This window comes from Emcibacter nanhaiensis (assembly GCF_006385175.1).
Taxonomy (GTDB): Bacteria; Pseudomonadota; Alphaproteobacteria; order Sphingomonadales; family Emcibacteraceae; genus Emcibacter; species Emcibacter nanhaiensis.
Genome location: NZ_VFIY01000014.1, coordinates 229886 through 287218, shown reverse-complemented (window position 1 = coordinate 287218; position 57333 = coordinate 229886). Strand labels below are relative to the sequence as shown.

At 58.0% G+C, this 57333-nt stretch carries 53 protein-coding genes and 1 tRNA gene (2 of these 54 only partly in view); 34 read left to right on the top strand and 20 right to left on the bottom strand.

Going from position 1 to position 57333, the window contains the following annotated elements; all coding sequences use genetic code 11:
- Positions 1 to 722: the 5' portion of a uracil-DNA glycosylase gene (locus FIV46_RS11935; RefSeq protein ID WP_139941155.1), read on the bottom strand. It extends 115 nt beyond the left edge of the window; 722 of the gene's 837 nt are visible here — the first part of the coding sequence; it begins with the start codon at positions 720 to 722; the stop codon falls past the left edge of the window.
- A 328-nt stretch (positions 723 to 1050) separates the two neighbouring features.
- On the opposite strand from FIV46_RS11935, the gene FIV46_RS11930 reads away from it, so the two are divergent.
- The 6 genes from FIV46_RS11930 (at position 1051) to FIV46_RS11905 (ending at position 12065) form a co-directional block, all read left to right on the top strand.
- Complete coding sequence (locus FIV46_RS11930) at positions 1051 to 2709, top strand: electron transfer flavoprotein-ubiquinone oxidoreductase (protein WP_139941154.1); 1659 nt, start codon at positions 1051 to 1053, stop codon at positions 2707 to 2709.
- 26 nt (positions 2710 to 2735) lie between these two features.
- Positions 2736 to 4460 (top strand): tetratricopeptide repeat protein, encoded by a 1725-nt coding sequence (locus FIV46_RS11925; protein ID WP_139941153.1) that lies wholly within the window; start codon positions 2736 to 2738, stop codon positions 4458 to 4460.
- Positions 4441 to 5328: a 4-(cytidine 5'-diphospho)-2-C-methyl-D-erythritol kinase gene (locus FIV46_RS11920; RefSeq protein WP_139941152.1), complete on the top strand. Its 888-nt coding sequence runs from the start codon at positions 4441 to 4443 to the stop codon at positions 5326 to 5328. The genes FIV46_RS11925 and FIV46_RS11920 overlap by 20 nt, the downstream gene beginning before the upstream one ends.
- Positions 5329 to 5445: 117 nt before the next feature.
- Complete coding sequence (locus FIV46_RS11915; protein WP_139941151.1) at positions 5446 to 8205, top strand: SLBB domain-containing protein; 2760 nt, start codon at positions 5446 to 5448, stop codon at positions 8203 to 8205.
- Positions 8206 to 8228: 23 nt separating this feature from the next.
- On the top strand, positions 8229 to 10670 hold the full coding sequence (locus FIV46_RS11910) for a YjbH domain-containing protein (RefSeq protein ID WP_181163219.1): 2442 nt from the start codon (positions 8229 to 8231) through the stop codon (positions 10668 to 10670).
- Between the two features lie 105 nt (positions 10671 to 10775).
- On the top strand, positions 10776 to 12065 hold the full coding sequence (locus FIV46_RS11905) for a nucleotide sugar dehydrogenase (RefSeq protein ID WP_139941149.1): 1290 nt from the start codon (positions 10776 to 10778) through the stop codon (positions 12063 to 12065).
- 49 nt (positions 12066 to 12114) lie between these two features.
- On the opposite strand, the gene FIV46_RS11900 is transcribed toward FIV46_RS11905, so the two are convergent.
- Complete coding sequence (locus tag FIV46_RS11900) at positions 12115 to 12930, bottom strand: YdcF family protein (protein ID WP_139941148.1); 816 nt, start codon at positions 12928 to 12930, stop codon at positions 12115 to 12117.
- A gap of 12 nt (positions 12931 to 12942) precedes the next feature.
- Positions 12943 to 13941, bottom strand: a complete 999-nt coding sequence (locus FIV46_RS11895) for a GDP-mannose 4,6-dehydratase (RefSeq protein ID WP_139941147.1) — start codon at positions 13939 to 13941, stop codon at positions 12943 to 12945.
- Between the two features lie 202 nt (positions 13942 to 14143).
- Between FIV46_RS11895 and FIV46_RS11890 the strand changes: the two genes are divergently transcribed.
- The 3 genes from FIV46_RS11890 (at position 14144) to FIV46_RS11880 (ending at position 15324) form a co-directional block, all read left to right on the top strand.
- Positions 14144 to 14218, top strand: a tRNA-Gln gene (locus FIV46_RS11890).
- Positions 14219 to 14327: 109 nt separating this feature from the next.
- Positions 14328 to 14996 (top strand): O-methyltransferase, encoded by a 669-nt coding sequence (locus FIV46_RS11885; protein WP_139941146.1) that lies wholly within the window; start codon positions 14328 to 14330, stop codon positions 14994 to 14996.
- 61 nt (positions 14997 to 15057) lie between these two features.
- On the top strand, positions 15058 to 15324 hold the full coding sequence (locus FIV46_RS11880; RefSeq protein ID WP_139941145.1) for a hypothetical protein: 267 nt from the start codon (positions 15058 to 15060) through the stop codon (positions 15322 to 15324).
- A gap of 34 nt (positions 15325 to 15358) precedes the next feature.
- Here the strand turns inward: FIV46_RS11880 and FIV46_RS11875 are convergent, their stop codons facing one another.
- Together FIV46_RS11875 and FIV46_RS11870 are read right to left on the bottom strand one after the other, a co-directional pair.
- A complete protein-coding gene (locus FIV46_RS11875) occupies positions 15359 to 15934 on the bottom strand; it encodes a nucleotidyltransferase family protein (RefSeq protein WP_139941144.1) in 576 nt (191 codons plus the stop codon).
- Complete coding sequence (locus FIV46_RS11870) at positions 15931 to 16665, bottom strand: oxygen-binding di-iron domain-containing protein (protein ID WP_139941143.1); 735 nt, start codon at positions 16663 to 16665, stop codon at positions 15931 to 15933. The genes FIV46_RS11875 and FIV46_RS11870 overlap by 4 nt, the downstream gene beginning before the upstream one ends.
- 168 nt (positions 16666 to 16833) lie before the next feature.
- On the opposite strand from FIV46_RS11870, the gene FIV46_RS11865 reads away from it, so the two are divergent.
- From FIV46_RS11865 to FIV46_RS11840, 6 genes are all read left to right on the top strand, one after another.
- Positions 16834 to 17607, top strand: a complete 774-nt coding sequence (locus tag FIV46_RS11865; protein WP_139941142.1) for an SDR family NAD(P)-dependent oxidoreductase — start codon at positions 16834 to 16836, stop codon at positions 17605 to 17607.
- A gap of 17 nt (positions 17608 to 17624) precedes the next feature.
- The gene (locus FIV46_RS11860; protein WP_139941141.1) at positions 17625 to 18059 is read left to right on the top strand and encodes a hypothetical protein; all 435 of its coding nucleotides are present in this window, start codon (positions 17625 to 17627) and stop codon (positions 18057 to 18059) included.
- 371 nt (positions 18060 to 18430) lie between these two features.
- Entirely contained in the window at positions 18431 to 19018 is a 588-nt protein-coding gene (locus FIV46_RS11855) for an ImuA family protein (RefSeq protein WP_139941140.1), read from the top strand.
- Positions 18915 to 20477: a Y-family DNA polymerase gene (locus FIV46_RS11850; protein ID WP_139941139.1), complete on the top strand. Its 1563-nt coding sequence runs from the start codon at positions 18915 to 18917 to the stop codon at positions 20475 to 20477. Before FIV46_RS11855 ends, FIV46_RS11850 begins: the two co-directional genes overlap by 104 nt.
- Before the next feature lie 11 nt (positions 20478 to 20488).
- Positions 20489 to 23695, top strand: coding sequence for an error-prone DNA polymerase (locus FIV46_RS11845; protein WP_139941138.1), 3207 nt, complete (start codon positions 20489 to 20491; stop codon positions 23693 to 23695).
- A gap of 98 nt (positions 23696 to 23793) precedes the next feature.
- Positions 23794 to 25479, top strand: a complete 1686-nt coding sequence (locus FIV46_RS11840; protein WP_139941137.1) for a monovalent cation:proton antiporter-2 (CPA2) family protein — start codon at positions 23794 to 23796, stop codon at positions 25477 to 25479.
- 1 nt (position 25480) lies between these two features.
- Here FIV46_RS11840 and FIV46_RS11835 read toward each other — a convergent pair whose 3' ends face one another.
- The 3 genes from FIV46_RS11835 to FIV46_RS11825 form a co-directional block, all read right to left on the bottom strand.
- The gene (locus FIV46_RS11835) at positions 25481 to 25915 is read right to left on the bottom strand and encodes a DsrE family protein (RefSeq protein ID WP_219846102.1); all 435 of its coding nucleotides are present in this window, start codon (positions 25913 to 25915) and stop codon (positions 25481 to 25483) included.
- 12 nt (positions 25916 to 25927) lie between these two features.
- A complete protein-coding gene (locus FIV46_RS11830; protein ID WP_139941136.1) occupies positions 25928 to 26704 on the bottom strand; it encodes a hypothetical protein in 777 nt (258 codons plus the stop codon).
- A gap of 144 nt (positions 26705 to 26848) precedes the next feature.
- Positions 26849 to 29038 (bottom strand): TonB-dependent hemoglobin/transferrin/lactoferrin family receptor, encoded by a 2190-nt coding sequence (locus FIV46_RS11825; RefSeq protein WP_139941135.1) that lies wholly within the window; start codon positions 29036 to 29038, stop codon positions 26849 to 26851.
- Between the two features lie 216 nt (positions 29039 to 29254).
- Between FIV46_RS11825 and FIV46_RS11820 the strand changes: the two genes are divergently transcribed.
- From FIV46_RS11820 to FIV46_RS11810, 3 genes are read left to right on the top strand one after another with little or no spacing between them, the layout of a single operon-like run.
- Entirely contained in the window at positions 29255 to 29836 is a 582-nt protein-coding gene (locus tag FIV46_RS11820; protein ID WP_139941134.1) for a MotA/TolQ/ExbB proton channel family protein, read from the top strand.
- Complete coding sequence (locus tag FIV46_RS11815) at positions 29823 to 30155, top strand: DUF2149 domain-containing protein (protein WP_139941133.1); 333 nt, start codon at positions 29823 to 29825, stop codon at positions 30153 to 30155. The genes FIV46_RS11820 and FIV46_RS11815 overlap by 14 nt, the downstream gene beginning before the upstream one ends.
- 23 nt (positions 30156 to 30178) lie before the next feature.
- Positions 30179 to 34126 carry a cobaltochelatase subunit CobN gene (locus FIV46_RS11810; RefSeq protein ID WP_139941132.1) on the top strand — a complete coding sequence of 1316 codons (3948 nt, stop codon included), beginning with the start codon at positions 30179 to 30181 and terminating at the stop codon, positions 34124 to 34126.
- A gap of 9 nt (positions 34127 to 34135) precedes the next feature.
- Here FIV46_RS11810 and FIV46_RS11805 read toward each other — a convergent pair whose 3' ends face one another.
- Positions 34136 to 35179, bottom strand: coding sequence for an MBL fold metallo-hydrolase (locus FIV46_RS11805; RefSeq protein ID WP_139941131.1), 1044 nt, complete (start codon positions 35177 to 35179; stop codon positions 34136 to 34138).
- Between the two features lie 171 nt (positions 35180 to 35350).
- Here FIV46_RS11805 and FIV46_RS11800 point away from each other — a divergent pair, with 171 nt between their 5' ends.
- On the top strand, positions 35351 to 36049 hold the full coding sequence (locus tag FIV46_RS11800; protein WP_139941130.1) for a class I SAM-dependent methyltransferase: 699 nt from the start codon (positions 35351 to 35353) through the stop codon (positions 36047 to 36049).
- A 14-nt stretch (positions 36050 to 36063) separates the two neighbouring features.
- Here FIV46_RS11800 and FIV46_RS11795 read toward each other — a convergent pair whose 3' ends face one another.
- Positions 36064 to 36900: a helix-turn-helix transcriptional regulator gene (locus tag FIV46_RS11795; RefSeq protein WP_181163218.1), complete on the bottom strand. Its 837-nt coding sequence runs from the start codon at positions 36898 to 36900 to the stop codon at positions 36064 to 36066.
- A 66-nt stretch (positions 36901 to 36966) separates the two neighbouring features.
- On the opposite strand from FIV46_RS11795, the gene FIV46_RS11790 reads away from it, so the two are divergent.
- Positions 36967 to 37296 carry a DUF1491 family protein gene (locus FIV46_RS11790; RefSeq protein WP_139941128.1) on the top strand — a complete coding sequence of 110 codons (330 nt, stop codon included), beginning with the start codon at positions 36967 to 36969 and terminating at the stop codon, positions 37294 to 37296.
- Between the two features lie 19 nt (positions 37297 to 37315).
- Positions 37316 to 37846 (top strand): tetratricopeptide repeat protein, encoded by a 531-nt coding sequence (locus FIV46_RS11785; RefSeq protein WP_139941127.1) that lies wholly within the window; start codon positions 37316 to 37318, stop codon positions 37844 to 37846.
- Between the two features lie 49 nt (positions 37847 to 37895).
- On the opposite strand, the gene FIV46_RS11780 is transcribed toward FIV46_RS11785, so the two are convergent.
- The 4 genes from FIV46_RS11780 to FIV46_RS11765 all read right to left on the bottom strand — a co-directional run bounded on the left by FIV46_RS11780 (position 37896) and on the right by FIV46_RS11765 (position 40594).
- Positions 37896 to 38507: a glutathione S-transferase family protein gene (locus tag FIV46_RS11780; protein ID WP_219846101.1), complete on the bottom strand. Its 612-nt coding sequence runs from the start codon at positions 38505 to 38507 to the stop codon at positions 37896 to 37898.
- A 78-nt stretch (positions 38508 to 38585) separates the two neighbouring features.
- The gene (locus FIV46_RS11775; protein WP_181163217.1) at positions 38586 to 39485 is read right to left on the bottom strand and encodes a pyridoxamine 5'-phosphate oxidase family protein; all 900 of its coding nucleotides are present in this window, start codon (positions 39483 to 39485) and stop codon (positions 38586 to 38588) included.
- Positions 39486 to 39489: 4 nt separating this feature from the next.
- On the bottom strand, positions 39490 to 40095 hold the full coding sequence (locus FIV46_RS11770; protein WP_139941125.1) for a glutathione S-transferase family protein: 606 nt from the start codon (positions 40093 to 40095) through the stop codon (positions 39490 to 39492).
- A 4-nt stretch (positions 40096 to 40099) separates the two neighbouring features.
- The gene (locus FIV46_RS11765; protein WP_139941124.1) at positions 40100 to 40594 is read right to left on the bottom strand and encodes an HPP family protein; all 495 of its coding nucleotides are present in this window, start codon (positions 40592 to 40594) and stop codon (positions 40100 to 40102) included.
- A 173-nt stretch (positions 40595 to 40767) separates the two neighbouring features.
- Between FIV46_RS11765 and FIV46_RS11760 the strand changes: the two genes are divergently transcribed.
- The 3 genes from FIV46_RS11760 (at position 40768) to groL (ending at position 43608) form a co-directional block, all read left to right on the top strand.
- Positions 40768 to 41340, top strand: coding sequence for a TetR/AcrR family transcriptional regulator (locus FIV46_RS11760; protein ID WP_139941123.1), 573 nt, complete (start codon positions 40768 to 40770; stop codon positions 41338 to 41340).
- 229 nt (positions 41341 to 41569) lie between these two features.
- The gene (gene groES, locus FIV46_RS11755; RefSeq protein WP_139941122.1) at positions 41570 to 41857 is read left to right on the top strand and encodes a co-chaperone GroES; all 288 of its coding nucleotides are present in this window, start codon (positions 41570 to 41572) and stop codon (positions 41855 to 41857) included.
- 98 nt (positions 41858 to 41955) lie between these two features.
- A complete protein-coding gene (gene groL, locus FIV46_RS11750; RefSeq protein WP_139941121.1) occupies positions 41956 to 43608 on the top strand; it encodes a chaperonin GroEL in 1653 nt (550 codons plus the stop codon).
- 124 nt (positions 43609 to 43732) lie between these two features.
- Here groL and FIV46_RS18415 read toward each other — a convergent pair whose 3' ends face one another.
- Both FIV46_RS18415 and FIV46_RS11740 read right to left on the bottom strand, forming a co-directional pair.
- Positions 43733 to 43930, bottom strand: coding sequence for a type II toxin-antitoxin system HicA family toxin (locus tag FIV46_RS18415; protein ID WP_139941120.1), 198 nt, complete (start codon positions 43928 to 43930; stop codon positions 43733 to 43735).
- Positions 43930 to 44184 carry a DUF1902 domain-containing protein gene (locus tag FIV46_RS11740; protein WP_139941119.1) on the bottom strand — a complete coding sequence of 85 codons (255 nt, stop codon included), beginning with the start codon at positions 44182 to 44184 and terminating at the stop codon, positions 43930 to 43932. Before FIV46_RS11740 ends, FIV46_RS18415 begins: the two co-directional genes overlap by 1 nt.
- A 287-nt stretch (positions 44185 to 44471) precedes the next feature.
- Here FIV46_RS11740 and FIV46_RS11735 point away from each other — a divergent pair, with 287 nt between their 5' ends.
- Positions 44472 to 45236 carry an enoyl-CoA hydratase gene (locus FIV46_RS11735; RefSeq protein WP_139941118.1) on the top strand — a complete coding sequence of 255 codons (765 nt, stop codon included), beginning with the start codon at positions 44472 to 44474 and terminating at the stop codon, positions 45234 to 45236.
- Positions 45237 to 45330: 94 nt separating this feature from the next.
- Positions 45331 to 45759, top strand: a complete 429-nt coding sequence (locus tag FIV46_RS11730; protein WP_139941117.1) for a hypothetical protein — start codon at positions 45331 to 45333, stop codon at positions 45757 to 45759.
- Positions 45760 to 45808: 49 nt separating this feature from the next.
- Here the strand turns inward: FIV46_RS11730 and FIV46_RS11725 are convergent, their stop codons facing one another.
- Positions 45809 to 46420 (bottom strand): hypothetical protein, encoded by a 612-nt coding sequence (locus FIV46_RS11725; RefSeq protein WP_139941116.1) that lies wholly within the window; start codon positions 46418 to 46420, stop codon positions 45809 to 45811.
- Positions 46421 to 46861: 441 nt separating this feature from the next.
- Positions 46862 to 48415 carry a choice-of-anchor I family protein gene (locus FIV46_RS11720; protein WP_139941115.1) on the bottom strand — a complete coding sequence of 518 codons (1554 nt, stop codon included), beginning with the start codon at positions 48413 to 48415 and terminating at the stop codon, positions 46862 to 46864.
- A 206-nt stretch (positions 48416 to 48621) separates the two neighbouring features.
- Between FIV46_RS11720 and FIV46_RS11715 the strand changes: the two genes are divergently transcribed.
- The 8 genes from FIV46_RS11715 (at position 48622) to FIV46_RS11680 (ending at position 55956) form a co-directional block, all read left to right on the top strand.
- A complete protein-coding gene (locus tag FIV46_RS11715) occupies positions 48622 to 50301 on the top strand; it encodes a nitrite/sulfite reductase (RefSeq protein WP_139941114.1) in 1680 nt (559 codons plus the stop codon).
- Positions 50298 to 50777 carry a DUF934 domain-containing protein gene (locus FIV46_RS11710; RefSeq protein ID WP_219846100.1) on the top strand — a complete coding sequence of 160 codons (480 nt, stop codon included), beginning with the start codon at positions 50298 to 50300 and terminating at the stop codon, positions 50775 to 50777. Before FIV46_RS11715 ends, FIV46_RS11710 begins: the two co-directional genes overlap by 4 nt.
- 315 nt (positions 50778 to 51092) lie before the next feature.
- Complete coding sequence (locus FIV46_RS11705) at positions 51093 to 52307, top strand: OprO/OprP family phosphate-selective porin (RefSeq protein ID WP_181163216.1); 1215 nt, start codon at positions 51093 to 51095, stop codon at positions 52305 to 52307.
- 137 nt (positions 52308 to 52444) lie between these two features.
- On the top strand, positions 52445 to 52948 hold the full coding sequence (locus tag FIV46_RS11700; RefSeq protein ID WP_139941112.1) for a GNAT family N-acetyltransferase: 504 nt from the start codon (positions 52445 to 52447) through the stop codon (positions 52946 to 52948).
- A gap of 69 nt (positions 52949 to 53017) precedes the next feature.
- Complete coding sequence (locus FIV46_RS11695; protein WP_139941111.1) at positions 53018 to 53602, top strand: DUF1285 domain-containing protein; 585 nt, start codon at positions 53018 to 53020, stop codon at positions 53600 to 53602.
- Positions 53599 to 54249 (top strand): CoA pyrophosphatase, encoded by a 651-nt coding sequence (locus FIV46_RS11690; protein ID WP_139941110.1) that lies wholly within the window; start codon positions 53599 to 53601, stop codon positions 54247 to 54249. Before FIV46_RS11695 ends, FIV46_RS11690 begins: the two co-directional genes overlap by 4 nt.
- Entirely contained in the window at positions 54249 to 55442 is a 1194-nt protein-coding gene (locus FIV46_RS11685) for a CCA tRNA nucleotidyltransferase (RefSeq protein ID WP_139941109.1), read from the top strand. Before FIV46_RS11690 ends, FIV46_RS11685 begins: the two co-directional genes overlap by 1 nt.
- A gap of 4 nt (positions 55443 to 55446) precedes the next feature.
- Positions 55447 to 55956 carry an O-acetyl-ADP-ribose deacetylase gene (locus tag FIV46_RS11680; RefSeq protein WP_139941108.1) on the top strand — a complete coding sequence of 170 codons (510 nt, stop codon included), beginning with the start codon at positions 55447 to 55449 and terminating at the stop codon, positions 55954 to 55956.
- On the opposite strand, the gene FIV46_RS11675 is transcribed toward FIV46_RS11680, so the two are convergent.
- Positions 55938 to 56807, bottom strand: a complete 870-nt coding sequence (locus FIV46_RS11675) for an alpha/beta hydrolase (RefSeq protein ID WP_139941107.1) — start codon at positions 56805 to 56807, stop codon at positions 55938 to 55940. The genes FIV46_RS11680 and FIV46_RS11675 overlap by 19 nt on opposite strands.
- A gap of 15 nt (positions 56808 to 56822) precedes the next feature.
- On the bottom strand, positions 56823 to 57333 hold the 3' portion of the coding sequence (gene hemF / locus FIV46_RS11670; protein ID WP_139941106.1) for an oxygen-dependent coproporphyrinogen oxidase. It continues 362 nt past the right edge of the window; only the last 511 of its 873 coding nucleotides appear in the window; its start codon lies beyond the right edge, outside the window; its stop codon occupies positions 56823 to 56825.

Below are 57333 nucleotides of genomic sequence, written 5' to 3'. Positions count from 1 at the left end.
ATCTTGCGGCCGGCGATTTCCACGTCATGCCATTTGCCGCGCAGCCGGGTGATGCCGGCTTTGCTGTCCAGCAGGCTGCCGGCGGCGGTGCCGCCCAGCAGCACCAGCACTTTCGGCGCGGCCAGTTCGATATGTTTCATCAGGAACGGCTGGCAGATGTGCAGTTCGGCGTCGGACGGCTTGCGGTTGCCCGGCGGGCGCCAGGGCAGGGTATTGGAAATGTAAAGATTTTCCTGGCGGCTGCGGTGGATGGCGGCAAACATCTTATCGAGCAACTGGCCGCTGGCGCCGACAAAGGGTTTGCCCTGACGGTCTTCCTCGACCCCCGGGGCCTCGCCGATCAGCATCAGGTCGCTGCCGGGAATGCCGTCGGAAAAAACCGTCTTGGAGGCGGTTTTCTTCAGGGCGCAGCCGTCAAATTCCTCGATCTTCTGCCGCAGCTCCTCGAGAGTTTTGCAGTCCTTGACCAGGTCCCTGGCCGTGGCGGCAATCTGGTCGGTGGCGAGGAGGGGGGAGGCCGTCGCGCCGCCCGCGGCAGGCCTGACCGGTGTGGCGGCCTGCGGCTGCGGTGTCGTCTGTGCCGGTTGCGGCCGGGCTGCGGCGCTCACCTCGAACCAGTCAGTGGCGTCGTCAGAGATGCACTCGTCAACCCCGCTGTCCAGATACCATTGGAGCAGGGCGAGGGGCGATTGGCTGTGCGATTCTGTGGTGAAACCGTTCATGAACTAAAGTGTGACTCAAATCCGTTAAAAATACATTAGAATGTGGTTCGTATTTTAACCATGTGCGCTGGCAAAACACAATATGCCGGGAAAAAACAATTCCCGAAAAAGATTGTTTCATTTACAGGATGGCAGAAATAAGGAATATAGAAAATTAAAACGATCGTTTGAATTTTTCTGGTTTATGCCTCATAATACGAAAGGATGCCGGTTAAAACGTTGACCGGCGAGTAACATAGGGGCATAAACAGCGCCATAAAAGATTGAATCAGTAGTTGGTTTCCGGGCAAAAAGTGTCATGGCCGACGGAAAAACGGGAGAAAAGATCATGGAACGCGAATTTATGGAGTATGACGTCGTCATTGTCGGCGGCGGTCCTGCAGGATTGAGTGCGGCGATCCGCTTCAAACAATTGTGTGACGAGCAGGGGAAAGACCTGTCCATTTGCGTTCTGGAGAAAGGCTCCGAAATTGGGGCGCACATCCTGTCCGGCGCCGTGATCGACCCGATTGCGCTCAATGAGCTGATTCCCGACTGGAAGGAACAGGGGGCGCCGCTGCTGACCGAAGTGACCGACAACCAGCACTGGATCCTGAAAGAAGGCGGCAAGACCGGCATGCCCCACTTCCTGATGCCGCCGCTGATGAGCAACAAGGGTAAATATATTGTCAGCCTTGGCAATGTTTGCCGCTGGCTGGCCCAGCAGGCGGAAAATATGGGCATCGAGATTTTCCCGGGCTTTACCGGTGCGGAAATCCTGTACGGCGAAGACGGCACGGTCAAAGGGGTGATCACCGGCGATATGGGTGTGGCCGCCGATGGCCATCACAAGGACACCTATATGCCGGGCATGGAGCTGCGGGCCAAATATACCCTGATCGCCGAAGGCGTGCGGGGCTCCCTGGCCAAACAACTGATCCATAAATTCAACCTGCGTGACGGCAAACAGCCGCAGACTTACGGTATCGGCATCAAGGAACTGTGGGAAGTCAAACCGGAACACCACAAGCAGGGCACCGTGATCCACACCCAGGGCTGGCCGCTGGACAGCAAGACCGTGGGCGGCGGCTTTATCTATCATCTGGAAGACAACCAGGTGGCGATCGGGTTCGTGGTCGGTCTCGACTATGAAAATCCCTATCTGTCGCCGTTCGAGGAGCTGCAGCGCTACAAGACCCATCCGGCCATCGCGCCGATGCTGGAAGGCGGCCGTCGTATCTCCTATGGCGCCCGCGCCATTAACGAAGGCGGCTTCCAGTCGATCCCGAAACTGACCTTCCCGGGCGGTGCGCTGATCGGCTGTTCCGCCGGGTTCGTCAATGTGCCGCGGATCAAGGGCTCCCATAACGCCATGAAGACCGGCATGCTGGCGGCCGAAGCGGCCTTTGATGCCATTGCCGCCGGTCGCGAAGCGGACGAGCTTGAGGCCTACACCCAGAAATTCAAGGACAGCTGGGTCTACAAGGACCTGCATATGGTCCGCAACGCCAAACCGTCCATTCACAAGTTCGGCGCCTTCTGGGGTACGCTCTACAGCGGCCTCGACATGTGGCTCAACAACCTTGGCCTCGGCTTCCTGGTACCCTGGACCCTCAGCCATGACGAGGACTATAAGTGCCTCAAGCCGGCGGCGGAATGCGAACCGATCAATTACCCCAAGCCGGACGGTGTGCTGACCTTTGACAAGCTGTCTTCGGTTTTCCTCTCCAACACCAACCACGAGGAAGACCAGAAATGCCACCTGACGTTGATTGATGAAGACGTGCCGGTCAAAGTCAATTATACTGTCTATGGCGGTCCCGAAGTGCGCTTCTGTCCGGCGGGTGTTTATGAATATCTGACCGACGATGACGGCAGCAATCCGCGTCTGCAGATCAATTCCCAGAATTGTGTTCACTGCAAGACCTGTGATATCAAGGACCCGACACAGAATATCAACTGGGTTGTACCGGAAGGCGGCGGGGGGCCAAACTATCCCAATATGTAGGCCCGTGCGAGTTACAGGAGACGCGTTTGTTCGACAGGATTAAGACTATCGGTGGCGGGGCGACCAGAACAACGGGCCGCTGGGCCAGGATAGCACTTCTGACGGCACTTCTGTCCGGCTCCAGCATGGTGGCGCAGGCGAATGTGGACCAGGTGGAGGAAGACAAGAAGCCTTACGGCGCCTACCTTGCCGGTCTTCATGCCCGGGCCACCATGGATATTGGTGCAGCGGCTGATTATCATCAGCAGGCGCTGGAGCTGGACCCGGATAATCTCTCCCTGTTGGCGCGGACCTTTTCCCTGTGTATTGCCGACGGCCAGTATGACTGTGCCAGCCGGGTGGCTGACCATCTGGTGGAGCTGGACCGGGCGGACAGCCTGATCCGGCTGTATCAGTTCCTGGAACTGGCCCGGGACAAGAGGTTCAAAAAGGCCCGGGAATATCTTGAACAGGTCGGGGATGCGGGGGTTTATTCCCTGTTCAAACCCCTCTTCAGCGCCTGGATGGCCGCCGAGGACGGGGATGAGAAACAGGCGTCTGCCGTCCTGGAAGAACTGCTTCAGAAAGACTCCTTCAGGGATTTCAAGAAATTTCATGCCGCCCTCATCTATGAGTTTACCGGCAATGATGCCCGCGCCGAGGAACTCTATGTCGATGCGCTTGGATCGCTGGGGGCGCTTACCCTGCGGACTGTTGAGGCCTATGGGATGTTGCTGGCCCGCGAGGGCCGGGAGGATGCCGCCCGGGAACTGTTCCTGAACTATCTGGAAAAAGCGCCGGACAACGAAACCCTGAAACTCCGGCTGGACCAGTTGGAAAAAGGAAAACTGGCGAAGCACCACATCGATAATTACCGTGACGGGATGGCCGAGATCTTCTACTCGGCGGCCACCTTCCTCATGCAGGACAATATCAGAACGCCGGCGACCCTTTATCTCAGGTACGGCAAATACATGCGCAAGGATTTCCCGGAAGCGGATTTCCTGCTGGGCCAGATTTTCGAAATTGACGAATATTATGATGGCGCCCTGGAAGTGCTGCAGAATATCAAGAAGAAAGATCATCTTTACTACCAGTCCCGCATGCAACAGGCCTGGATCTATGAAAAGATCGGTGAACTGGACAAGGCGGTCGCTATGCTGCGCGATCTTGCCAGGGAATTTCCGGACAAGCATCAGCTTTTCGGTGTGATGGGTGATCTGTACCGCATGAACAACAGATTTGCCGAAGCAGCCGATGCCTATGACAAACTGATCAAAAGTTTTGGTGAACCGGAAGAAAAACACTGGGCGGCCTTTTACACGCGCGGCATCGTCCTGGAGCGGGAGCAAAGATGGGACGAGGCCGAAAAGGATTTCCTGAAGGCGCTGGAGCTCCGGCCCGACCAGCCCCAGGTTCTCAACTATCTGGCCTACAGCTGGGTGGACCGCGGCATCAATGTTGACAAAGCCCGGGCCATGCTGGAAAAAGCGGTGGAGCTTCGCCCCCATGACGGCTATATCGTGGACAGCCTGGGCTGGGCCCTGTTTAAAATGGGGGAACACGGTCGTGCAGTGGAAGTCCTGGAAAAGGCGGTGATGCTGCAGGCCGATGACTGGGCAATCAATGATCACCTGGGGGATGCCTACTGGGCGGTCGGCCGCAAGAATGAAGCCAGGTTCCAGTGGCGTCATGCCCTGTCATTGAACCCGGACGATGAAAAGGTGTCCGAGATCAAGAATAAAATCAAACATGGCAACTCCTCCAGATAACGTTCCCCGCTTTACGGAAGCAGCACCGGCCAAGATTAACCTGGACTTGAGAGTGACGGGCCGACGGGCCGATGGCTATCACCTGCTGGACAGTCTTGTGGTCTTTGCCGATTGTGGCGACAGGCTCGACTATTATCCCGGCGACGGTCTTGCCTTCGAGATCACGGGGCCGTTTGCCGCAGGACTTGAGGCGGACGAAAACAATCTTGTCTGTCGGGCAATCCGGTCCTTTGCGACAAATGCCGGGGTTCAGGTGACTGGCCGGTTTGTACTGACCAAGAACCTGCCGGTGGCTTCCGGAATTGGCGGCGGTTCGGCCGACGCCGCCGCAGCGCTTCGCCTGCTGACCCGTCTCTATCCCGGCGCTCTTGGGGCAGATCATCTGAATGAAGTAGCACTTTCTCTGGGGGCGGATGTGCCGGCCTGTCTTGTCAGCAGGAGCCTGCGGATGCAATCCGTTGGGGAGGCTATAACGCCGGTGAAACTTGATTTTCCGCTCTATATATTGCTTGCCAATCCCGGCATATCGGTTGAAACGGCCCGGATATTCGGCGACCTGAAGGCATCCGGCTTTTCTTTTTCACCGGAACGACGGCTGCCTCGCGAAATCGCCACGCCGGATCAGCTGTTATCCATTTTACAAAACAGTTCAAATGACCTGCAGCGACCGGCTTGTCAGCGTGTTCCCGAAGTGGCGGGACTGATTGATGAAATTGCCGGCTTGTCGGGGTGTCTGTATGCCGCCATGTCGGGAAGCGGGGCGACCTGTTTCGGGCTGTTTGCAAGCCTGGAGGAGGCCCGGTCAGCCAGAGAAAATATGTCAGTGGATTCAAAAAACTATTGGCTTAATGCCGGCACAATTTTATAACCCCATCCTGTCAATCAGCGCTGGACTTGATGACGATATTAACTATGCTAAGGTGCTGCAAAGCCGGGGCTGTACCATACCCGGATAAAACTGGCTCATACAGGGATCAACCAAGGAATGGGAACATATATTCGGCCATTGAAAAAAATTCTCTATTTTTTCTGTCTCCTTTTTGTATTTTTTGCCCAGTCTGTATCAGCTCAGTATCTGGATGACTCCCTGGTCGAGAGCCTGAAGAAAAAAGCCGGCACGACTTCCCGACCGACTGAAATTACATCTCCACTGGACAAGGGACGCGAGCAGCAGGCCCTCTATGACCGGTCGGACCTCCAAAGTCTCCGCTATGAGGAGTTGTCCCGGCTCGAAGAGGATTTTCAGGCGCGTCTTTCTTCCGAGATCCGTCAGTTCGGATATAAACTTTTTGAACAAATTCCCCAGGAAAATGAAGTCATTACCGGCGCAGTCTCCGACAATTACATTCTCGGCGTTGGTGACGAGCTTGTCATCAATTTCCAGGGCTCAAAAACAAATTCCTACAGTGTCAAGGTTGATCGGAATGGTCGGCTGGTTATTCCGGACCTTCGCCCCCTAACGGTCGTCGGCCGGCCTCTGGGGGAGGCCCGCAGAATGCTGCAGGAGGTTGTGGCCGACACCATGATCGGCACGGAAGTTGATGTCTCGCTGGCGTCCTTCCGCATGATATCCGTTATTGTTGCCGGGGAGGTTTTTGAGCCGGGGGTTGTGCGTACGACAAGTCTGTCATCCGGACTGGAAGTGCTGCTGCTGTCCGGTGGCGTCAAGAAGACCGGCTCGCTTCGCAATATCAAGGTGTATCGGGGTAAAGAGGTGTACAATATTGACCTCTATAATCTGCTCCTCGGCCAGAACGGGGCGGATATCTCGCTGATGGATGGAGACCGGATAGTGGTTCCGGTAATCGGTGCCACGATTGCGGTCGACGGTGACGTTGTTCGTCCCGGTATTTACGAATTGCGCGACGGTTCGGACGGCGTCTCCTTTAAGGACGCTCTCGCACTTGCCGGCGGAACAATCCGCCCGCGGGGATATAGCTTCAGCCACGTGCAAATGGATGTCAACGGCCGCCAGGCCTTCCATGAAATCACCGGTAATCCCAAGCTGAAAAGTTCAGAAGCCCTGATTGCGTCTCTCAAGGAGAACAGTCAGTTAGGCAGGGTGGAACTGCTTGGCCATGTGAAGGCACCTGGCGTCCGGTCGCTGGCGTCGGCGCCGACCCTGAAGAAAATGCTGGGAAGCCTGGATAACCTGGAAGATGACCCCTATCTGCTGTTTGGCGCCATTGACCGCGTTGACGAAACTACCCGAAGCCGCCGGCTGATTGAATTCAGTCCCCGCAAGGTGATGCTGGGTGGCGAGGACTTTGCGCTGAAAGACCGGGACCGGGTGATCTTTTTCGGGCGCAAGGATATTGCGTTTCTCATTTCGGAAAAAGTCAGAAACGTAATTCTCAGTGGGGAATATTCTGACGAGGAATTCAAGGATGAGGAAGAAAAACGACAGAAATATTGTCAGCCTCTGGAAAATCTGGCGCGGATTATTGCGGATTCCCAGTCTGAGCGGTTTGCAACAGCAGTAAGGGCCGTCTTTGTCAGGAAAGGGGCCGAGGAAGAAAAAAGCCGTGACCGGGAAAAACTTGTTGATGGTGAGTTGCGGGCCCAGTATGCGGACAAGGATATGCTCGCCGGTGCAAGCGACAAGGCCCGGACGTCTGAAGTCGTTCCTTCCAGAGCGACCCAGGAACAGATGGAAAAAGAATATGAGGAAACCCGTGAGCGCCTTTGTCCGGCTGTATTCTCTGAAACCCAAAATCTGCTGCCGTTCATGCTGGAATATGTGGTGTCCGTTGATGGTGCGATCAGGCAGCCCGGTGTTTATCCGGTAGTGAAAAAAACGTCCCTCGACGCCTTGTTGTCCGTCAGCGGCGGGCTTTCCAATGACGCCAACACCAGCCGAATTGAAGTGGCAAACTATGTCATCGAGGACTCCTCAAAACAGTTTTTTATAAACTGGGATTATGTGAATTCGGCAAACCAGGACCTTGCCAAGGTGCTGATTAACCCGGGTGGTGGCGTCAGGGTAAGTTCCCTGTTCTCCAATTTCGAGCCGGGTGCAGTCCTGCTTTCCGGCGAATTCAGGGAACCCGGGGTCTATACCATTCGCAAGGGTGAGAAACTGTCCGATCTCATCGTACGGGCTGGTGGTTTTACAGATCAGGCCTATCCTTACGGCGCAATCTTTACCAGAAAGCGGGTCAAGGAAATCCAGCAGGCTCAACTGAAACAGGCTGCCCAGTCCCTGCAGTCGGCCATGGTCTCGGCATCGGTCAAGAAAAATGTTGACGCGGACTCGCTGATGGCGGCCCAGACGCTTACCGATCAGCTAACCTCGGCTGAAGTCATCGGACGGGTGGTGATCGAGGCTGATCCCGTCAAACTTCTGCTGGACCCTTCCAAGGATATCGTACTTGAGGCCGGCGATGCGCTCTATGTTCCCAAAAGGCCCAACTTTATTGTTACCGTGGGCGATGTCCTGAACCCGAGCGCCCTGCAGTTTGTCCCCGGAAAGGGGGTCGCCCAATATCTCGATGAAGTGGGCGGCTTCACGCGTTCGGCGGATGAAGACAGGGTCTATATCGTCTATCCAAATGGCGTTGCGCGTCCGGTAAACCTGTCTTCCTGGGGAGGAGACAATGACCTTTCCGTTCCTCCCGGGACGGCAATCGTGGTGCCCACGGACTTCAGTCCGTATGATACGCTGACCCTGGTCAAGGAAATTGGCTCAATCGTCTCAAGCCTGGCTGTCTCTGCCGCGTCCCTGGCGGTTATCTTTACAAACTGATGACGGGGCACACCGGGGAATTATTGTCGGGCGGAGTCAGGCGGGCTCTGCTGTTGCTCGGTATTTCTGCGGTAGCGCAATCCCTCGCCGTTGGCCAGATTGCCCTGGCCGGGGATAATTCGGCCGGAAATTTTGGCGGCGTCGGGCTGCTGGATATGCCGACCGCCCGTTTCGAGGAGGACGGTATGCTCTCCCTCGGCGGGTACTACAACACGGATACCACGCGCTTGTTTGTCTCCTGGCAGGCGACGCCATGGCTGGAAACGACGTTAAGCTATACGGATGAACAGCATCCGAAACTTGAACTGGATCGGTCCCTCGACCTGAAAATCCGCCTGCTGGAAGAGGGAAATTTCCTCCCGGCCCTGGCCGTCGGGTTTCGTGATATGCTGGGCAGCGGCAAGTATGGCGCAGAATATATTGTCGCCAACAAGCGTTTTCATGATTTTGATTTCACTTTTGGGTTTGGCTGGGGAAATCTGTCCACCAGGGGCGGGTTTTATAACGTCTTGCGCGTCTTTGGCGATGGTTTCGACCAGAGAAACACGGACACCGGTTCGGGAGACATTCCGTTTGGCAGCTATTTTGCCGGGCAGGATATGGCCGTCTTCGCGGGGGTTCAGTATCAGACCCCTATCGACGGCCTGAGCCTGAAAATGGAATTCAGCAGCCTGGATACGGACAATATCCCCCACTTGTCCCATCTGAAGGATAAATCCCCGGTAAATTTTGGCCTTAACTACCGGCCCGCATCCTGGATTGACCTCGCCGTCGGCTATGACTATGGCGATCGGGTCTCGTTCCGGCTGGTCCTGAAAACCAGCCTGCACAGTTTTAAACTGGCGGACTGGTCAAAGGGCAGGGATCCTGTTCCGGTTCATGTCAGGGAGGGGCGGGGTACGAGTTCCACTGTACAAACAGAGCCGACCCTGGCGCTGGAAAACGACAGGACGTTCGACCGTTTGAAGGCACTCGGGTTCCGGGTGTTATCCGTCTCTCAGGAAGAGGACGATTTTGTTTTCACTCTGGTGCGTGAGGAAACGGCCAATGTGGAGAATATGACGGCGCTCGGGGCGGTATTGCTGGCCTATCCGGAGGCGACGCTCGAATTCCCCGAGGAAGGGCAGGAGGGCGCCTATCTGCATGGCCGCCGAAATGACGAACTGGGGCGGACTGCCATTGCCCTGTTTGAACGCAGCGATGTCTATCTGCGGGAGCAGGCCTCCCGGAAGCTGACGGACGCGGCAGAAAACCGCAGGTTGGCCGATGCCGCGCTCAGGGACCTGAAGGACAATGATCTTGCCCCCCTGTCGGTGCGGATTGGCGAATACAGGGCTGAGGTGGTCAAGAATATCGGCCCCTATGCGGAAATCCCGAGGAATGCCGGACGGACGGCACGGATCCTGACCTCGACCATGCCCGACCAGGTGGAGCTGTTCGATGTCATATCCATGGAGCGGGGACTGGAAATATCGAGGCTCTCCCTGATGCGGAAGGAATTCGAGAAAGCTGCTAATTACCAGGGCAGCCCTGAAGAAATCCTGGTGACCTCTGAAATCAACAATGACGCTACGGCGATGAAGGAGGAACAAGTCGCCACTGCCGACGCCGGGGAGGGTGCCTTCGAGTGGGATATCCTGCCTGAAGTCACCAGTCATTTCGGCAGTATTTCCAACGACAAATTCAAGGCGGATCTCTATGCCACTCTCCTTGCCCGCTACAGTTTTTATGACGGGCTGGATGTCATGGCCGAGGTGCGACAGAAAATTGTCGGCAACCTGGAAGATATTTCTCCGCGCCCGGATGACAATGTGCCGGCAGTGCGCAGTGACATCGGCCGCTATGTCGACAGGTATTCTCCGACCCTGAAAAGAATACAGTTCAACTATATTGAAAACCCGCTGCCGGACCTCTATACACGTGTCACCGCCGGTTTGTTTGAGTCCATGTACGGCGGTGTCGGTGCGGAGGTTCTTTACAAGCGGCGGGGCAGCAGCTGGGCTGTGGGCGGGGACCTGAACTGGGCCAAACAGCGGGATTATGAGCAACTGTTCGACTTCCGGGATTATGATACGGTGACCGGTCATGTGAGCCTGTACCATGAAAACAGCCGCTACAATATTTCCACCGTGGTCCGGGCCGGGCGTTACCTGGCCGGGGACTGGGGGGCGACATTTGATATCTCGCGGCGTTTTGACAACGGCATCCGGATCGGCCTGTTTGCAACGGTGACCGACATGTCGTCAGAGGATTTCGGTGACGGCTCCTTTGACAAGGGGATCTACATGAAGATACCCTTCGGCCTGTTCTGGTATAAACCGTCGCGTCATGACCTGGAGGTGGAATTCCGGGCTCTGGGCCGTGATGGCGGCCAGCGGCTGGATCGGGGAACGGAATTATATGAGATCCTTTCTGCCGGTGAACGGCACCGGCTGGAGCAGGATTGGCGGCATATTCTTGACTAGTTTGGTTTTTTTCGCCTTTGAAGTATTATTTTTTTAAGAATTGGGCGCTATAAATTCGGTCATGATCCGAGGAAGTTTCTAACTGGAAAATAAACAGAGAAAACAATGACAGATATCTCCTTTAACAAAGAGTCACGTATCGTGGTGGTCGGCCTGGGCTATGTGGGGTTGCCGCTGGCGATCGCCCTGGCGAAGAAATTCCCGACCATCGGGTTTGATATCAGCGAGAACCGCATCCGGGAGCTCGAAAGCGGATTTGACCGCACTGAGGAAGTGACCGAGGAAAAACTGAAAGCCAGCACCATCAGCTATACCGCCGACCCCGAGGGGATCAGGGATGCCGCTGTCTATATCGTGACAGTGCCGACGCCGGTGGATGAAAACAACAAGCCGGACCTGAGCCCGGTGCGGTCCGCCTGTGAAATGCTGGGCCCGGTGATCCCGAAAGGATCGATCGTTGTTTTTGAAAGCACGGTCTATCCCGGCGTGACCGAGGAACTGTGCGGTCCGGTGCTGGAGGAAACCTCCGGCCTGAAGTGCGGCGAGGACTTCTATCTCGGCTATTCCCCGGAACGCATCAACCCGGGTGACAAGGAACATACCGTTGACAAGATCACCAAGGTGATTTCCGGCCAGACCCCGGAAGTGGTTGGGGTGCTGACTGAACTTTACGGTGCCGTGACCAGCGGCGGCGTCTTCCCGGCGGCCAGCATCCGCGCCGCCGAAGCTGCCAAGGTGATCGAGAACGCCCAGCGCGACATCAACATCGCCTTTGTCAATGAAATCACCATGATTTTCCAGAAGCTCGGCATCAGCGTCTATGATGTGCTCGAAGCCGCCGGCACCAAATGGAACTTCCTGAAATTCTCCCCCGGCCTGGTGGGCGGTCACTGCATCGGCGTTGACCCCTTCTATCTCGCCGAACGGGCCAAGCAGATCAATCATGACCCGCGCATCATCCTGTCCGGCCGCGCCATCAATGACGGCATGGCTGACTTCGTGGCCGAGCGCATCGCCGCCCAGCTCAGCGGCAGCGGCAAGATCCTGGTACTGGGCCTGACCTTCAAGGAAAACTGCCCGGACCTGCGCAACACCAAGTCCATCGACCTGATAAACAGCCTGAAACGGCGCGGCTTTACCGTCGATGTGGCCGATGCCGCCGCCTATCCGGAAGAAGCCGAGAAATATTACAAGATCAAGCTGCTGTCCGACCTGGAGGCTATTCCTGACGGTGAATATGCTGCCGTTGTCGGCGCCGTCTCCCATGATGAATATGCGGCCCTGACACCCGAATTCTTTGAACGGGTGATTGAGCCCGGCGGCCTGATCGCCGACATCAAGGCCATGTGGCGCACCATGGAAAAACCGAAGACCCTGCGCAAATGGCAGCTCTAGGAACCAGACAACAGAATGTCAGAGAAACCCCGGTCCAGGCCGGGGTTTTTTAGTTGAGGTCGCCTTTGCCCGGAAACAGGCTGCTGGAGCGGCCGGTGACATAATAAACCACAAGCCCCAGCCATTCATGGGCGACATCGTCAAACCTGCCCAGGTTTTTGCCGCTGTCGAAATCGGGGAAGGAGCTGTAGGCAAGGTCGGTATCGAAGTCCACCGGACAGGGGCGGACATTGAAGCCGGCCTCCCGGAAGGCGCCGACCGAGCGCGGCATGTGATTGGCGCTGGTCACCAAGAGCCAGGTGCCCTTGTCGTCCAGGCCCTGTTCCCGGATCAGCTCCAGGCTGCGCACCGCATTGGTCCAGGTGTTGTAGGCCTTGCTTTCCAGCCGCACCCGGGACATATCCAGGCCCACATCCTGGAAAAAACGTTTCGCAACCCGGCTTTCGGTCCATTCATCCTCATCGCCGAGGCCGCCGCTGTAGATCAGCGGCAGGCCGGGAAACTGCCGGGCCAGCTTGACCCCGGCAATCAGCCGTTCCGACCGGCCCGACAGATTGGCCTGGTCGTGGACCGAACTGAGATAGCTGTTTTCCGCCCCGCCCAGCACGATGATGCCGGCATAGTCTCCGGCGGGGACGGCACGGTAGTCGGCAAAGCGACTTTCCAGCGGCACCGCCAGCCATTGGCCGACCGGGCTGATGCCGATCAGCACCAGGCAGATGAGGGAGAAAAAGGAAAGGCGCAGCCCCCATTTGCGGCTGCCGCGCCAGACCAGGATCAACCCGATCGCCAGGATCAGGAGCAGGCTGTTGCTGGGCTGCAGCAGCGCCCAGGCGGTCCGGGATATGATATTCCCCCACTCCATATATGATCCTGTCTAGTTGATTTTGTGGTAATTCTTGTACCAGTGCACGAACTGGGGAATGCCTTCCTCGATCTTGGTCATGGGTTCGAAGCCCAGGTCGTTCTGGATCGCGGAAATATCGGCGGCGGTTTCCTTCACATCGCCCGGCTGCATCGGCAGCAGCTCCATTTCCGCCTTCTTGCCCAGCGATTTTTCCAGCACGCCGATCATGTCCATCAGGTTTTCGGTGTTGTTATTACCGATGTTATAGACCCGGTGCGGCGCGTTGGAGCCCACGGTGTGCATGGTGCCGTCGTCCTTGGGCGGATTGTCCATACAACGCACGACGCCGTCGATGATATCCTCGATAAAGGTGAAGTCGCGGCGCATGTCGCCGTGGTTGAACACCGGGATCGGCTTGCCGGCCAGGATATTCTTGGTGAAGATCCACATGGCCATATCCGGCCGGCCCCACGGGCCGTACACGGTAAAGAAGCGCAGGCCGGTCTGCGGCAGGCGGAACAGATGGGCGTAGCTCTGGCTCATCAGCTCGTCGGATTTTTTGGTCGCGGCATAAAGCGACACCGGATTGTCGACCCGGTCGTCGACCGAGAAGGGCATATTCTTGTTGCCGCCGTAAACCGAGGACGAAGAGGCATAGACCAGATGCTCGAAATTATCGAGATGCCGGCAATATTCCATCACGTTGAGATGGCCGAGCAGGTTGGACTGGGCATAGGCAAAGGGGTTTTCCAGGCTGTAGCGGACCCCGGCCTGGGCGCCGAGATGCACCACATGGCTGATTTTATGCTGGTCGAGGGCGCCTTTCAGGGCATCGAAATCGGAAAAGTCGATCTTGTGGAAGGTAAAGGCGGGATTTTCCTGCAAAAGCGCCAGCCGGGACTGCTTCAGCTCCACCGAATAATAATCGTTGACGATATCGATGCCGATGACTTCCTCACCGCGCCCGAGAAGCAGGCGGGAGACATGAAACCCAATAAAGCCGGCGGCGCCGGTAACCACAATAGCCATTCAAGACCCCTGTTTTAGAATCAATTAGTTATTTGTTTAACCGGACTTATAGCCCAAGCTTATTGCGAATTCTTTAATAACACTGCTCTGACGGAATTATGACAAAAAAATAAATTCCGGCAAAAAACAGGATTGAAACCTGTGGATAATTTGCTATGTTCCCCTCACTCTTTCGGGTCCCGACGTCTGAGGGGCCGTCTGGTGGGGTGTAGCCAAGTGGTAAGGCAGCGGTTTTTGGTATCGCCATGCGCAGGTTCGAATCCTGCCACCCCAGCCAATTTTATTGAGAGATTTTCCAAGAAGTTGAATTTTGTCCGCCCTTTGCTTTGACCGGGGCAGGTGGCATAATGCCGTTTTCTTTCCTGTGATAAAGTCAGGGGGCAACAATGTCGCAACAAAAATGGTCGGAGGTTGACGCCTATTACACTGACCTTCTGCTCAGGCCAAATCCGGTTCTGGACGAAGTTGCAAGAGCGTGCAACGCCGCCGGGCTTCCGCCCATTGCCGTGTCGGAAGCGCAGGGAAAATTCCTCTATTTGCTGGCCTCGATCCAGGGCGCCGGAAAAATCCTGGAAATCGGTACCCTTGGCGGCTACAGCACCATCTGGCTGGCCCGGGCTCTGGGGGAAGGGGGAAGGCTAATTTCCCTGGAATATGAAGAACGGCACGCGGCGGTGGCGCGGGACAATATCAAATTGGCCGGGCTGGACAAGATCGCGGAGGTCCGGGTCGGCAAGGCCCTGGACCGGTTGCCCGAAATCGAGGCCAACGAAGAGGGGCCATTTGACCTGATCTTCATCGATGCGGACAAGCCGAACAACCCGAACTATCTGACTTGGGCCATGAAATTGACAAAACCGGGCAGTGTGATTGTGTCGGATAATGTGGTCAGGAACGGCAATATCCTTGATGAACAGAGTTTGGACAAAAACATTCAGGGCCTGCGGCGGTTCAATGAAATGGTGGCCGATGATTCCCGGGTGACGTCAACAGTGATCCAGACGGTTGGTGAGAAAGGCTATGACGGCTTCATGCTGACCCGGGTGATTTCCTAGCTCATCCTGGGTCTCTATTGTTAACTTTGGCATACTGCTGTTTTTATTTGGGGGGGATGCTGTGGCAAAATGGCTGGTAATAAACCTTAGGAGGGCTGTGGTCTTAATCACTCTTCTAATTGTTATTGGCGGGATCATGCGCTGGGATTGGGTTCCCATTATCTGGTTGATAGTGGCCATTTACTTTGTAGCTCTCATTCGGGTTATCATTATGCTCACCATTCCGGATCTTCCAAAAAACTGGCGACTAAATATGTATGGGCAGATCGTAGTAGTGATTGTGGTGCCGATCATGTTTGGACTTTTTTATCTAAATGGAATGGGATGATTGTAGGAGTCACGGTAATTATTGAGGTTTCCAATTACTCCCAAGCCTCTACCCTCAACTTCGGCCAGTTGCTTTGCCATTGCCGGGCCTTGGCCGCGTAGACCTCACTGATCGGCAGCGCCTTGTTGGGGCGGACGATCATGTCCAGCGCCAGCGACAGGCCGAATGGGGCCCGGAAGACGGGCTGGTCCTCGCCGTCCAGCTGCACCGCGACCGCGGAAGTCTGGCTCGGATAATAGTCCAATGACTGGCAGGCTTCCGTGAGCGTGGGATAATCGATGCCGAATTTATCCCGGTACCATAGCGGCACCCGGGCCTGGTTTCTGATTTCGATCTCGATATTCAGGTCTTTGAAGCACCCCCCAATCCGCCCGATCATGGCATTCTCTTTGGCCCAGGAGGTATCCGGGTCAAAATAGATCAGGTCATAATCCTTGATGCCAAAGGTGGGGGCAAAGCCGTGCCGCGCGTTCCAGACGGTCTGTACAAGGCAGCCGGAGGCGAGCCAGCAATCGGGAATTTCCATCTCCCGGACCTGCCGGAGCAGGGGCTCGATATGCGGGTTTGATGTGAGAAGACGCCAGAAGTCCCCGGCCGGTTCTTCGCTCACGCCTCCAGCCGATCCCCCAGCGCCTGCAGCAGAGCCGCCCCGTCGCCCTGCCAGGCCGCGCCGTGCATGCAGGCGAGCAGGCCGGGCCTGGTTGCCACCAGTTTGTCCATCAGCGCCGGTCCCTGTTTGGTGTGGGAATAATAATCCAGCGCCGCCCGGGCCTGTTCGGCGGGCTCGAGGATATCCTGGTCGGTCACGGCCGGATGCTCGTTGCCGAACTGGGTGAACAGATCGCCGCAGAACAGGGTGCCGGTGGAGCTCTCATACAGATGACCGCATTCCCAGGCATGGGGGAAATGCGGGGTGGCGATCCAGGTCACCCGGTGCGGGCCGAGCTCGACCGTCTCGCCGTCGGCCATGGTCTGCGGCGGGCGGATCGCCATATCGCCGATCGAGACCATGGCGGCCAGCTCGCTGCACAGCGGCACCGCGCCCGGCGCGGCCTCGAGAAACTCGTTAAGGGCGCCGCATTCGTCGGATTCCACATGGGAAAAGCTGATATAGCGCAGGCGCTCCAGCGGCATGACCGTGGCAATCGCTTCCGCGGTCAGGGGATATAGCCCCTTGAGCCCGGTGTGATAGAGCAGCGGCTTGTCGGCGGCGATCAGATACTGGTTGAAGCTGAAGCCCGGCGGCAGCTCCTCGCTCGGCGGCACCGGCGTGCTGATGCGGTAAATGCCGCTGGCGATTTCGTCGATGCTGGTGCCGCTTTCGCTATTGGTGACAGGCATAATGTGTCTCCCTGAATTTTCCTGAGCGTTGGCCCCAATCTTGCTGCAGGGACTCTAGCATAAAAGCGGGGCGGGGGTTACCGGATTCTCCAAACGCAATCTCTTTGGCTTTGCCGCCGGGATGTGGCATGGTTCAGTCAGTTTGAGGTGGAATAAGGGAGATAAGTCATGTCACAGCTCAGGGATAAAGTCTGCATCATCACCGGCGGCGCCGGCAGCATCGGTCTCGCCAGTGCCGAACTGTTCGCCGCCGAGGGCGCGAAGGTGATGCTGGTCGACCGCAATGAGGAGGCGCTGGCCCAGGCTGCGGCCCGGTTCGAGGCTGCCAATATCGAAGCAGACCAAGTCATGACGGCCATGGCCGATGTGGGCGACGCCGCCGAGGTGAAGGGCTTTATCGACCGGACCGTGGAGCGCTGGGGCGCCATCGATGTGCTGTTCAGCAATGCCGGCAACGCCGGCGTGATCGCGCCGCTCACTGACTATCCGGAAGATGTGTTTGATTCCGTCTACCGGGTCCATGTCAGGGGGGCGTTCCTGTGCTGTAAATACGGCCTGCCCGCCATGCGCGACGGTGGCAGCATCATCATCACCTCCAGCGTGGTCGGCCTGCAGGGCGAAGCCGGGCCCTATGCCTATGTCACCGCCAAGCACGCCCAGGTCGGCCTGATGCGCTCGGTGGCCAAGGAGGCGGCGCCGCGTCAAATTAGGGTCAACACCATCCATCCCGGGCCGACCAAGAATGATTTCCAGGACCAGATTGAAAGCGATCTCAGCAGCGTGATCGGCCGGGAGGCGGGCGCCTTCCTCGACGAGATCATCCCGCTCGGCCGCCATGCCCGGCCCGAGGAGATCGCCAAATCGGCGCTTTATCTCGCCAGCGACCAGAGCAGCTTCATGACCGGCAGCCGCCTGGTAGTCGACGGCGGCTTGCACGGGTAAAGAGAAAGGATTGGGGGATGAAAAGTCTAAATAGCATTGTTTATGGATACTGGCTGGGAATGGTGTTTGGGGGCATAATAACTGTTTCTATTCAGCCGTTATTTTTTGAAACCAGAAGCTCTTATGATTTTGGATTATTTTTAACCCACACAGTGAAAATCTCTATTTTTGTATTGTTGTTCATGTGGTTATACCCTCCTGTCTTTAAAAGAGGACTCCCAGATACATTGTTGCGGATAACAATTGTCGGTAGTGGAATAGGTGTTTTTCTGGGGTCACTCAATTATCTCTATGAACTATTTTTAGCTAATAGTCTTTTGGATAAATCTGGGCTTGGTTTTTTGTACGTATTTAGCGTAACCTTGCTGATATCTTGGTTGATTTGGGCAAACATTAAAGTCATTGAAATTTATGAACAATTGAAAGGGGTAGATAAGAGCATAGGCAAATAACGTCCTTATTAGTTTAGAAATTTTGCACCCCCTATCTTTTCCCTTATGCTCGTACGTCAGCACCAGCCATCTTGACTCTTTAAGCCGTTTCTCATATTAAAAAAGAACAAAACATGAACATTTGAGTCGTTTCGGACGGGATCATGGGTCATCTGCAGCTTGTCACACCGCGGGGGAAAGCGTCTTCTCCGGGGCCGGGGGAGGTCCCGCCGGCCCAAGAATCCAGAAGTGGGGGGGATGTGCTCTCGTTCGGTCTTCCCGAGATCGACGGCCATCTGCCGCAGGGCGGGCTGGACCGCAAAGCCGTGCATGAATTTCTGCCCGCCTCTTACGGCGACCGGGCGGCGGCTTTTGGGTTCTTGGCAGGCCTGATGGCGCGGTTTCAGAAGCGCAGCACCGGCCCGCTGCTGGTCTGCGACCTCATGCCCAAGGTGGGCGAGCGGCTCACCCTCTACGGCCCGGGGCTCGCGGCCCGGGGGCTCGATCCCAACCGGCTGATCTATTTGCGCCTCAGGAGGGAGACGGACTTCCTCTGGGCGCTGGAGGAGGGCCTCGGCTGCGACGGCCTCGCCGGGGTGGCGGGGATACTCGGAATGGAGAAGAGTTATGGTTTTACCGAAAGCAAGCGCCTGTCGCTCCGGGCGCGGGAGCGGGGCCGGCCGCTGTTCCTGCTGCGTCCGCACGGAGCGGGCGGGGCCACGGCCGCCAGAAGCCGCTGGCGCATTTCTGCCCGGCCGAGCCTGCCGGACGCCCATCCCAACCATTATCTGCCGGGGCTTGGGCCTGCCCGCTGGCGGCTGGAGCTCCTGCGCTGCCCGGGGGCAAGCCCGGCACACTGGGAGATAGGCTGGTCCCATGAAACGCATCATTTCCATATGGCTCAAGGACTGGGCGATCGAGCGCTACCGGCGCCGGACGGGGGAGAGCGCCGACGGGCCCCTGGTATTGGTCGCCCCTGAGCAGGGCGGCATCCGGGTCCGGGCCGTGAGCAGTGAAGCGCGCGCCGCCGGGGTCAGCGCCGGGCAATTGCTGACCGACGCCCGGGCACTCTGCCCCGGGTTGCAGGTGGCGGAGCTACAGCCGGAGCAGGACCGGAATGATCTCGAGCGTCTCGCCCGCTACCTGGTCCGTTTCAGCCCCTGGGTTACGCCCGATCCGCCCGACGGCCTGCTGCTGGAAAGTTCGGGCTGCGATCATCTGTTTGATGGCGAGGAGAATATGCTGGCAGAGATGCAAGCATGCCTTCAACGACTGGAGCTCAGCCCGCGACTGGCGGTGGCCGGCAGCATCGGCGCCGCCTGGGCGCTGGCCCGCTATGGCCGGGAGGGGCCGCTGATCCTGCCCCCGGGTGAAGAAAGAAAAGCGCTCGCGCCCCTGCCGCTTCCGGCGCTCCGGCTCGACGGTGAAGCATTGCGCCGTCTCGGCCAGGTCGGTTTCCGCACCATCAGCCAGATCCTGGACAAACCGCGCATTCCGCTCGCCGCCCGCTACGGCGAGGGCCTGCGACGGCGGCTGGAACAGGCGCTATGCCTGATGCCCGAACCGCTCTCTCCGTTAAGCCCGGTGCCCGATTATCGCAGCCATTTGAGCTTCCTCGAGCCCCTGCTGCTGGAAGAGCAGATCAAAGAGGTATTGGAACGGCTGCTGGAGCAACTCCTCCTGCTCCTGAAGCGGGACGGCATGGGCGCGCGGCAGTTTGACTTCCGGCTGTTCCGGGTTGATGGCGAGGTGCAAAGCCTTGCCGTCCGTACCGGCCGGGCCGGGCTGGAACAGCTGCATCTGATGCGGCTGTTCGCCGAGCGCATGGCTTTGTTGTGGGACGAAGCCAATGTGGGTTTCGGTTATGACCATATGATGCTCTGCGCCTTCGCGGTCGAACCGGAGGCGGCCTGGCAGACCGGGCTGGACAACGCGGGCACCCATGACCCGGCGGCCCATAATCCTATAGCCTTGCAACGGCTCTTGGACCGGTTCGAAAACCGGCTCGGCCGCGACAGCCTGCGCCTGTTCCGGCCGCGCGAGAGCCATATCCCGGAGCGGAGCCAGCGCCTGGCCCCCTTGTCCGAGGATGCGGACACTGACTGGCCCGCCCATCTGCAGAAATTGTTCGGCAGGTCATGCCCGGCCCGGCCGCCCTTGCTGCTGGCGCGGCCGGAAGAAGTGAGCGCCATGGCCGAGGTTCCGGACGGCCCGCCGGTGCGTTTCACCTGGCGCCGGGTGGCGCATCGGGTGACCCGGGCCGAGGGACCGGAACGGATCGCCCCGGAATGGTGGGCCCAGGAGGCGGCGGAACTGCGCCTGACCCGGGATTATTTCCGGCTCGAGGATGAGGCGGGCCACCGCTTCTGGATGTTCCGCGCCGGCCTCACCGAACGGGGCGAGGAGGTGCGCTGGTATATGCACGGCCTATTTCCATGAGAGAAGTTCCCATGAGTGATGAGAGCGATATCCGGCGCGACTATCCCTATGCGGAGCTGGCGGCGCGCAGCAATTTCAGCTTCCTGCGCGGCGCCTCCCATCCGGAGGAACTGGTGGAGATGGCGGCGCGGCAGGGTTATGCCGCTGTGGGTATCGCCGACCGCAACAGCCTCGCGGGCGTGGTGCGGGCCCATGTCACGGCGAAAGAGAAGGGGATCAAACTGCTGGCCGGCGCGCGGCTGGTGCTGATGTGCGGCTTCGAGGTGATCTGCTATCCCCGCGACCGGGCCGCCTACGGCAGGCTCAGCAAACTGCTGACCCTCGGTAACCGGCGGACGGAAAAGGGCAGTTGCGAGCTCTATCTTAAGGACCTCAAACTTCTGGAACAGGACATGCTGCTGATCGCCCTGCCGCCGCGCCAGCTGACGGAGAGTTTCCAGGACACGCTCTTGGGGCTCCGCGACCTGCTGCCGGGACCGCTCTATCTTGCCGCCCGGCGCGCCTATGAAACGGATGACGCGCGGGAGCTGCGGGAGCTGGCGGCGCTGGCGGACAGTCTCGGCCTCGAGCTGCTCGCCACCAATGACGTGCTCTATCACACCCCGGGGCGCAGGCCGCTGCAGGATATCCTCACCTGCATCCGCGAACATGTCACTATCGATGAGGCCGGATTGATCCTGAACAGCAATGCGGAACGCTATCCCAAGCATCCGACCGAAATGTACCGCCGTTTCCGCGGCTATGAAGAGGCGGTGCGGCGCACCGCCCTGGTGGCGGAGCTGTGTACGTTCAGCCTTGATGAGCTCGCTTACCAATATCCTGACGAACCGGCCGGCGACAGTGCGAGCCCGCAGGCGGAGCTGGAACGGCTGACCTGGATCGGCGCGGCAGCGCGCTGGCCCGAGGGACCCCCCGATAAAATCAAAAACACCCTGGCGCATGAACTCCGGCTGATCGGCGAGCTCGATTATGCGCCCTATTTTCTCACCGTCTATGACCTGGTGCGCTTCGCCCGCAGCCGCGACATCCTGTGCCAGGGCCGGGGCTCGGCGGCCAATTCGGCGGTCTGTTACTGTCTCGGCATCACTTCGGTCGACCCGGCCCGCATTGACCTGCTGTTTGAGCGTTTCATCTCGGCCGAGCGCAACGAGCCGCCGGACATTGATGTGGATTTCGAGCATGAACGGCGGGAAGAGGTGATCCAGTATATTTATCAGAAATACGGCCGTCACCGTGCCGGCATCGCCGCCACCGTGGTCAGTTACCGCACCAAGATGGCGGTGCGCGAAGTGGGCAAGGCCATGGGCCTGTCGGAGGATGTGATCAACGCGCTTGGTACCATCGGCTGGGACTGGTCGGTGCGGATCCCCAAGGCCGAGCATATGCGGGACAGCGGGCTCGATTTTTCCGACGTGCGGCTGCGCCAGACCCTGAAGCTGGCGGGCGAGCTCTTGGGCTTTCCCCGCCATTTGTCCCAGCATGTGGGCGGCTTTGTCATCACCCGCGACAGTCTCGAGGATATCTGCCCCGTCGCCAATGCGGCCATGGCGGAGCGCACCCATGTGGAATGGGACAAGGACGACCTGGCGGCGCTGCGGATTCTCAAGATCGACGTGTTGTCGCTTGGCATGCTGACCTGTATCCGGAAGGCCTTTGGGTTGCTGGAGGAGCATTATGACCGGTCGCTCAGCCTCGCCACCGTGCCGGCGGAGGACCCGGCGGTTTATGACATGATCTGCAAGGCCGATACGGTCGGCGTGTTCCAGATCGAAAGCCGGGCCCAGATGTCCATGCTGCCCCGGCTCCGGCCGCGCAATTTTTATGACCTGGTGATCGAGATCGCCATCGTCCGCCCGGGCCCGATCCAGGGCGATATGGTCCATCCCTACCTCAGGCGCCGCCAGGGGCTGGAGCAGGTCAGCTATCCGTCCAGGGAACTGGAAAATATCCTCGGCAAGACCCTGGGCGTGCCGCTGTTCCAGGAACAGGCCATGAGCATCGCCATTGTCGGCGCGGGGTTCAGCCCGGGCGAAGCCGACCAGCTGCGCCGGGCCATGGCCACCTTCCGCCGCACCGGCACCATCGGCCATTTCCGCGATAAATTCATCAGCGGCATGGAACAGCGGGGCTATAGCTGCGACTTTGCCGAACGCTGCTTCAAGCAGATTGAAGGCTTCAGCGATTACGGTTTCCCGGAAAGCCATTCGGCGAGCTTCGCCCTTTTGGCCTATGTCTCGAGCTGGCTCAAATGCCATTATCCGCTCGCCTTCGCCTGCGCCCTGCTCAACAGCCTGCCCATGGGCTTTTATTCCTCGGGCTCGATTGTGAGGGATTTGCGCGAGCACGGCGGCAAAGTGCTGCCGCCCGACATCAACCTGAGCAGCTGGGACCACCTGCTGGAGGAAGCGCAAGAGGGGCTCGCGCTCCGGCTCGGCTTCCGCCAGATCAAGGGGGTGCAGGAGCAGGAAATGGCAACCCTCACCAGCCTGCGCGAGCGCGGCTATGACAGTGTCCGCGACCTTTATTTCCGCACCGGGCTTTCGGTCTCGACCCTGGAGCGGCTGGCCCATGCCGACGGCTTCAGCTCGCTCGGCCTCAACAGGCGCGAGGCATTGTGGGCGGTGCAGGGCCTCGGCGCGCCGACGGGGCAGAGGAGCGCGGTCGAGGACCTGCCGCTTTATGCCGCGGCCAGGAAGCAGGACATGATCCTGCAGCGGGAGCAGGAAGTGGCGCTGCCGCGGCTTTGCCCCGGGGAAAATGTCATGGAGGATTACGCCACCCTGCGATTGTCCCTGAAAGCCCATCCGGTGTCTTTCATCCGCACGGGGCTGCGGCGGGAGGGCTATCTGGAGAACAGCGAGCTCGCCAGCCATCCGGCGGAGCAAACCGTGAGCATCTCCGGACTGGTGCTGGTGCGGCAACGACCGGGCACCGCCAGCGGGGTGATTTTCCTCACCCTCGAGGATGAAACCGCGGTCGCCAACGCCATCGTCTGGCCCCGGGTGTTCGAGAATTACCGCCGGGTGCTGCTCACCTCCCGCATTGTCGGCATCACCGGCACCCTGCAGCGGGAGCAGGAGGTGATGCATGTGATCGTCGACGAAATTATCAGCCTCGACGACCGGCTGTCCGATGTCATTGCTGAGGAACAATCGGTGAGCGACCCGTCGCTCAGGGCCCTGCGCCGCACCCTGCCGGAAGGGCGCAATTTCCACTAGGCTCTCTATTTTTTTCTGGTCCGACTTTTCTTGCGGCGCAACAAACTTTTGTCTAGCATGGACAGAGAGATAAATCTTATCCGGGGTGTCCACAGTAAATGATTGAGCTCCTTGTCCTTCTCGCTGCCGCCGTGGTGGCCGTCCTGATCTTCACCCGTATCCGCCTGGGCGCCACGCTCGGCTACCTGGCGGCCGGAGCGGTGATCGGGCCCAACGGGCTGGCGCTGGTGCAGAATATGGACACCATCCATCATATCGGCGAGCTGGGCGTGGTGTTCCTGCTGTTCCTGATCGGCATTGAAATCAAACCGCAGCGTCTCTGGGTCATGCGCCGCTTTGTCTTTGGTTTCGGCGGGGCGCAACTGGTGATCACCGGCCTGATATTCTCGGTCGGGGTCTATTATGCCCTGTCCCTGACGCCGCCGGTGGCGGTGATCATGGGCTTCGGCCTTGCCTTATCCTCCACGGCGTTCGGGGTGCAGATCCTGGCGGAACGTCACCAGCTCACGGCCAACTGGGGCCGGGCCAGCTTTTCCGTGCTGCTGTTCCAGGACCTGTCGGTGGTGCCGCTGCTGGCGCTGGTGCCGATGGCGGCGGCCGGCGGGTTCGGGTCGGCAGCCAGTATGGAGCTTGCCGTGCTGGAAGCGGGAGGTATATTCCTCGCCACCCTGGTCGGCGGGCATTTCCTGATCGGACCGACCCTGAAGCTGATTGCCCGCACCCGGATCAAGGAAGTGTTCACGGCGGCGGCGCTGCTGCTGGTGCTGGGCATCGCCATGGCGATGGAACTGGCTGGCCTGTCCATGGCTATGGGCGCCTTTATCGCCGGCATGCTGTTGTCGGGCAATGAATTCCGCCACCAGATCGAGGCCGATGTCGAGCCCTTCCGCGGCCTGTTGCTGGGCCTGTTTTTCATGAGTGTGGGCATGGCGATCAATGTGGTGGCGGTGGCCCAGGATATCGGTCTGGTGATCGGCGGCACTATCGCCCTGATGGCCACCAAGGCGGCCCTGATTTTCATGCTGGCCCGCCTGTTCCGGCTCGATACGCCGGCGGCCTTCCGCGCCGCCTTCCTGCTGTCCCAGTCCGGGGAATTCGGCTTTATCCTGTTTACCCTGGCCGACAGCAACGGAGTGCTGCCGACCGGGGCGCTGGAAGTGCTGCTCAGCGTGGTGGTATTGTCCATGGCCCTGACCCCGCTGATGATGAAGCTGGGCGACTGGCTGGCGCTCGGCGCCGCCGGCAAGGATGTGGCCATCACCAAAGAGGTGGCGGAGCGCGAAGAACAAAAAGTCGTGATTGCCGGCTATGGCCGGGTAGGCGAGACCATCGGCCGGCTCTTGTCCGCCGTGGACGAACCTTGGCTGGCAGTGGATATGAATGTGGAACATGTCTCCAAGGGGCGAAATCTGGGCAATGAGCTCTATTTCGGCGACGCCAGCCGCCAGGAAATCCTGCAGGCGATCGGCATTGACAAGATCAAGCTGATGGTGGTGACCCTGGATAATCCCCAGGCCGCCGAGAAGACCATCCGCGCCGTCCGCCGCATGCGGCCGGGCCTGCCGATCATTACCCGGGCCCGGGATGTCCCGACTGCGGAAAACTACGCCGGACTTGGCGTGCAGGTGGTGCCGGAAACCGTCGAGGCCAGCCTGCAGCTCGGCGCTATTTCCCTGAAATCCCTCGGCGTGGAGGATGCGGACCTGGATGAACTGATCGACGAATTCCGCACCGACAACTACCGCCGGCTCAAGGAGGCTATCCCGGCACCTGCCGGGGAATGACTCAGAAGGTGAACAGCCGGGTGTCGGGCGCCAGCATGGCGGCGGCGATGGCCGGCGGTTTGGCGACGCCGACGCCGTCAACCAGGTCGGCCGGTGTCTTGTCCGCATTGGGCAGGTAGAGGGCGCAGACCTCCACCGTCGCTCCCAGGGTGATCAGCTTGCTCATCAGCATCTGCGGGCTCATGCCCTTGGGCTTCAGTTTGGTTTCCGCTGCCCCTTTCAGGGCCAGGTCCCCGGCCGGGCCGCACAGCAGCACCCGCACCTGGGCGCCCTGCTGGACCGACTGGATGCTGAGCACAAAAGCCATGCCCTGGGTCTGGACATCCGGGCTGGTGACGACCGTCAGGATCGACGGTTTTTCCTGCGCCTGCGTGCCGGAGACGAAAGTTAAAAGGACCAGTCCGGTCATCAACAGTATTTTTTTCAGGTTCCGCATGGATTTCCCCCTTTATTTGGCCAGGATTTCAAAGGTTGTCCGGCCGAGGCCGGTATTGCCGTTGTCCGGATCATAGGCGTAGACGGTGACCCCGTAGAGGCCTGGCTTATCGACAGGCAGGCTGGTGGTATACTGGCTTCTCGGGCCGCTATAGACCATGTCCAGGGTGCCGTATTTCTTGCCGTTGTGGGTGATGAGCGCCTTGATTTCAAATTTGCTGCTGTCCCAAGTACCGTCCGGTTCCGTGTGGCAGCCGCACATCATCACCACATTGGCATTGATTTTCACTACCTTGGTATCATTGGACATTTTCAGGGCCGCGGGCGGGGACAGGATATCGACCACAAAGCCTGGCAGTTCCAGGACCCAGCCGTTGCCGCTGGTGATATGTTTGCCTGGCAGGACCCACTGGCTGGAGACCACGCGGTGGGCGCCCTGCAGCTGGGCGAGAGGGCCATAGGCCTCCACCTCAATAAGGCGGGGCTCCTCGAGGTCGAGGGTCGTGTGAAAGCCGCCGGCTTTCTCGTCCACCATCACGGCGCGCCGGCCGCCGTCCTTGTGCATCAGCAGCTTGGTGTTGCCGGTGCCGCCACTGGTCACGCCGGTGGCGAGAATCTCGCCGGTCATGGCGTCGCGCAGGGTGATGCGCATGCCGCCCATGGAACTGCCGATAAATTTGGCATCCTTGCTCAGCACGCGAATGGAAACTTCAGTCGGCTCCGCCCGGACTGCGGTCACGGCGAGAAGAGTGAGGGAAAGGGTGAAAAAGAGGGAAACAAAGAGGCGCATGTCAGTCTCTCCTGTTTTGAAGAAGAATTAAAATATATTTTACGGCAGTATGATGTAAAAACAAGGGGCCTGGAGGCAATAAAAGGGCGAAAAAAAGCCCCGCCGGTAAAATGACGGGGCTATTACCTCTGGAGTTGGATGGGTTCAGAAGCTGTATTTCAGGCTGACCGAGACATTGCGGCCCGGCTGGGTGTAGCGCTGCAGATAGCTGGTCTCGGCGTTATAGCCGCGCACGTCTTCCCACAGCCAGTATTCCTTGTCGGTCAGGTTGAAGACCGCCGCGCGGAGCGCCAGGTCCGGCGTGATGTTGTAATAGGCGGTCAGGTCGACCAGGGCAAAGCTGTCCGGAGCGAAATAGCTTTCGTCAGACACATCCTCAATGTCCTTGGCCCCCACCAGGGTCAGGTTAACTCCGGCGCCCCAGACCTCATCGGGGGAGTCATAGGTCAGGCCGAACACCGCCTTGGTCGGGGAGACGGAATCGAGCGGAATTTCCTCGCCGTCGATTGTTGTATCACCCTCGGCCCAGGCAACAGCGGCCTGAAAGGCCATGCCTTGGGGGGCGCCGACCAGTTGATCGAGCCACAGCGCGGCCCGCGCCTCGACACCCTTGATGGTGGCTTCATTGTAGTTCACATACTGGTAGACGGTTGGCGTGCCGGAGCGATCAACAGTCTGCTCGATGAAGTTGTCATATTCATTATAGAAACCGGTCAGTTCAAAGCTGGCGGCCTTGCTGTTGATGCGGAACCCGGCCTCGAAGGAATCACTGCTTTCCGGCTCCAGCTCCGGATTGGACAGGCTGATATAGCCGCGGGAGGCGGAACTCTGGTCTTCCCGGTAGAGCTGAAGCAGTTCCGGGGACTTGAAACCCTGGCTGAACTGGCCGAAGACCGAGACGGTGTCTGTGATCTTATAGACGGCGCCCAGGCGGAAGGTGACCTTTTCGCTTTCATGGCCTTCCAGCTGTTCGGTGTACAGATCGTCCACCTGCGGGTCGGCTTCAAAGCGGTCATAACGCAGGCCCGGGGTCAGCAGGAAATTACCCTCCAGCAATTTGATCTGGTCCTGCAGATAGAGGCCATAGCTCTTGCCCTTGACCACCGGCGTATAACGGGCGATGTCGGGGTCGGCGCCGCTGTCCGGATAATATTTATTGGTCAGGTTTTCCTGCTCCGTATGCTGGAAGCTGGCGCCGTAAGTCAGGTGATGCACGCCAACGGTCTTGTCAAACTGGGCGGCAAACTGGAAGTCTTCCTCGCCGTGGCTGTAGTCGATCAGGCGGGTGAGATAACCGAAGCGTTCGGTATAGTTGGTGGTCAGCTCCTCCACATCGCTGTCCTGCCAGTCCAGGCTCCAGACCAGGCTGTCGAACAGTATATTGTTGGCGGTCCATTCATGGGTCAGGCCGATGTGATAACGCTCAAATTCATCATCACCGGTATAGTTGGAATAGTTGTAGGAAGGGCTGTAGCTCGGGCCCTCCAGGGATTTCAGTTCAATGAAGCTGGTGGAGCGGAAATATTCGCCGACCAGGTTCAGGCGGTGGCTGTCATTCAGCTGATACTCGAGTTTGGCCAGAATATTGTCGGTGGAATAATCATAGGGATCGGGCAGGGTACGGTCATTGCCGAGATCGTCGCTGGAGCCGTCCGCCTTGTTTTCCGTTTCACTGCCGTCGCGGCGGGTATACTGGATCAGGCTTTCCAGCTTGCCGGTACGGTTGGCCAGGGTCAGGGTTTCGGCGAAAGCGTCACTGACACTGTCATACAGGACTTTGGCGGCGCCGCCGGTGTCATTTCCTTCCTCGTCCAGGTAGGAAGCGGGGCCTTTTGTCCGGAAGGCTACAACGCCGGCCATGGCGTCACTGCCATAGAGGCTGGAGGCCGGGCCGCGCAGCACTTCCACCTGTTCCAGGGAATCAATGTCGACAAAGTTGCGCGGCGCATTGAGCCAGGGACCGGAGGAAAAGCCTTCCGACTGCTCCGTGCCGTCCACCATGATCTTGACCCGGTTTCCGGTCAGACCGCGGATGTTGAATCCTGAAAGGCCGTAGCGGCCGTCATTGGTGGCTTCCACGCCCGGCTCATAGCGCAGCATGTCGCGAATATCGGTGGACAGAATGGAGTCGATTTTTTCCTCGTCAATGACGGTGATGGTCGCCGGAACATCGACCAGTCTGTTTTCCGTACGGGTGGCGGACACCACGATGACTTCCAGCGGGGCGGCGCCCGGTCCGAGATCCGAGTCTTCTTCCGCTGCGCGGACGGTGGTGGACAGGGCGAGGGCGGAGGTGCCTGCCGCCAGAAGCGAGTAAAAAGCTAATCTATTCATAAAATATTCTCCCGATGCTAAGTAGCTTGTTGTTGCAATTAATAAGTATTCGCAAAAACAACTAGCAGCTGGTTCGGGGGTCGTCAATAAAAATGAGAATGATTTTCAAAATTAGTTGCAATTTTGTCCGGCGGTGGGTATGAGCATAGGGAGAAGGTTGGAATCAGGGGGCTATCCTCTTGCATATATTAGAAAATAATTGAGTGGAGTAATCTCGTGGTACGGACTCTCGAAAACTTGATGTATCAGGTGTCGGACCTGTTCATGGCCCCGGTACTGGTCCTGTTGGTTGTATTGTTTTTCTACAGCCTCTATGCCCTGGGCGGTTTCTTTATGCAGGGCGTGCAGCGCAGCCGGGGTACGGCACGGTTCCGCAAGCTGCTCAGCAACGGTCTTCGGTCCGGGGGGGACATTCCAAAGGGATACCCGCTGGTGGCCCTGGCAGTGGAAAAGCAGGATGTCACCAAGGACGAACTGGATGTGGCGGCGCTCAGTGAAATGGAAGGGGTCAGGATGGTCAGCCGCATCGCCCCCATGCTGGGCTTGATTGCCACCATGATTCCCATGGGGCCGGCGCTCAAAAGTCTGTCTGACGGGGATGTGCAGGGAATCAGTGAAAACCTGATCGTCGCCTTTTCCGCTGTGATTTTCGGCCTGGTGGTGGCCTCCATCACCTTCTTTATCGCCAGTACCAAGAAGAAATGGCTGGCCCAGGAACTGGTTGCCCTGCTGCCGCTGGTGGAAAAGGGGATTGAGGACACGGCCCAGGAACGGGAGGCTCTCCGTGAAGCTTCTTGATGAAGATGAATCCATCAACCCGGCGCTGTCCGTGGTCAATCTTGTCGATGTGTTTCTGGTGCTGATTGCGGCGCTGCTGATTTCCATCGCCCAGAACCCCATCAACCCCTTTCTCGATGACGATGTCATGGTGATCAAGAACCCGGGCCAGCAAGACATGGAGATGATCGTCAAGAAGGGCGAAAAAATCGAAACCTATAAAAGCACCGGCGAGATCGGCTCGGGCGAAGGGGTCAAGGCCGGCATCGCTTATCGCATGCCGGACGGCTCGATCATCTATGTGCCTGATGAGGGCGAAGCGGACGCCTCCGCCAACTAAAGAATAATTTCAGAGGGAAAATCATGCGTATCCTGTTGTCACTTGTGGCCCTGCTTGTCTCTTTTGCGACTGCACAGGCGGCGGACATGCACAAGGTGCTTTATGTCTCCGGCACCCATTCCAATACCGCCAAGCTGACGGTAATCAAGGAACAGGCGGCAAAATACGGCATTAGCTTTGATGAAGTGAATGCCCGGGATTTCAAAACCGGCGCGGAGGCGCTGGCCCGCTTTAACGGCTATGACCTGGTGCTGATGGATGATTCCTCCGCCCGCAGCAGTGAAAAATCATTCGGCAAGTTCCTGCCGGAGGCAGCGTCCGCCAGCAGTCGTCTGCTGGCCATCAACTGGCTGCAAAGTCCCGATCTGGTCAGGGGACTGACACATGAACAGGCGCAGGCCCTGCATGATTATTATGACAACGGCGGCCTGGTGAACCTGAGCCGTATGGCCGATTATCTGGCACAGAAAGTTTTCGGCGACGGCTCAATCTCCGTGCCGGCGCCGGTGGTCTATCCCGAGGTCGGCATTTATGCGCCGGGCTATGACGGGCTGATTTTCAAGGATGTGGCGGGCTATCTCGACTGGCGCGGTGTCACTCTCGAGGAGGGCAGGCCGGTGATCGGGGTGATGCTGCAGCGCGCCCAGATCGAATCCGTCAATACCGCTGTGGTGGATGACGCCATTGCCCGGATCGAGGCCCGGGGCGCGCTCGCCATTCCCTTCTTTTTCGAGGTCAGCCCCCGCTCCACCGATTATGTCCCCATGCTGCAGAAAGACGGCCGGACCATCATTGACGTGATTGTCAATTTCCGCTCCATCCACTGGGCCGGTAAGCGCAAGGAAGAGTTTGAGCGCCTCGGCGTGCCGGTGATGCAGGCGCTGACCTATTTCGACGGCAACCAGGCGGACTGGGAAGCGGACAGCCAGGGCATTTCCGCTACCATGACGCCCTTTGTGCTGGTGCTGCCGGAAAGCGCCGGGGTGATTGATCCGGTGATCGTCTCCGCCCGCAACAAGCAGACCGGCCGGGCGGAGGTGATCGATTACCAGATGGATCATCTGGTTTCCCGCGCCCTCAACTATGCCGCCCTGCGCCACAAGCCCAACGGCGACAAAAAGCTGACCGTCATGGTCTGGGGCGACAAGGACATGGGCGCGTCCTTCCTCAATATTGAGCACAGCCTGCGCGCCATCAGCGCTAATCTCAATGAAGCCGGCTACGGCGTCGACAAGGTGGATGAAAATTATTTCACCGATCCCATCGACCGCATTCTCAATCCTTTCTATCGGGATTATGAACTGGACGGTCTGCTCAAGGACGATCTGGCCGAACTGATGCCGGTCAGGGATTACCTCGCCTGGTTCAACAGCCTGCCGCAAGAGGTCACCAAGCCGATCAATGATTTCTGGGGCCGGGCGGAAGACAATTTCATGGTGGTCAAGCGGGACGGCGAGGCTTTCTTTGTCCTGCCCCGGATCCGCAACGGTAACATGCTGGTGATGCGCCAGCCGCCGCGCTCCGACGACAAGGACCAGGACAAGCTGATCTATCACCAGGGTACGGTGCCCATGAACCATTATTATCTGGCCGCCTATTATTACGCCCGCAAATTCTGGAACAGTGACGCCATCATCCATCTCGGCACTCACGGCAGTCAGGAGTATCTTTCCGGCAAGGAGCGCGGCCTGTCCCGCTATGACCAGGGCAACCTGGCGGTCTGGGACACCCCGGTCATGTATCCTTTCATCATTGATGATGTGGGCGAGGCGATGCAGACCAAGCGCCGCGGCAGCGCCGTTGTCGTCGCCCATATGACGCCGCCCTTTGCCGCCGCCGGGCTGGAAGGGGAAACGGCCAATGTCCATGAGCTGATGCACCAGTATAAATCGCTGGATGACGGCGGGGTGAAGCAGAAAACCGGTGAACAGTTGAAACAGATCTGTTTTGACGCCAAGGTTTGCGACGACCTCGGCCTGACGTCAGAGCAGATTGACGCCGATTTCGACCATTTCCTCGAAGAACTGCACCTCTATCTGGAGGATGTGGCCAATGCCGACCAGCCGCTGGGGCTGCATACCTTCGGCGAGCTGGCGGAACCGGAGCTGGTGACCTCGACCATCGTGCAGATGCTGGGCCGCGATTTCGTCGCCCGGGCGCGGGAATTCGAGGCCGGCCATTATGGTGTGGCTCATGAAGATGGCACCGGTCATCTCGATTCCAAGGCGGAAAACCTGGAGGATCTCGCCGGCTTCAGGACCGTGCGCGACTATGTAATCCTCGGCAGGGATCTTGGTGACCTGGGCAACGAACTGCGCGCCGACATGGAAAAGGGCCGGGACTTTTATGGCCGCATGGAAGGGATCCGCGAGATGCCGCACCTGCTGGCCGGGCTCAGCGGCGACTATGTGCCGGTCAAGACCGGCGGCGATCCGGTCCGTTCCCCGGACTCGCTCGCCAGCGGTTACAATCTCTATGGTTTCGATCCGGCCCGCCTGCCGACCAAGGCCGCCTGGGAACAGGGTAAGGAACTGGTTGAGGGCGTGATCAGTGACTATTACAACAAGCACGGCCATTATCCCGACAAGCTGGCGTTCTCGCTGTGGTCGATCGAGGCCATGCGCCATTACGGCGTGCTGGAAAGCCAGGCGCTTTATGCCATGGGTATGCGGCCGGTGTGGAGCGACAGCGGCATGGTCACCGGCACCGAGGTCATCCCGATGCGGGAACTGAAACGCCCGCGGGTTGACGTGGTACTGTCCGCCACCGGCCTGTACCGCGATGCGTTCCCCAATGTGGTGCTGCGCCTCGCCGAGGCCGTCAAGCAGGTGGCCGAGCTTAAGGAAGCCAACAACTCGATCTGGGAGAACAGCCAGCGGGTTAAAGCCGAGCTCCTGGCCGAGGGCATGAGCGAGGAGGACGCGGACTATTTCTCAACCGTGCGGGTCTTCTCCGGCGAAAGCGGCACCTATGGCTCCGGCGTCGATGATGCGGTCCGGGCCAGCGATACCTGGGAGACCGACGCCAAAATCGCCGACAACTATATGGCCAAAATGGGCAATGCCTACGGCGCTGATCCCGCCCGCTGGGGCGAGAAAGTGGACGGGGTCAATATCTACGGCAAGCAGCTGTCCGGCACCGATGTGGCCATGTTCGCCCGCTCGTCCAACCTCTATGGCATGATTACCAGCGACGATCCGTTTGAATATTTCGGCGGCCTGTCGCTGGCGATCCGCAACCTGGACGGCAAGAGCCCGGACATGGTGATTTCCAACCTGCGCGACGCCGATAATCCGCGCGCCGAGGATGCAGCCCGGTTCCTGGCCAAGGAGTTACGCACCCGCACCCAGCACAGCCGCTGGGTCAGCGAGATGATGAAGGAAGGCTATTCCGGCGCCACCACCATGGAAGGCAAGATCAGCAACTTCTGGGGCTGGCAGGTGGTTGATCCCAACCTGGTGCGGGCCGACCAGTGGCAGGAATTCGCCGACATTTATGTCAATGACAAATTCGATCTCGGCATCCAGGAATGGTTCGAAAAAGTCAATCCCGGCGCCCAGGCCCAGATCATCGAGCGCATGCTGGAAGCGGTGCGCAAGAAGTATTGGGACGCCAGCGACGAGACGAGGCAGCAGCTGGTGGAGCGGCTGATCGAGCTGGTCAACAAATATGACCTGATCGTTGATAACGACAAGCTGGCCGAGTTCGTCAACGCCCAGGCCGCTGGTTTCGGTCTCAGCGCCGCCCTGCCGGCGCCAGCGGCGGCGTCACAGGGACAGATGAGCCAGCCGGTAGAGGGCCGGCAACTGAAGAAAGTGGAACAGGCGGAAGTGGTCGAGAGCGAGTGGGATATTCCGCTGCTGGCCTCTTTCGGGCTGTGCCTGCTGTTCTTTGTCTGGGGCGGCATCAGCCAGTCCCGGCACCGGGTGCGGCCGTGGGAGCGGATTGCCGCCATGTCGCCCGCCGAATAGGACGGACCGTTAGTCCGCCCGGCGATAGAGGTGCACGCCGTTCCCGTCGGTTTCCCGGATGACGCTGCCGTCATGGATCAGATAATTAAGGTGGGCGATGGTCTCGCCCGCCGCCATGTTCAGCTTGTCGTCGGGAATTTCCTTCTTGAACAGGGTGGCGAAACAGTCCGGCACCCGGACGGGGGTTCTGCACAGCTCCCGCAGGTTCGCCAGGTTATCCTCATGGTCGGCAATCAGGTAGGCCAGGCGCTCTTTCGCTCCGGTGAAGGGGTTGCCGTGGGCCGGCAGCACCAGCACTTCCTCCGGCAGATAGTCTTTGAGCCGGGCACAGGACACCAGCCAGTCGTCAAGAGGATTGGCGTCCGGTTCATACGGCCAGACGCTGATGTTGGAGGAAATTTCCGGCAGCAGCTGGTCGCCGGCGATAAACAGGTTCTTGTCCGGGCAATGCAGGCAGACATGCTCCGGCGAATGGCCGCGCCCGATCACCACGATCCACTCCACGCCGCCGATGGTCAGCCGGTCGCCGTGCCGGAGCCGGCTGTAGGCCTGGGGCAGGCTGCGGATGAAGCTGCCGAACTTGCCGAAGATGGCCCGGTAACTGTCGACCTGTTCGTCGGTATAGGCAGCAGCGCGGATAAAACGCATGGCCTCATCCGGCACGTCGTGATGGGTGTCGGCGACCAGGGTCCGGGCGGTGAGATACTCCACCTGGGACATATGCAGCGGAATGTTCCATTTGCGGCAGATCCAGCCGGCAAGGCCGATATGATCCGGATGCATGTGGGTGACGATGACCCGGATCACCGGCCTGTCGCCGAAGAAGTCTTTGAAGACACCGCGCCAGGCGTCCGAGGAGATTTTAGTGCCCATGCCGGTGTCGATCACGGTCCAGCCGTCATCCTCCTCAAGCAGCCAGCTGTTGATATAGGGCGGGCCAAACTCCAGCGGAATGCGGCAGCGATAGACCCCTTCGGCCACTTTGTCCGGCCGGCCGAGTTCCGGCTCGTGGGAAAAAGGGTAAGTCATCTGCGGGCGTCTGGGTCTGGTCATGGAGGTCCCTCGGAAAAGTCATCTTGTTCAAGATATAGAACGACCGGGCGGAAATGAAAAGGGCGGCGCGGTTCTAAAGAGTGATTACCCCCTATGTGTTTGCTGCATAGCTGCGTTTGCGCGAACCGGAGTCCGTGCTACTCTGGGCCTATGGTCTGAGGAATATAGCCGATGAAAGAAAAACTGGACCTTGATCCTGATATCTATGCCGCCTGGCGCGCGTCAGAGATTGGTCAACTTACCGAGGCGCTCGAGGACCGGGTGCTCGAAGACATGATGGGGGCTCCCGAAGGGCGGGATATCCTCGATGTCGGCTGCGGTGATGGCACCACGGCCATCGGGCTGGCCCGGCGCGGGGGACGGGTGATCGGGGTGGATATGGCCGAAGACATGATTGCCGCCGCTACCGCGCAGGCGGGGCGCGAACAGTCCGATGCCTGCTTTTACGTCGCCAGTGCCGAGGAGTTGCCGTTTGAAGATCAGAAATTCGATATCGTTCTTGCCAAGACCATCCTGTGTTTCGTCACCGATCCGGGGCCGGTCTTCGCTGAGATCGCCCGGGTCTTGAAACCCGGCGGTTGCCTGGTGATTGGTGAGCTTGGTAAATGGAGTTCCTGGGCGGTGCAGCGCCGGATCCGGGCCTGGTTCGGCTCCAGGCTCTGGCGCCGGGCCCGCTTCCGCACTGCACCGGAACTTCGGCGACTGGCGGAAAACGCCGGCCTCCGGGTGATCGAGGTTCGCGGCGCCATCTATTATCCCAGATGGATGCCGGTCGCGCGCCTGCTCAAGGGACTTGATCCCGGGCTTGGCCGCTTCACGACATTCGGCGCCGCCTTTCTGGCCATGCGGGCGGACAAGGAAAAAATCTGACCTGACGGCTACTGTCAGCTCACCAGCGGCATCCGTTCCAGGATCAGGCTGAACAGCTCGTTCTGGCTGGAGATGCCGAGTTTGGCATAGGCCCGTTTGCGGTAGGTATGGACCGTGGAAATGGCCACTTCCAGGTCGAGGGCGATGGCTTCCGAGGTATAGCCCTGGATGATGCGCACGCAGACTTCGCGCTCCCGCTCGGTGAGCTGGCCGAACACGTCGCTCTGCTCCTCGAGCAGCCGTTTCATCAGGTCCGGCGAGCGGCCGAGCGGCACGCTGGTGACGATCGGGTCGGCCGGCTTGTCGCGGAACTGGGTCAGGCGCGAATGTTTGAAAATCAGGTTGGTGAGCAGCGGCAAGAGCCGGGACAGCTCCCTGAAATCCTGTTCCGAGAAGGGCCCGGATTGTTCCAGCCGGTAAAAGCTGCAGTAAATATTGAAGGCGCTGGTCTGCAGCAGGCTCGAGACCTTGTCAATGAGGCCGGTCTTCTCGAAAAACTGCTGGCGGTAGTCCTCCGGATAACCCGATGTGTCGGCCTGGCCCAGTACCGTCAGTTGGTCGCCCTCCGGCGGGACGCCGTCTTCGGCAACCGGCGCCAGTTGCGGGTCCCGGGCTGAGAAGCCGGACACATAGGCGCGGGCCAGGCGGTTGCAGGTCTCTTCATCAAGCCGGCTCTGGGTGAACAGATGCTCGGTGTGGCCGTCGGGGCTGTTGATGAACACAGTGCAATGGTCGACGGTCACGGCGAGGTTGACCAGCTCGAACAGGGTTTCCTCGAACCCGGCCCGGCCCAGTTTGCAGATACAGCTGGTCAGTTTCGCCAGCCACTGGTCTGTCCCGCTTGTCGACACTTTTTTGTTCCTCCCGATGATCCCCGAGTTTATAGTGGCCGGAAACAAAATGTCCATGAGTAATCTATGTTTGAAGAAAGACTGAAAACGTCGATCTGGGTCGGGGCGGAGATCCGCCGGCTCGAGGTGGAGCTGATCACCGCCATGGTGCTGCACAAGGGCGATGCCGACCGCGGGCAGGTGCTGATCAAGCAGAACCTGCTTGGCCCCGGCTGTGTGCTTTACACCCAGGGCCGGGACCTGGACGGGGTGATGGTCTGGCGCTGCCCGCTCGGCGAGGAGCCGATCCCGGAAGACAAGGCCGACAGCTATATCGCCCGCCAGCGCGACTATGACGAGGACCTGTGGGTGATCGAGGTCGAGGATCCGAAGGGGACGTACCGGCCGCAAAGCTGACAGCGGCAAGGGGGGAATAATGAAAAAGCTGAATTTACTGATACTGATCGCACCGCTACTGCTTACGTCTTGTACTCATAAATGGGAGTATTGTGCTTCTGATCTTCCGATATCTTTGCGGAGTATGGTTGGCTCGCCCCGACTTGGTGAGGTAGAGGGACAGGAGCAGCTGTTTAAATATTATAAATGTCGAGCTGAGCATGACGACGAAGAAGCAATGTATCGAACGGGGCTAGCCTACGAATTGGGGATAGGTGTTCCCATTAATTACAAAAAGGCGATGAAGTATTACTTCAAGGCGGGGGACCGGGCGAATGGTATGGAATATGACTACTATCTTACAAACCAATTTCTTAAACTGCCTCTGGACAAAGGGCATGCAGAGGCTCAGTACCGGTTAGGATTGATGTTCATGGAAGGAAGAGGAAAAAAGCAGAGTTATCGTGTCGCGCGGCGTTGGTTTAAGGATGCCGCCGAGCGAGGACATGACGATGCGCGTAAGATGTATGAAATGCTTTTGCAAAAGTTGGAGGATGAAGCAACTCCTTGATTAGGTAGAAGTAATCCCGGAAACTTTCAAAATACACTACCAGAGTAAGCTAATAGTTTTCCGGCGTCGGCATGGCGATGAAGCCGGGCAGGGCTTCGATATTCCGCTGCCAGCGCAGCACATTGGGCCAGTCCTCGAGCTCGAAGCCGATCCGCGGTCCCTTGGAAATATGGGAATAATTGGCCACATCGGCGATGGTCGGCCCATTGCCTGCGAGCCAGTCCCGGCCTTCCAGATGCCGGTCCATGATCCCGAGCAGTTTGCGGCTTGCTTCCAGGCCTTCCCGCACAGCATTTTCATCGGGTATGAACATGGTGGCGATCCAAGCCCTGGCCGGGCCCTGCAGCACATCATTGGCGGCCACATTGAGCCACATCTGCACTTCGGCGGCCCGGGCCGGGTCATCGACCGGATACCAGTCTTTTGCGCCGTGTTTGAGCGCCAGGTAAACCAGGATGGCGTTGGATTCCCGGATCAGAAGCCCGTCATCGTCGAGCACCGGAATTTTGCCGAAGGGATTGATCTTTTTATAGTCCTCGGTCAGATGCTCGCCGTCGCGCAGGCTTACCGGCCGGCTTTCATAGTCCAGACCCAGCAGCGATAGGAACAGCCGCACCCGGTGGCTGTGCCCGGAATAGGCCATTTCATAGAGTTTATACATCTGTCTCTCCAGATGCCCTGATGTTCACTATGTATATTTTGTATTTCTAATATACAGATGGTTTAAATCAACGCCAAATCAAGATGGTATCTTGCCGGGGGCGAAAAGAATTTTTTCGACCTTCAACTCCACCAGCCGCTTCGCTTCCGGCGCATCGGGTTGAGCGATCCACCCGCTTTTATCAAAATTTTCAAAAATCACCCGGGCCTTGCCCAGCAGGCGCAGTTGCGTGCCGGTGCGGAAATCCACAAACATCAGGCCGGCCCGGCCATCCATCAGGATATTGCCGAGGGTGTTGAAGAAATTATTGCCGGCATAATCCGGGAACAGCAGCCGGTCCGGCGCGGGCAGCTGGACAAAGCCGGGCGCGCCGCCGCGGTGCGAGATATCCATGCCGCTGAATGCGTCATTCAGATGGGCGTCATAACCGCTGGCAATGAAAAAGCGCCGGCTGCTGCGGATAATCATTTGCAGTTCCGAGGTGAGGTGCGGGAGGGGTGCCTCCGGTCCGGAAGCAGGAATATCGTTGACGGTTTCGAGGTCAATATATTGTGGGCAGTTGCCGAACGCCTGATCGACCCGCAGGATCGTGAACCCGTCCTCCCGGGCAATCACCCGTCCGTTGACCCGATTGCGCCGCCGGGTGCTGAGATCCAGCCCGAGCACGCCGAGCTGCTGTCCGTCCCTGAGATCGCCGGACGGGCCATGCAGGATCAGGTGCTGATCATCCGGCACCGTTATAAGCGGCAGGTCATCCTGCAGAAACAGCGGCCGCGGCCAGCCGTCCCGGTCCCTCGCCGACAGGAACAGATACTGCAGGTACCGGAAGAAGTCCTGCTGCTCTTCGGTAAGGTACGGCCGGATGAACTTGCGGCCGATATTTTCCGCCAGTTCGCGTCGCCCGGCGCGGTCCTGCAGGCGCTGCTCCCCCTTGTGAAAGGGGGAGAGCTCTGTCATGTGATTGCTGATATCGTCCATGGCCTTATGCCGGATCGGGCATGGCGACAAAGCCCGCGAGCCCTTCCACATTGGCGAGCCAGCGCTGGATGTTGCCATAGCCGGAAATATCCACCCCGGCGATCGGTGCGCGGGAGACATAGCTGTACAGGGCCACATCGGCAATGGTCGGGCGGTCGCCGACCAGCCAGTCGCGGCCGTCCAGCAACGGGTCGAGCACGGCGTAAAGCTTGTGGCTCAATTCCACGCCTTCATTATAGGTTTTGTCATCGCCGCCGAATACCCGGGCCACATAGGCCTTGGCCGGGCCCTGCAGCAGCTCACTGGCGGCCACATTGAGCCATTGCTGGATTTCAGCGGCGGCTTTGGCGTCGTCGGTGGGGTACCAGTCCCGGGCTTTGTGTTTGAGCGCCAGATAGACCAGGATGGCGTTGGATTCCCGCACCAGATAACCGTCATCGTCCAGCACCGGCACCTTGCCGAAGGGATTGCGTTTGAGATGCGCCTCCTGCAGATGCTCCCCGGACAGCAGGTCGACAGGAACGGCTTCATAGTCGAGACCGAGCAGGTTCAGGAACAGCCGCGCGCGATGGCAATGGCCGGACAGGGAGAGGTCATAAAGTTTATACATGATATTATCCTTTCTTGAGGGGGTAAGAGCGTGTAGTTGAGATGTTGTTCACAAGTATTCCCACGAACACGACGAGCAGGGCGCCGCTGAGTACGGGGAACAGAAGAAAAGAGGCTGTCGGCGCGGACAACATCACCAGGATCGGGTTTGCCCCGGCGGGGGGGTGGGTCGTCCGGGTCAATTGCATCAGGGCGATGGCCGTGCCGACAGCCAGTCCAATAGCCCACCAGCCATCCCCGAACAGATAAAGGAAGATAAATCCGGTCAGGGCGGTGAGGGTATGGCCGCCGATGACATTACGGGGTTGGGCCAGGGGGCTCTCGGGAAGTCCGAAAACAAGAACGCAGCTTGCGCCAAACGGCGCCATCAAAAGGGGAACATTGGTATAGCCGGTCAGTGCGCCCAGCAGGCCGATAGCGACGGCGCCGCCGAGCCAGGACCAGAAAATATGCCGGTAGTCCCGTCCGGCGGTTGGTTGTACAGTTTTTAGAAGGTGCATAGCATTGTTCTCATGAAAATATATAGACAGGTCTGTCTCTTTTAGAATTAAATACAGACAGGTCAGTATATTTTCAACGATTATTTCTTCACAAATCTGTGATGTTGCGTGTTTTTCGGAAACAGAGTATGATTTTTAAAAGGAAATCAGACAGGTTTGTATAAGGTTACGTCATGGCATCATCCCGGGCATCATCACGCAAGGAGCATCTGGTGGAAACGGCGCTCAGGCTGTTCAATGAGCACGGCTATCACGCCACCGGCATCGATACCATCCTCAAGGAAGCAGGTGTCGCCAAGATGACCTTGTACAATCATTTCAAGTCCAAGGACGATCTGGTGGTGGCGGTGCTAAAGCGGCGCGAGGAATGGTTTGCCGAACAATATCGCCAGAAAACGCTGGGCTGGGAGAAAAAACCGGCCGGTCGGCTCCAGGTCTGGCTCGAGATCTATGAGGAATGGTTTCGGTCAGCAGATTTCAACGGTTGTATGTTCCAGATGGGGGCGGCGGAATATTCCGATCCCAAGGGACCTGTGTTCAGGGCGATCCGCGCCCACAAGGAACGCACCATGAAACAATTCGCCACCCTTGGCGCGGAAATGGGCCTCAAGGATCCGATCTCCTTCGGCCGGCAACTGATGGTGATCCTGGAAGGCGCGATCCAGGGCGCCAAGCTGTTCGGCCCGGAACCGGCCATTGAAACCATGCGCGAAATGGTCCGCCACCTGCTGCCGTACCGGGCGTGATTTGTTTCGCATTTCCCCTTGTATAAAGACTGGAGCTCCCCACATATGACCCGATCGGGGCAGGCGGTTCCGCCTGCGATCTAAAAAATCGGAAAAAACATCATTTTTTTCGATCACCGCCCTTGACTCTATTCCCCCATGGATTATCTCTCTAGGCAGCTGTTAGCACTCACAGGGAGCGAGTGCTAACCTTAACTCAAAACCAAGTCTAACAAGAGGGAATTACGAAATGGCATTTCGTCCTTTGCATGATCGTGTTCTGGTTCGTCGCGTTGACGCAGAACAGAAAACCGCCGGTGGCATCATTCTGCCCGACACCGCACAGGAAAAACCGAGCCAGGGTGAAGTGATCGCCGTTGGTTCCGGCCACAAAGCCGAAGACGGCGCCGTGACCGCTCTGGATGTGAAAGCAGGCGATACCGTCCTGTTCGGCAAATGGTCCGGCACCGAAGTCAAAGTCGACGGTGAAGACCTGCTGATCATGAAAGAGTCCGACATTCTCGGTATTATCGAGTAATTGGCTCGGCATCATCGAATAATACACCCCCAAAAATTTTCAGGCGCGATCGAAACTTCATTCTCGCGACCAATTGAAAAGAAACAAAGGAAGTAAAAATGGCAAAAGACGTAAAATTCGGTTCTGACGCCCGCGGCCGCATCCTCAAAGGTGTGGACACTCTGGCCAACGCCGTAAAAGTGACCCTCGGCCCGAAAGGCCGTAACGTTCTTCTCGAAAAATCCTTCGGCGCTCCGCGCATCACCAAAGACGGTGTTTCCGTGGCCAAGGAAATCGAACTCAAAGACAAATATGAAAACATGGGCGCCCAGATGGTCCGTGAAGTGGCCAGCCGCACCAACGACGTGGCCGGTGACGGTACCACCACGGCCACCGTTCTGGCCCAGAGCCTGATCAAGGAAGGCATGAAAGCCGTTGCCGCCGGCATGAACCCGATGGACCTGCGCCGCGGTGTTGATTTGGCCGTTGCCAAGGTTATCGAAGACCTGAAATCCCGCACCAAAGACATTTCCTCCAGCGAGGAAGTAGCCCAGGTTGGCTCCATCTCCGCCAACGGCGAAACTTCCGTCGGCCAGATGATCGCTGACGCCATGGACAAAGTCGGCAAAGAGGGTGTGATCACCGTCGAGGAAGCCAAAGGCCTGGAATCAGAGCTGGAAGTTGTGGAAGGTATGCAGTTCGACCGCGGTTACCTGTCTCCCTACTTCATCACCAACGCCGAGAAAATGACCGTTGATCTCGACAACCCCTACATCCTGCTGCACGAAAGCAAACTGTCCAGCCTGCAGCCGATGCTGCCGCTGCTGGAAGCTGCCGCCCAGTCCGGTCGTCCGCTGCTGATCATTGCCGAGGACGTTGAAGGCGAAGCATTGGCAACTCTGGTTGTCAACAAACTGCGCGGTGGCCTGAAAATTGCTGCTGTCAAAGCTCCGGGCTTCGGCGATCGCCGTAAAGCCATGCTGCAGGACATCGGTATCCTGACCGGCGGCCAGGTTGTGTCCGAAGACCTCGGCATCAAGCTGGAAACCGTAACCCTGGATATGCTGGGTACCGCGAAAAACATCACCATCACCAAAGACGACACCACCATCGTTGACGGCAATGGCGCCAAGGAAGAGATCGAAGCCCGCTGCGGCCAGATCCGCGCCCAGGTCGAAAGCACCACATCCGACTATGACCGTGAAAAACTGCAGGAACGCCTGGCCAAACTGGCCGGCGGTGTTGCCGTGATCAAGGTTGGCGGCTCCACCGAAGTTGAAGTGAAAGAACGCAAAGACCGCGTTGACGATGCGCTGCACGCCACCCGCGCTGCGGTTGAAGAAGGCATCGTCCCGGGCGGTGGTACAGCCCTGCTGTATGCCACACGCGCTCTCGAAGGCCTGGAAGGCGAAAACGCCGACCAGAACGTGGGGATCTCTATCGTGCGCCGCGCCCTGGAAGCCCCGGTGCGCCAGATCTCTGAAAACGCCGGTAAAGACGGCGCCGTGATCGCCGGTAAACTTCTGGAAAGCACTGACACCAACTATGGTTTCAACGCCCAGAAAGAAGAGTACACCGACCTGGTGGCTGCCGGTATCATCGACCCGACCAAAGTGGTTCGGACTGCTCTGCAGGACGCCGCTTCCGTCGCCGGCCTGCTGATCACCACCGAAGCCATGGTCGCCGAAATTCCGGAAGACAAAGGCGCACCGGCTATGCCCGACATGGGCGGCATGGGTGGCATGGGCGGTATGGGCGGCATGGGCTTCTAAGCCACGTCGCGTCATACGCCAAGAGTTACAGGGAAGGGCCGTGCCAACGCGCGGCCCTTTTCTTTTGGGGAGAGGATACTATGCGATTTTACGCCAGATGTACCTAGAAGTCTTATTTCCGAGGCTAGAGCTTTTCGTCAATGCCCGCTTGCTTCAGGACTTGGTTTGCGGTATGCCGTGAAGGGCATTTCGAGGGCAAGCTAATACTTCGACCGGTGCCGTTTCTTCGCCAGATCTCATGGTCACCCTTGCCGCTTCTATAGAAGGCGTACCCGTGATTTTTGAGTATTTTTGTGAGTTTCCTGTAGAAATTATCAGGCATCAGCAAACCGCTTCGAAGTTTCCGTCATATTGAGCGAAAAGTTCAAAGGGTACTGATTGGTGATCTTTACTGTGTTCGATGCACCCGTCATTCAATTCCACCAACTGAGGAATTAAATCCATCAGGATCTCTACAAGATCGCTAGGGGTCGGGGCGCAGGCTGCAAGACCGGGTACGTCTGTTTCATCTACTGACCAGACTTTGGCCTCTTCATCCCATATTGCTTTAACAATATATTTTTTCATGACATCCATGTCCACTCCCCCTCAATTGTTTCAGCAATGCGTTAATAATTAGTTAGTCTATGCTAAATCGTAATAATGTGCAATTTTCGCACAGCGTGAGTTTATATTATGTATTTAATATAAGAGTCAAATATGGCTTTTTTGGTGATATTCACGAATTTTTGGCATTGTCTCCGCAATTTTTGATTGATGATGAGTATAGACAGTTTCATTTTGATAATGACACTAAAACGATCGTTTGAAATTTCCTCGCGGATCGCCTAGACTGTTTCTAACAACATTTGGGAGCAGGGAACATGGACGACTATATCCTCAACGAACGGGACGGCAGCCTGCTGGTCCTCACCTTCAACCGGCCGGACAAGAAGAACGCCATCACCCAGGACATGTATACGGCGCTCAGCGACGGCCTGGTCGAGGCCGCGGAGGATGCGAGCGTGCGTGCGGTGGTGATCCTGGCCAATGGCGATGCCTTTACCTCCGGCAATGATCTCAAGGATTTTGCCGCCGGGCTGCGCCACGCGGAAAAGACCCCGGTGTTCCGCTTCCTGAAAACCATTTCCCATTTCGAAAAGCCGATCATGGTCGGGGTCAATGGCCTGGCGGTGGGCATCGGCACCACCCTGTTGCTGCACAGCGACCTGGTGTACGCGTCACCGGAAGCCACCTTCTCCACCCCGTTCGCCAACCTGGCGCTGGTGCCGGAGGCGGCGTCCTCGCTGCTGCTGCCGCGCCTGATCGGCATGGCCAAGGCGACCGAGATGCTGATGATGGGCCAAGTGCTGGACGCCGAAGAGGCGGAGCGGGCCGGGCTGGTGGCGCGGATTTTGCCGGGCAATAATTTCCGCGAGCAGGTGCTGGAGCGCGCCCGGGAGCTGGCCGGCAAAGCGCCGACCGCCCTTATGGAGACCAAACGACTGCTCCGCAAAAATAATCAGGAAATCCAGGATCGCATGGATGAAGAGGGGCTATTGTTTGCGGAACGGCTGAAAACTCCCGAATTCATGGAGGTGGCGACCGCCTTCTTCGAAAAACGCCCGCCGGATTTTTCAAAATTCTGACGTAAATATAAGGACTTGCTCACGCTGTCGGCACGGCTCTTGCTTGGTTTTCAGCGGGGTGTGGCCCGGGGATATTACCTAGTGAGGAGGTAATATGATTGACGCAGTCGGAGGAGCCGGTGGGTTTAGGCCGCCGCCTCCCTCTTCAAGTCCCCTGACAGAGGATCAGAAATCTACGGTCTCTGACATTCTGTCGCAATATGATGCCAGTTCGCTCAGTGAGGAAGATGCACAATCCATCTTCCAGGCGCTGAAAGATGCCGGCATTCCTCCCAGCGAGGAACTGAAATCCATGATCGAGGACGCAGGTTTTGACCTGTCCCAGTTCGCACCGCCCCCGCCGCCGGAAGGCGGCAGGGGGCCGGGCGGACCCGGCGGCATGGTCGAGCTCAGTGAAGAAGATGCCGCCACCCTGGACAGTATCTTTGATTCCTATGACATGGCCAACCTGACGGAAGAGGATAAGGAAAGCATCAACCAAGCCCTGCTTGATGCCGGAATTAAACTCGACCTGGTTGCGTAAATTTCAGAAATTCCAAGGGAAGGGGCCGCATCGCGGCCCCTTTCTGTAGTCAGTTGTTGCTGGTGGAGATGATTTCCCACTGGCCGTCCGGCTGCCGGCAGGCGGTGCCGTAGGCAGTTTCCGACTTGCCGCCGATGGTGACGGTCTGCTGGAATTCGCGGCAATAGCGGCCGAGCGAACTGGTGCCTTCGCGGGTGGCGACGACCCGGCCCGAGGCCCGGCCATCCTGCCAGTAAATGGTTTCGCCGATCGGTGCGCGGCTGGCCTGGATGATGGCGGCTTCATGGGTGCGTTGCTGTTGCTCGCTCAGTTCCGCGATCAGGATGACGGTAAAGGCGGTGAAGGCAAGCCAGAACCAGGCGTCATTATCTGTATAGTAGAAACCGAAGCCGGGATAGACATGACCGTAGGGGCGATAGATTCTGACCCCGCGATAGACGCGGTGCCGGTTCGGCGGCAGCGGCCGCACGTAAGGCGAGCGCGGCCCGGCATGCAGCGGGGTGCCCGGATGGACATGGGGCTTGAACGGCTTGGCCTTTGGCGGCGGACCCTTCGCGTGGACCTGTGGTTTCGGCGGTGGCGGATCGGCCAGTACGGGCGTGGTCATCACGGAGGTGGCCAGTAAGAACGCGAGCGCTTTGGACGAATATTTCAGTAACATTTTCCATTCCTTCCTGTTTGCCGGTGGCAGAGCCATTAAATCAGATCAACATGAACCCGTAATGTACGGGTAGCGCGCCGGTGTGTCAGAATCACGGCGACTCGGCGAAATAAATTGTAGGAAAAAATGCGCGGCCCGTGAAGCAGATGGATCAATTCGGGCGGGGTGACTCCTGGTAAATGAAAATGCTTAACGGGGATTCCGGGCGGCAGCGGATTGGGGGCAGTTAGGGCGGGTTCGCGATAAATTACCTTAAAAATCCGGTCTAACATACTGAAAAAATTAGAAGTAGCTTGATCAGAAAAAGCTCCGCTGCGGGCTCAATTTTGTTAAATTTATCAGGGGGTTAGGGTAAAAAGATAGGCGGCTTCTCACGAGGCCGCCCAAGTCTGGGGAGGAAAATGTCTAACAATGTCTAAATTATGTCCAAATAGTTTAGATTCAGTTAATGTGCACAATTTCCACATTCCCGCTGATCTCATAGGCAATCAAAAGTAGCGGCGTGCCGGTCGGGCTGTCCTCGGCCGCGACGAAGCTCAGGCCTTCCGGGCCGAGGTAGCCGGCTTTTGTCATGTCTTTTGAGCTGCTGAAGTCGAAGCCGGTGTCGAATTTGCGCGGATTGTGATAGGCGGCAAAGAACGGCGCCCGGGGATCGGTGACATCATAGACCATGACCCCGCCGGTGGTTTCCAGACCGATAAAGGCATAAATGCGATTGCCCACTTTGCCGATGGTGAGGCCCTCCGGTTCGGGACCCTTGTTGTCGCTGCGGCTGTCGCCGCTGTTGCCGACATCTTTGTCGCTGTTGAAAAATTCGCCCAACCGGTCGGCGGTGATGCGTTCAAAGTCGCTGCCGCTGTCAAACACCAGGTGCCCGTCCATGTCAAAGATGGAAAAGGAGCGGGCGCCATAGGTCTGGAGGCGGTCGATATCGCCGTCGCCATCCAGGTCGCCATCGGTGCCGGACAGGCGCAGGCGCGCCAGTTCCTTTCGTTCCGCCGGGGACAGGGCGGCAGGATCAAGTTTGGCGGCGGCCAGCTTGATTTCCTCGTCACGGGCATCGCCTTCATTAGCGGTCAGGATGTAATTCTCGCCGCCGTGCTCGAGCACGGCAATACTGTCGGGCATATACATGCCATAGAGCGGGCGGGGGACAATGTGGATGCCGTCGCCGTCAACCGCATCCAGGGCGTTTTCCGCCCGGCTGTGATCTTTCAGGCCAAGGGGAATGACTTTCTCCAGCCTGGCCCCGGCGATATCGATCCGGGCGAGGGCATTGTTTTCCTGCAGGGACACCCAGGCGGTGCGGCTGTCGCCGGAGATGGCGATATACTCCGGTTCCGCATCTTCGGCCATGCTTTTGCCGGGGGCGATCCGCACGCCTGCCTCGACAAGCGCCTGCCGGTCAAGGTTGCGGAAGGTGACCAGGGAGGATGTCGCTTTGTCGATGCCGGTCGCCAGGTCGATGACAGTCACCGATCCTTCGGGGTCAACCTTGCCGTGCGGTTCGCCTTCGTTGGCGGCCAGCACATAGCGCCCGTCCGGGCTGAAGGTGACCATATCAGGCAGAGACCCGGCGGCAATTTCCCTAATCCGGTGATGCCCGTTACTAAAGAAAACGATTTTACCCGGCCGGCCCTTGGCTTTGTCATCATGTACGGCCACGGCGATCAGGTCGTCGCGCACCGCAACGCTGGTGGGGCTTTCCGATTTGGCGAGCTTTAGCCGGGTGACATGTTCTATTTCACCACTGGCCGTCAGTCTGACCACCTCAACAGAGGGGGTGGCCCCGTTAACGAAATAAATATTCCCCGTGCTTTTCTGAAATACGACGATCTCCGCCGCGCTCTTGCCATGGATGCCCGTTTCCCAGGTCGCCAGGGTGGAAAGTTCCATCTGGTTCGCCATGGCGGGAAAGGCGACGGCAGACAGCAGGAAAAACGTGATTATCGTTCTTCCTGCCTTGGGGAAGAAAGAGTTTTTGTGAATAGACATCTGGTGTGAATCCCTATACCCGGTTGTTCAAGCCGGCATCATGAATCTATTTTATGTCTCTTTTATGAAAAAATAATAGGGGAATTGGTGCGTCTTGTATTGAATTATGATATTTATGTCGTTATATATGTAGAATATAATAATATACATTAAAATATATGTAGAATAATTTTAGGCTGGCCAATGCCGGCAGTGGAAAGACCGCGATGTATAAATATGACGATTATGACCAGCGCATCATTGATGAGCGCGTCGCCCAGTTCCGGGGACAGGTGGAGCGCCGTCTCCGTGGTGAACTGACCGAGGAGGAGTTCCGGCCGTTGCGGCTGCAGAACGGCCTCTATCTGCAGCTGCACGCCTATATGCTGCGGGTGGCGGTGCCCTATGGGCTGCTGTCCTCCGAGCAGATGCGGATGCTGGCCCATATTGCCACCAAATATGACCGGGGCTACGGTCACTTCACCACCCGCCAGAACCTGCAGTATAACTGGCCGACCCTGGACAAGGTGCCGGATATCCTGGCCGACCTGGCGTCGGTGGAAATGCACGCGGTCCAGACCAGCGGCAACTGTATCCGCAACATCAGCGCCGACCAGTATGCGGGCGTGGCGCCGGATGAAGCGGTCGATCCGCGCCCCTATGCGGAAATCATGCGTCAGTGGTCCACCTTCCATCCGGAATTCGCCCACCTGCCGCGCAAATTCAAAATGGCCTTCACCGGGGCCAAGAATGACCGGGCGGCGATCCTGTATCATGACATCGGCTATCGGGCGGTCCTGAATGACGCCGGCGAGGTCGGCTTCGAGGTCTATGTGGGCGGCGGCATGGGCCGTACCCCGATGATCGGCAAACTGATCAACGACTTTGTGCCGGAAAAGGACCTGCTGACCTATACCGAGGCGATTATGCGGGTCTATAACCAGTTCGGCCGTCGTGACAACAAATACAAGGCCCGCATCAAAATCCTGGTGCATGAACTGAAGCAGGAGGAATTTACCCGCCGGGTGGATGAGGAATGGCAGAACATTCAGGCCCAGGGCGGTGTTATTCTGGACCGGGAAGAAATGGACCGGGTCAAAAGCTATTTCACCGAACCCGCTTATGAGGATCTGCCGGCCAGATCTTCCCGCGTGGACCAGTTGCTCGCTGACAACCGCGACTTTTCCTGGTGGGTCAAGAACAATGTGACGGCCCACAAGAAGCCGGGCTATGCCATTGTCATTGTCTCGCTTAAGAAGCCGGGCGTGCCGCCGGGGGACGCCACGGACGACCAGATGCTGGCCGTGGCCGACCTGGCGGATGAATTCAGCTTTGGCGAAATCCGCACCACCCACGAGCAGAATCTGGTGCTGGCGGATGTGAAGCTGGATGATCTGCCGCAACTGTGGGAAAAACTGAAGGCGCTCGGCTTTGCCTTGCCCAACATCGGCACGCTGCAGGATATGATCTGCTGCCCGGGCCTGGATTTCTGTACCCTGGCCAATGCCCGTTCCATCCCCATCGCCGAGAAGATTGGCACCTATTTCGATGATATGGATTATCTCTATGACCTGGGTGAGCTGAAACTGAAAATGTCCGGCTGCATCAACGCCTGCGGTCACCATCACGTAGGTCATATCGGCATCCTTGGGGTGAACAAGAAGGGCACGGAATATTACCAGATCACCCTGGGCGGTTCTGCGGAAGATGATGCCTCCATCGGCAAGATTATGGGGCCGGCGTTTGATGAAGACGAGATTGTCCCTGCTGTCGATCGTTTGCTGAAGACCTATCTGGATGTGCGGGAAGAGGGGGAGCGTTTCCTCGATACCTACCGCCGGGTCGGCATGGATGCGTTCAAGGAACAGGTGTATGAGGATGTGTCCCTGAAAGGAGCGGCGCTGTGAAAATTATCAAAGACAGAAAAATTGTGGAAGATCACTGGCGCCACGTGGGTCCCAACCAGGATATGTTCCTGGGCGATGTGATCGTGCCGCTGGACATCTGGCAGGCGGATCGGGATTCGCTGCAGAACAAGAACGGCAAGCTGGGGGTCCAGCTGGAACCGGATCAGCATCCCTCGGAAATTGCCGACGATCTGGAAAAATTTGACGTGGTGGCCATTAATTTTCCCAGCTTCATGGACGGGCGCGGCTACAGCTACGCCAAGATCCTCCGCGACCAGTACGGTTACAAAGGTGAAATCCGCGCCGTGGGCGACATCATGCGCGATCAGCTGTTTTATCTGCAACGCTGCGGTTTTAATGCCTTTGAAATAAAGAACGGCAAAAATATCGAGGAAGAAATCAAGGGCCTGGATGATTTTTCAGAAACCTATCAGGTGTCTGCAGACCAGAAAGTGCCTTTGTACCGGCGCCGCTGAATATATGACAATTTTTTTTCATTAAGGTAAAAAGAAGGCGGCTGGCAAGCCGCTTTTTTTATGTGGGCAGGTTCTGTGAGGGGTAAAAAAACAGCCATTGTTACAAGAGTGTCACAATATTGTAACAAATGTAAAATATCTGAAACATTATCGGAATTAATGATTTAAGAAGATCTAATGTATTGTTAGTCCCAAGCGTGTATTGAAGACCCAACTGCAAACAAAATGATGAGGAACAAAATTATGTCTTCCAGGTTAAGAATAGCCGGATTGGCAGCTGCAACAGCAATAACAGGTGCACTGCTTGCATCACCTGTGTCTGCCCAGACAATTGAGGAACTGCAGAAACAGATCAATGCCCTGCAACAGCAGGTCAATGAGATGAAAGCAAAACAGGATCAGGCCGAAAAGAAATCCGCAGACTCCGGCCCGGACCTGAAGGTTAAATGGAAGGGCGCTCCGGAACTGTCCAGCAAGGACGGTAACTTCAAAATGAAGGTGCGCGGCCGTCTATATGTGGATTACGGCAATGTCTCCGACAGCAGCGGTACCACAGTTGACAATACCGAGTTCCGCACCGCCCGCCTTGGCGTTGAAGGTGTAGTTTTCAAGGACGTAAAATATAAGTTTGAAGCCGATTTCGCCGGTGACGAAGTTGAAATCAAGGATGCCTACCTGGCATGGGACCTGAAACCGGTCACCATCGAAGTCGGACAGTTCAAAACACCGAACTCCCTCGAAGAGCAGACATCTTCCCGCTATATCTCTCTCATGGAGCGCGGTTCCTTCACCGACGCCTTTGGCCTGGCCCGCCAGACCGGTATTGCCGTGGCCTATGCGGAAAATAACATGACTTTCAAGGCCGGCCTGTTCCAGGGTGACGCCGGTGGTGATGGCGGCATTGAAGACCGCACCTATGCGGCCCGGGCGACTTATGCGGTGAAACTGGATGACGGTCTGGTCCATGTCGGGGCCTCCATCCGTCATCGTGAACTGGATGAAGCCGGTACGGCCAAATACAGCCAGCGTCCGCATAACCACCAAGCGGATAAATATGTTGATACGGGAAGTATGGCTGCCGAATCCGACACCTTCTACGGTGTGGAACTGGCCGGCGTCATGGGCCCGTTTTCCGCCCAGGCTGAATGGGCCTGGCAGACGGCCAACCTTATTGGTATGAGCGAGAACGCCAGCTTCAACGGCGGCTATATCGATCTCAGCTATTTCATCACCGGTGAAAGCCGCCCCTATAAAAATGGTGCTTTCAGCCGCGTAAAAGTGGCAAACCCGGTCTTCGAGGGTGGCATGGGTGCCTGGCAGGTTGTTGTCCGGTATGACACCATCGACCTGACGGATGCCGATGTTGCCATTGACGGCGGCAAGCAGGACAGCTTTATGGTCGGCGTGAACTGGCACCTGAACGATTATACCCGCGTCATGGCCAACTACTCCAACGCCGATATTGAAGGTGGAGATGACGACGGTGAAAACATCGACACCTGGGGCCTGCGTTTCCAGGTTGACTGGTAAGCCTCTGTCATAAAGACGGATTTTTCAGGAAGGGCGGGAAAAAAATCCCGCCCTTTTTCATGTGTGAGGTGATGATTTTTCTGGTGCGCAAGGCTGTAGTATGATACTTCCGCTGCAATTTATTTTGAGTACGGCCCATGTTGCATATTACACATCAGCAGGACAGTGACCTGGAAGATATCGACGCGCTGCTTGACGAATGTTTCGGCAGCAATCGCCAGATCAAGACGGTCTACAAGCTGCGCGAAGGCGTGCCCAGCGTCAGTGAGCTGTGTTTTGTGATCCGTGAGGACGGCAAGCTCAAGGCAAGCCTCCAGTTCTGGCCGGTGATGATCAAATCAGACGCGGGGCAGGAGTGGCCGGCCCTGTTGCTGGGGCCAATTGCCGTCAAGGCCAGCAAGCAGGGCCAGGGATACGGTATTGCCCTGATGGAATTCGGTCTCGAGCGGGCAAAAGAGCTTGGCTATGAGCGGGTGATCCTTGTTGGTGATGAACCCTATTATCGGCGTGTCGGTTTCTCCCGGGACCTGGCCCTGGACCTTTTCCTGCCGGGCCCGGTGGACTATAACCGCCTGCTTGCCCGGGAACTGGTGCCCGGCGCCATGAAGGGGGTTTCCGGCATCGTGCAGCCGGCAAAATAACTTTTCACGACACTTTCAATTAACTGGATCAAATCCTATATTGATGAAAGTCAATGGGAAGAGTGATTTATGTCAGGAAAGGCTAATAAAGAGCAGGTTTCAGGGTTCCGGCCGGAACTTTTTGCCGCGGAAGCCAGAAAGGCGGCCGAAGGAAAAGGCCTGCCGCCGGTGCATAAATGGAAACCGGAGTTTTGCGGTGACATCGACATGGAAATCCGCCGCGACGGCAGCTGGTATTACATGGGTACGCCGATCACCCGCCCGGCCATGGTCAAACTCTTTTCCACCATCCTGCGTCACGATGAGGACGGCAAATATTATCTGGTGACCCCGGTCGAGAAAGTCGGTATCCGGGTGGAAGACCGGCCCTTTGTGGCGGTGGAGTTGCAACGGGAAGGCGAAGGGCAGGCGCAGACACTGCACTTCCGCACCAACCTGGATGAGTATGTTACAATGGATGGCGGCCATCCGCTGCGCGTCGAGTTTGATCCGCAGACCGGCGAGCCGTCTCCGTACCTGCTGGTGCGGGACAGGCTGGAGGCCTTGATCAGCCGGCCGGTCTATTATGAACTGGCCGGGCTTGCGGAGGAGCGGGACGGAGTCTTTGGCCTGTGGAGTTCGGGCGAGTTTTTTGTTTTGGGGACCGCGGAATGAAGCAAAAAATCCGCAAGATTGTGGAATTGCATGATCCGGAATGCTGGCGGGCGCAAAGGCCGGCGGAAAAGCGGGCCTGGAACCGGCCGGCGCTGGCGGACCAGGCCATCTACCGGCCGGACGGCGTTATCCCGCGCAGTGAGTTGCCGCTCAAACCGGCCGCCGTGCTGGTGCCGCTTGTGGACCGGCCAGAGGGACTGACCGTGTTGCTGACCAAACGCTCTCCCAAGCTGACGCACCATGCCGGCCAGGTCGCTTTCCCGGGCGGACGCTGTGATGAGGAAGATGAAAACGCAATCGATACAGCCCTCCGCGAAGCGCAGGAGGAAATTGGCCTGCTTCCGGAAAAGGTAGATATTGTTGGCGCCCTGGAGGATTATGAAACCGTGACCGGCTATACCGTTTCCCCGGTCGTTGGCTTTGTCGATCCAGATTTCGAGCTGGTGCCGGACCCTTCTGAAGTTGATGAGGTCTTCGAAGTGCCGCTGGAATTCATTCTCGATGAGAATAACCAGACCCTGGAAAGCCGGGACTGGCAGGGCAAGAAACGGCATTATTATGTTTGCCCGCACCCGGAACACTATATCTGGGGCGCGACGGCCGCCATGCTGGTCCGGTTCAGCCGCCTGCTGCGGGAGATGTCCTGATGCAACCGCTGAAGAAGCTGGATCGGGAACAGGTCGCATGGCTTGACCGTCCGGGCCTGAAAAAGCTGCTTCAGGTGTTGAACGAAGGGGACGGTGTGGCGCGGCTGGTGGGCGGCTGTGTGCGCGACAGCCTGATGGGGCGGCCGATCGGCGATATCGATGTGGCCTGTTCGCTGCATCCGGAAGAGACGATGGGACGCCTGGAGCGGGCCGGTATCAAGGTAATTCCGACCGGTCTCAAACACGGGACAATCACAGCGGTCTCCAAGGGGGAGGTGGTTGAAGTCACGGCCCTCCGGCAGGATGTCGAGACCTATGGCCGCCATGCCGATGTGGCCTTTACCGATGACTGGCTGGAGGATGCCAAACGGCGCGACCTGACCGTCAATGCTTTTTACCTGGACGGCGATGGCACCCTCTATGATCCCTGCAACGGCTGGCCGGATATAGAAAAACGTCATGTCCGCTTTATCGGCGATGCCACGCAGCGAATCCGCGAGGATGCCCTCAGGATCCTGCGGTTTTTCCGCTTCGCCGCCCAGTTTGACGAGGCAACCCTCGACGAGGAAGGCCTCGTGGCCTGCATTGCCGAGAGAGAATTGATCACCGGGTTGTCCGGCGAGCGACTGGCCCAGGAAATGCGCAAGCTTTTGTCCTTTTCCGCAGCAGAACGCATCCTGCCGGTGATGGCGGAAACCGGCGTCCTGGACAAGGTGCTGCCGGACAATGTTGGGACAGCGGCGTTTCTGCGCTTCGTCCGTCGGGAAAAACAGCTTGGCCTGTGCTCGGTTGTCGCCCGGCTGGCCACGTTGCTGCCGCGGGACGAGGTGCGAAGCCGGGCCATGGCGCGGCACCTGCGCCTGTCCGGCAGGGAAATAACGGAGCTTGCCGCATTGGCGCTGCAGCATCCGGAGCTGGAAGGTGAGCTGACGGAAAAGGATCTGCGCCGCCTGCTGTATCGTTTGGGACGCAATGTGGTTCTATTCCATCTTGTTATCCACGGAACGGCAGAGCAAGTGAGCTATGCGCGGCACTATAACATCCCGTCCTTCCCCCTGCAGGGCCGCGATTTGCTGAAGAATGGCGAGGAGCCGGGACCGGAACTGGGTCAGAAACTGAAAAAACTCGAACAAATCTGGGAAGAAAGCGACTATACTCTGGGCCGGGAGGACCTTCTGGATATAAAGGAGTAGGCCATTGGAGCTTTCTGTGCTCAGAGGAGATATCACTGCGCTTGACGTGGATGCCATTGTCAATGCTGCCAACAGCCGGTTGATGCCCGGCGGTGGTGTGTGCGGCGCTATTTTCCACGGCGCCGGCCCGAAACTGATTGATGCCTGCCAGCAGATCGGCCATTGCGCCACCGGGGAGGCGGTTATCACCCCGGGCTTCAACCTGCCGGCCAACTACATCCTGCATACCGTGGGGCCGGTTTGGCGCGGCGGTGGGGAAAATGAGGAAGAACTTCTCGCTTCCTGCTATCGCTCCTGTCTGGATCTTGCCGCAGAAAACGACATCACATCGATAGCCTTTCCTGCTATTTCCACCGGCATCTTTGGATTCCCTTCCGCCCGGGCGGCGGAGATCGCCGTGGCCACGGTCAGGGACTGGGCCATCACCCATCCGGCTGGTCCGCAACAGGTGATCTTCTGCTGTTTTGATACGGGAACGGAAGAACTTTATCGCGATCAGCTCGCCGGGTCCTGATCCTGTAAAAACTCACCGATGGCCTTTAAGGTTTCCGGATGATCCATGACGACAGTGTGTATGGCCGGGACCCGCAGGAACCGGGTCATGCCTTCCACCTTGGTTTCCTCGACAGTGACGATGCCGTCATTGTCTTCCTGCAGGAACGGGTTGAAGCCGCTTTTTGTCGCCCGCCCGCCGGCAATCACCAGGGTCGGGACAGAAGGCAGGGCAAAACGGGAAACTCTGCCCGGCTGGACGTCCTGGCCCGAGGGACCGCTGATGGTCCGGTACAGCCACAGCGGATCAAAAAAGCGGGCAATCCTGGCGCCCTGGTTCGGGGTGCCGATCATCACCAGCCGGCTGATTTTGATTTTACGTCGCCAGTCCGAGTTCCGGGACAGAAGTTCCCGGCAGACCAGGCCGCCCAGACTGTGGGCGACAAAAGACACGGTTTCAATATCCTCGAGCCGGTTCAGGGTCTCTTCAACCTGATCGGCATGGTCCTCCACCGACTGGAAAGTACTGGGATAATTGACCAGGTAGCAGTCATAACCTTTTTCCGTCAGGAACCGGGCCGGTTTCTTCATGGTATTCTTGTGCCGGGCAAGGCCGTGCAGCAACACCACAAGATGTGTCGAACTGAATTTGAGGTCGTACTTGTTGCGGAAATGGCGGAACTGGCTCAGACAGTGCTCATAGCTGCCCCAGCTGCGCCGCGCGTCCCGGTCGTCCAGCAGGCGGCAATGACCGGTCCAGATATGTTTCTGGATGCGCCAGCCGGCAAAATAATACAGGTCTTCCCAGAAATATTTCCCGCCCGACGTGGGAAAGCGAAGATTGACGGGCTTGTCCGGAACCTGGAACCGCATGGCGTTACCCGATCCTCAGGGCCATTTGGCTTCCGGGGGCAGGGACATCAGGATGGCGTCCACATTGCCGCCGGTCTTGAGGCCGAAGGTGGTGCCCCTATCGTAAACCAGGTTGAACTCGGCGTAATGACCGCGATAGACAAGGAGTTTTTCGCGCTGTTCTTCGGTCCAGCTTTCATTCATATGCCGGGCCACCAGTTTGGGATAGATATCCAGGAAGGCGAGGCCGACATCCTGGGTGAAGGCAAAATCCGCCTCCCAGTCGCCGCTGTTAAGCTGGTCATAGAAAATACCGCCTTCGCCGCGGGCCCGGTTGCGATGCTTGATGAAGAAATATTCATCGCACCATTTTTTGTATTTGTCGTAATAATCGGGATCATGCTTGTCGCAGGCCGCCTTGAAGGCGGCATGGAAGTCGGCGGTATCAGCCGGATTGGGATGGGCGGCATTGAGATCGGCGCCGCCGCCGAACCAGCCGCGGCTGGTGACAATATGTCGGGTGTTCATATGCACCGCCGGCACCAGG

Bases quoted from the DNA above. Each gene is read 5' to 3' on its own strand.
- FIV46_RS11930 (WP_139941154.1), top strand. From the start codon at position 1,051: ATGGAACGCGAATTTATGGAGTATGACGTCGTCATTGTCGGCGGCGGT.
- FIV46_RS11920 (WP_139941152.1), top strand. From the start codon at position 4,441: ATGGCAACTCCTCCAGATAACGTTCCCCGCTTTACGGAAGCAGCACCG.
- FIV46_RS11915 (WP_139941151.1), top strand. From the start codon at position 5,446: ATGGGAACATATATTCGGCCATTGAAAAAAATTCTCTATTTTTTCTGT.
- FIV46_RS11905 (WP_139941149.1), top strand. From the start codon at position 10,776: ATGACAGATATCTCCTTTAACAAAGAGTCACGTATCGTGGTGGTCGGC.
- FIV46_RS11900 (WP_139941148.1), bottom strand. From the start codon at position 12,930: ATGGAGTGGGGGAATATCATATCCCGGACCGCCTGGGCGCTGCTGCAG.
- FIV46_RS11895 (WP_139941147.1), bottom strand. From the start codon at position 13,941: ATGGCTATTGTGGTTACCGGCGCCGCCGGCTTTATTGGGTTTCATGTC.
- FIV46_RS11885 (WP_139941146.1), top strand. From the start codon at position 14,328: ATGTCGCAACAAAAATGGTCGGAGGTTGACGCCTATTACACTGACCTT.
- FIV46_RS11870 (WP_139941143.1), bottom strand. From the start codon at position 16,665: ATGCCTGTCACCAATAGCGAAAGCGGCACCAGCATCGACGAAATCGCC.
- FIV46_RS11865 (WP_139941142.1), top strand. From the start codon at position 16,834: ATGTCACAGCTCAGGGATAAAGTCTGCATCATCACCGGCGGCGCCGGC.
- FIV46_RS11860 (WP_139941141.1), top strand. From the start codon at position 17,625: ATGAAAAGTCTAAATAGCATTGTTTATGGATACTGGCTGGGAATGGTG.
- FIV46_RS11855 (WP_139941140.1), top strand. From the start codon at position 18,431: ATGGCGCGGTTTCAGAAGCGCAGCACCGGCCCGCTGCTGGTCTGCGAC.
- FIV46_RS11850 (WP_139941139.1), top strand. From the start codon at position 18,915: ATGAAACGCATCATTTCCATATGGCTCAAGGACTGGGCGATCGAGCGC.
- FIV46_RS11845 (WP_139941138.1), top strand. From the start codon at position 20,489: ATGAGTGATGAGAGCGATATCCGGCGCGACTATCCCTATGCGGAGCTG.
- FIV46_RS11840 (WP_139941137.1), top strand. From the start codon at position 23,794: ATGATTGAGCTCCTTGTCCTTCTCGCTGCCGCCGTGGTGGCCGTCCTG.
- FIV46_RS11835 (WP_219846102.1), bottom strand. From the start codon at position 25,915: ATGCGGAACCTGAAAAAAATACTGTTGATGACCGGACTGGTCCTTTTA.
- FIV46_RS11830 (WP_139941136.1), bottom strand. From the start codon at position 26,704: ATGCGCCTCTTTGTTTCCCTCTTTTTCACCCTTTCCCTCACTCTTCTC.
- FIV46_RS11825 (WP_139941135.1), bottom strand. From the start codon at position 29,038: ATGAATAGATTAGCTTTTTACTCGCTTCTGGCGGCAGGCACCTCCGCC.
- FIV46_RS11810 (WP_139941132.1), top strand. From the start codon at position 30,179: ATGCGTATCCTGTTGTCACTTGTGGCCCTGCTTGTCTCTTTTGCGACT.
- FIV46_RS11805 (WP_139941131.1), bottom strand. From the start codon at position 35,179: ATGACCAGACCCAGACGCCCGCAGATGACTTACCCTTTTTCCCACGAG.
- FIV46_RS11800 (WP_139941130.1), top strand. From the start codon at position 35,351: ATGAAAGAAAAACTGGACCTTGATCCTGATATCTATGCCGCCTGGCGC.
- FIV46_RS11790 (WP_139941128.1), top strand. From the start codon at position 36,967: ATGTTTGAAGAAAGACTGAAAACGTCGATCTGGGTCGGGGCGGAGATC.
- FIV46_RS11785 (WP_139941127.1), top strand. From the start codon at position 37,316: ATGAAAAAGCTGAATTTACTGATACTGATCGCACCGCTACTGCTTACG.
- FIV46_RS11780 (WP_219846101.1), bottom strand. From the start codon at position 38,507: ATGTATAAACTCTATGAAATGGCCTATTCCGGGCACAGCCACCGGGTG.
- FIV46_RS11775 (WP_181163217.1), bottom strand. From the start codon at position 39,485: ATGGACGATATCAGCAATCACATGACAGAGCTCTCCCCCTTTCACAAG.
- FIV46_RS11770 (WP_139941125.1), bottom strand. From the start codon at position 40,095: ATGTATAAACTTTATGACCTCTCCCTGTCCGGCCATTGCCATCGCGCG.
- FIV46_RS11765 (WP_139941124.1), bottom strand. From the start codon at position 40,594: ATGCACCTTCTAAAAACTGTACAACCAACCGCCGGACGGGACTACCGG.
- FIV46_RS11760 (WP_139941123.1), top strand. From the start codon at position 40,768: ATGGCATCATCCCGGGCATCATCACGCAAGGAGCATCTGGTGGAAACG.
- groES (WP_139941122.1), top strand. From the start codon at position 41,570: ATGGCATTTCGTCCTTTGCATGATCGTGTTCTGGTTCGTCGCGTTGAC.
- groL (WP_139941121.1), top strand. From the start codon at position 41,956: ATGGCAAAAGACGTAAAATTCGGTTCTGACGCCCGCGGCCGCATCCTC.
- FIV46_RS18415 (WP_139941120.1), bottom strand. From the start codon at position 43,930: ATGCCTGATAATTTCTACAGGAAACTCACAAAAATACTCAAAAATCAC.
- FIV46_RS11740 (WP_139941119.1), bottom strand. From the start codon at position 44,184: ATGGATGTCATGAAAAAATATATTGTTAAAGCAATATGGGATGAAGAG.
- FIV46_RS11735 (WP_139941118.1), top strand. From the start codon at position 44,472: ATGGACGACTATATCCTCAACGAACGGGACGGCAGCCTGCTGGTCCTC.
- FIV46_RS11730 (WP_139941117.1), top strand. From the start codon at position 45,331: ATGATTGACGCAGTCGGAGGAGCCGGTGGGTTTAGGCCGCCGCCTCCC.
- FIV46_RS11725 (WP_139941116.1), bottom strand. From the start codon at position 46,420: ATGTTACTGAAATATTCGTCCAAAGCGCTCGCGTTCTTACTGGCCACC.
- FIV46_RS11720 (WP_139941115.1), bottom strand. From the start codon at position 48,415: ATGTCTATTCACAAAAACTCTTTCTTCCCCAAGGCAGGAAGAACGATA.
- FIV46_RS11715 (WP_139941114.1), top strand. From the start codon at position 48,622: ATGTATAAATATGACGATTATGACCAGCGCATCATTGATGAGCGCGTC.
- FIV46_RS11700 (WP_139941112.1), top strand. From the start codon at position 52,445: ATGTTGCATATTACACATCAGCAGGACAGTGACCTGGAAGATATCGAC.
- FIV46_RS11695 (WP_139941111.1), top strand. From the start codon at position 53,018: ATGTCAGGAAAGGCTAATAAAGAGCAGGTTTCAGGGTTCCGGCCGGAA.
- FIV46_RS11690 (WP_139941110.1), top strand. From the start codon at position 53,599: ATGAAGCAAAAAATCCGCAAGATTGTGGAATTGCATGATCCGGAATGC.
- FIV46_RS11685 (WP_139941109.1), top strand. From the start codon at position 54,249: ATGCAACCGCTGAAGAAGCTGGATCGGGAACAGGTCGCATGGCTTGAC.
- FIV46_RS11675 (WP_139941107.1), bottom strand. From the start codon at position 56,807: ATGCGGTTCCAGGTTCCGGACAAGCCCGTCAATCTTCGCTTTCCCACG.